Annotated in this window: 47 protein-coding genes and 1 pseudogene (1 of these 48 running past the window's edge); 19 read left to right on the top strand and 29 right to left on the bottom strand. The window is 64.2% G+C overall.

The features are described from left to right. Positions 1-671: the 5' portion of a sensor domain-containing diguanylate cyclase gene (locus tag O0K41_RS02435; protein WP_164221456.1), read on the bottom strand. Its footprint begins 382 nt before the window's first position; 671 of the gene's 1,053 nt are visible here — the first part of the coding sequence; its start codon is at positions 669-671; the stop codon falls past the left edge of the window. Between the two features lie 146 nt (positions 672-817). Then, positions 818-1,825 carry a LacI family DNA-binding transcriptional regulator gene (locus tag O0K41_RS02430; protein WP_164221458.1) on the bottom strand — a complete coding sequence of 336 codons (1,008 nt, stop codon included), beginning with the start codon at positions 1,823-1,825 and terminating at the stop codon, positions 818-820. A gap of 95 nt (positions 1,826-1,920) precedes the next feature. On the opposite strand from O0K41_RS02430, the gene O0K41_RS02425 reads away from it, so the two are divergent. From O0K41_RS02425 to O0K41_RS02405, 5 genes are read left to right on the top strand one after another with little or no spacing between them, the layout of a single operon-like run. Further along, the gene (locus tag O0K41_RS02425; RefSeq protein ID WP_164221460.1) at positions 1,921-2,973 is read left to right on the top strand and encodes a sugar phosphate isomerase/epimerase family protein; all 1,053 of its coding nucleotides are present in this window, start codon (positions 1,921-1,923) and stop codon (positions 2,971-2,973) included. Between the two features lie 27 nt (positions 2,974-3,000). Further along, the gene (locus O0K41_RS02420) at positions 3,001-4,218 is read left to right on the top strand and encodes a nucleoside permease (protein ID WP_164221462.1); all 1,218 of its coding nucleotides are present in this window, start codon (positions 3,001-3,003) and stop codon (positions 4,216-4,218) included. A 12-nt stretch (positions 4,219-4,230) separates the two neighbouring features. Beyond that, entirely contained in the window at positions 4,231-5,355 is a 1,125-nt protein-coding gene (locus O0K41_RS02415; RefSeq protein ID WP_049403239.1) for a Gfo/Idh/MocA family oxidoreductase, read from the top strand. 19 nt (positions 5,356-5,374) lie between these two features. Next, entirely contained in the window at positions 5,375-6,238 is an 864-nt protein-coding gene (locus O0K41_RS02410; protein ID WP_108270290.1) for a sugar phosphate isomerase/epimerase, read from the top strand. An 18-nt stretch (positions 6,239-6,256) separates the two neighbouring features. Then, a complete protein-coding gene (locus O0K41_RS02405; protein ID WP_012479397.1) occupies positions 6,257-6,553 on the top strand; it encodes a cytochrome c in 297 nt (98 codons plus the stop codon). Positions 6,554-6,583: 30 nt separating this feature from the next. Here the strand turns inward: O0K41_RS02405 and O0K41_RS02400 are convergent, their stop codons facing one another. The 4 genes from O0K41_RS02400 to O0K41_RS02385 are packed head-to-tail and all read right to left on the bottom strand — an operon-like array spanning position 6,584 to position 10,526. Continuing rightward, positions 6,584-7,342 (bottom strand): DUF1080 domain-containing protein, encoded by a 759-nt coding sequence (locus tag O0K41_RS02400; protein WP_049448744.1) that lies wholly within the window; start codon positions 7,340-7,342, stop codon positions 6,584-6,586. Beyond that, on the bottom strand, positions 7,342-7,917 hold the full coding sequence (locus O0K41_RS02395; protein ID WP_005412559.1) for a gluconate 2-dehydrogenase subunit 3 family protein: 576 nt from the start codon (positions 7,915-7,917) through the stop codon (positions 7,342-7,344). Before O0K41_RS02395 ends, O0K41_RS02400 begins: the two co-directional genes overlap by 1 nt. Next, on the bottom strand, positions 7,917-9,602 hold the full coding sequence (locus O0K41_RS02390) for a GMC family oxidoreductase (RefSeq protein WP_164221465.1): 1,686 nt from the start codon (positions 9,600-9,602) through the stop codon (positions 7,917-7,919). The genes O0K41_RS02395 and O0K41_RS02390 overlap by 1 nt, the downstream gene beginning before the upstream one ends. Positions 9,603-9,629: 27 nt before the next feature. Next, positions 9,630-10,526, bottom strand: a complete 897-nt coding sequence (locus tag O0K41_RS02385; protein ID WP_164221467.1) for a TIM barrel protein — start codon at positions 10,524-10,526, stop codon at positions 9,630-9,632. Between O0K41_RS02385 and O0K41_RS02380 the strand changes: the two genes are divergently transcribed. Then, entirely contained in the window at positions 10,462-10,638 is a 177-nt protein-coding gene (locus tag O0K41_RS02380) for a hypothetical protein (protein WP_164221395.1), read from the top strand. The two genes, O0K41_RS02385 and O0K41_RS02380, sit on opposite strands and share 65 nt — an antisense overlap. 310 nt (positions 10,639-10,948) lie before the next feature. Here the strand turns inward: O0K41_RS02380 and O0K41_RS02375 are convergent, their stop codons facing one another. From O0K41_RS02375 to O0K41_RS02330, 10 genes are all read right to left on the bottom strand, one after another. Beyond that, positions 10,949-12,307, bottom strand: a complete 1,359-nt coding sequence (locus tag O0K41_RS02375) for a hypothetical protein (protein WP_164221469.1) — start codon at positions 12,305-12,307, stop codon at positions 10,949-10,951. A gap of 122 nt (positions 12,308-12,429) precedes the next feature. Then, positions 12,430-13,104 (bottom strand): MAE_28990/MAE_18760 family HEPN-like nuclease, encoded by a 675-nt coding sequence (locus tag O0K41_RS02370; protein ID WP_164221471.1) that lies wholly within the window; start codon positions 13,102-13,104, stop codon positions 12,430-12,432. Then, the gene (locus O0K41_RS02365; RefSeq protein WP_308304429.1) at positions 13,101-14,216 is read right to left on the bottom strand and encodes a DUF262 domain-containing protein; all 1,116 of its coding nucleotides are present in this window, start codon (positions 14,214-14,216) and stop codon (positions 13,101-13,103) included. Before O0K41_RS02365 ends, O0K41_RS02370 begins: the two co-directional genes overlap by 4 nt. Positions 14,217-15,165: 949 nt before the next feature. Further along, positions 15,166-16,929: a hypothetical protein gene (locus tag O0K41_RS02360; RefSeq protein WP_049418569.1), complete on the bottom strand. Its 1,764-nt coding sequence runs from the start codon at positions 16,927-16,929 to the stop codon at positions 15,166-15,168. A 223-nt stretch (positions 16,930-17,152) separates the two neighbouring features. Then, positions 17,153-17,554 (bottom strand): hypothetical protein, encoded by a 402-nt coding sequence (locus O0K41_RS02355; protein ID WP_049418571.1) that lies wholly within the window; start codon positions 17,552-17,554, stop codon positions 17,153-17,155. After that, positions 17,551-18,801, bottom strand: a complete 1,251-nt coding sequence (locus O0K41_RS02350; protein ID WP_219630465.1) for a hypothetical protein — start codon at positions 18,799-18,801, stop codon at positions 17,551-17,553. The genes O0K41_RS02355 and O0K41_RS02350 overlap by 4 nt, the downstream gene beginning before the upstream one ends. An 808-nt stretch (positions 18,802-19,609) precedes the next feature. Further along, a complete protein-coding gene (locus O0K41_RS02345) occupies positions 19,610-21,154 on the bottom strand; it encodes a site-specific integrase (RefSeq protein ID WP_049418575.1) in 1,545 nt (514 codons plus the stop codon). Beyond that, the gene (locus O0K41_RS02340; protein ID WP_308304428.1) at positions 21,151-22,173 is read right to left on the bottom strand and encodes a tyrosine-type recombinase/integrase; all 1,023 of its coding nucleotides are present in this window, start codon (positions 22,171-22,173) and stop codon (positions 21,151-21,153) included. Before O0K41_RS02340 ends, O0K41_RS02345 begins: the two co-directional genes overlap by 4 nt. 389 nt (positions 22,174-22,562) lie before the next feature. Next, positions 22,563-23,138 carry a single-stranded DNA-binding protein gene (locus O0K41_RS02335; protein ID WP_164221472.1) on the bottom strand — a complete coding sequence of 192 codons (576 nt, stop codon included), beginning with the start codon at positions 23,136-23,138 and terminating at the stop codon, positions 22,563-22,565. 170 nt (positions 23,139-23,308) lie between these two features. Beyond that, the gene (locus tag O0K41_RS02330) at positions 23,309-23,704 is read right to left on the bottom strand and encodes a hypothetical protein (RefSeq protein ID WP_154267733.1); all 396 of its coding nucleotides are present in this window, start codon (positions 23,702-23,704) and stop codon (positions 23,309-23,311) included. A 137-nt stretch (positions 23,705-23,841) separates the two neighbouring features. Here O0K41_RS02330 and O0K41_RS02325 point away from each other — a divergent pair, with 137 nt between their 5' ends. From O0K41_RS02325 to O0K41_RS02315, 3 genes are all read left to right on the top strand, one after another. Beyond that, the gene (locus O0K41_RS02325) at positions 23,842-24,873 is read left to right on the top strand and encodes a LacI family DNA-binding transcriptional regulator (RefSeq protein WP_164221474.1); all 1,032 of its coding nucleotides are present in this window, start codon (positions 23,842-23,844) and stop codon (positions 24,871-24,873) included. Positions 24,874-25,004: 131 nt separating this feature from the next. After that, entirely contained in the window at positions 25,005-25,907 is a 903-nt protein-coding gene (locus O0K41_RS02320) for an ABC transporter ATP-binding protein (protein WP_164221476.1), read from the top strand. A gap of 12 nt (positions 25,908-25,919) precedes the next feature. After that, positions 25,920-29,504: an ABC transporter permease subunit gene (locus O0K41_RS02315; RefSeq protein ID WP_164221477.1), complete on the top strand. Its 3,585-nt coding sequence runs from the start codon at positions 25,920-25,922 to the stop codon at positions 29,502-29,504. A 124-nt stretch (positions 29,505-29,628) separates the two neighbouring features. Here the strand turns inward: O0K41_RS02315 and O0K41_RS02310 are convergent, their stop codons facing one another. The 6 genes and pseudogenes from O0K41_RS02310 to O0K41_RS02285 form a co-directional block, all read right to left on the bottom strand. Next, on the bottom strand, positions 29,629-29,922 hold the full coding sequence (locus O0K41_RS02310; protein ID WP_049448648.1) for a hypothetical protein: 294 nt from the start codon (positions 29,920-29,922) through the stop codon (positions 29,629-29,631). Then, a complete protein-coding gene (locus O0K41_RS02305; RefSeq protein WP_049448646.1) occupies positions 29,919-30,383 on the bottom strand; it encodes a GNAT family N-acetyltransferase in 465 nt (154 codons plus the stop codon). Before O0K41_RS02305 ends, O0K41_RS02310 begins: the two co-directional genes overlap by 4 nt. Before the next feature lie 150 nt (positions 30,384-30,533). After that, complete coding sequence (locus tag O0K41_RS02300; RefSeq protein WP_005412550.1) at positions 30,534-30,920, bottom strand: SseB family protein; 387 nt, start codon at positions 30,918-30,920, stop codon at positions 30,534-30,536. Positions 30,921-30,975: 55 nt separating this feature from the next. Beyond that, a pseudogene (locus O0K41_RS02295) lies at positions 30,976-32,628 on the bottom strand (alpha-amylase family glycosyl hydrolase); the annotation flags it as partial. Further along, the gene (locus O0K41_RS02290; RefSeq protein WP_012479383.1) at positions 32,628-34,115 is read right to left on the bottom strand and encodes an MFS transporter; all 1,488 of its coding nucleotides are present in this window, start codon (positions 34,113-34,115) and stop codon (positions 32,628-32,630) included. The pseudogene O0K41_RS02295 and the gene O0K41_RS02290, both read right to left, overlap by 1 nt. Beyond that, on the bottom strand, positions 34,112-36,304 hold the full coding sequence (locus O0K41_RS02285; protein WP_308304427.1) for a Six-hairpin glycosidase-like protein: 2,193 nt from the start codon (positions 36,302-36,304) through the stop codon (positions 34,112-34,114). Before O0K41_RS02285 ends, O0K41_RS02290 begins: the two co-directional genes overlap by 4 nt. Before the next feature lie 237 nt (positions 36,305-36,541). Between O0K41_RS02285 and O0K41_RS02280 the strand changes: the two genes are divergently transcribed. Together O0K41_RS02280 and O0K41_RS02275 are read left to right on the top strand one after the other, a co-directional pair. Further along, positions 36,542-38,593 (top strand): glycoside hydrolase family 97 protein, encoded by a 2,052-nt coding sequence (locus O0K41_RS02280; protein ID WP_164221481.1) that lies wholly within the window; start codon positions 36,542-36,544, stop codon positions 38,591-38,593. A gap of 251 nt (positions 38,594-38,844) precedes the next feature. After that, positions 38,845-41,613 (top strand): TonB-dependent receptor, encoded by a 2,769-nt coding sequence (locus O0K41_RS02275; protein ID WP_164221483.1) that lies wholly within the window; start codon positions 38,845-38,847, stop codon positions 41,611-41,613. Between the two features lie 183 nt (positions 41,614-41,796). Here the strand turns inward: O0K41_RS02275 and O0K41_RS02270 are convergent, their stop codons facing one another. Beyond that, entirely contained in the window at positions 41,797-43,410 is a 1,614-nt protein-coding gene (locus O0K41_RS02270; protein ID WP_164221485.1) for an alpha-glucosidase, read from the bottom strand. A gap of 214 nt (positions 43,411-43,624) precedes the next feature. On the opposite strand from O0K41_RS02270, the gene O0K41_RS02265 reads away from it, so the two are divergent. Then, positions 43,625-44,623: a polyprenyl synthetase family protein gene (locus O0K41_RS02265; RefSeq protein ID WP_005408451.1), complete on the top strand. Its 999-nt coding sequence runs from the start codon at positions 43,625-43,627 to the stop codon at positions 44,621-44,623. Between the two features lie 189 nt (positions 44,624-44,812). On the opposite strand, the gene O0K41_RS02260 is transcribed toward O0K41_RS02265, so the two are convergent. Then, complete coding sequence (locus O0K41_RS02260) at positions 44,813-45,604, bottom strand: dienelactone hydrolase family protein (protein ID WP_149500778.1); 792 nt, start codon at positions 45,602-45,604, stop codon at positions 44,813-44,815. A gap of 132 nt (positions 45,605-45,736) precedes the next feature. Here O0K41_RS02260 and O0K41_RS02255 point away from each other — a divergent pair, with 132 nt between their 5' ends. Continuing rightward, complete coding sequence (locus tag O0K41_RS02255) at positions 45,737-46,330, top strand: SMI1/KNR4 family protein (RefSeq protein WP_149500777.1); 594 nt, start codon at positions 45,737-45,739, stop codon at positions 46,328-46,330. Between the two features lie 94 nt (positions 46,331-46,424). Here the strand turns inward: O0K41_RS02255 and murD are convergent, their stop codons facing one another. From murD to O0K41_RS02240, 3 genes are all read right to left on the bottom strand, one after another. After that, the gene (murD, locus tag O0K41_RS02250) at positions 46,425-47,834 is read right to left on the bottom strand and encodes a UDP-N-acetylmuramoyl-L-alanine--D-glutamate ligase (protein ID WP_164221487.1); all 1,410 of its coding nucleotides are present in this window, start codon (positions 47,832-47,834) and stop codon (positions 46,425-46,427) included. Continuing rightward, positions 47,815-49,167, bottom strand: a complete 1,353-nt coding sequence (murL, locus tag O0K41_RS02245) for a UDP-N-acetyl-alpha-D-muramoyl-L-alanyl-L-glutamate epimerase (RefSeq protein ID WP_164221489.1) — start codon at positions 49,165-49,167, stop codon at positions 47,815-47,817. The genes murD and murL overlap by 20 nt, the downstream gene beginning before the upstream one ends. A gap of 76 nt (positions 49,168-49,243) precedes the next feature. Beyond that, positions 49,244-51,838, bottom strand: a complete 2,595-nt coding sequence (locus O0K41_RS02240) for a bifunctional aspartate kinase/diaminopimelate decarboxylase (protein WP_005412537.1) — start codon at positions 51,836-51,838, stop codon at positions 49,244-49,246. A gap of 75 nt (positions 51,839-51,913) precedes the next feature. Here O0K41_RS02240 and O0K41_RS02235 point away from each other — a divergent pair, with 75 nt between their 5' ends. Together O0K41_RS02235 and O0K41_RS02230 are read left to right on the top strand one after the other, a co-directional pair. Then, complete coding sequence (locus tag O0K41_RS02235; RefSeq protein ID WP_099605395.1) at positions 51,914-52,786, top strand: PhzF family phenazine biosynthesis protein; 873 nt, start codon at positions 51,914-51,916, stop codon at positions 52,784-52,786. A gap of 91 nt (positions 52,787-52,877) precedes the next feature. Continuing rightward, entirely contained in the window at positions 52,878-53,756 is an 879-nt protein-coding gene (locus tag O0K41_RS02230; protein ID WP_164221491.1) for a PhzF family phenazine biosynthesis protein, read from the top strand. Positions 53,757-53,914: 158 nt separating this feature from the next. Here O0K41_RS02230 and O0K41_RS02225 read toward each other — a convergent pair whose 3' ends face one another. Further along, complete coding sequence (locus tag O0K41_RS02225; protein ID WP_164221493.1) at positions 53,915-54,346, bottom strand: OsmC family protein; 432 nt, start codon at positions 54,344-54,346, stop codon at positions 53,915-53,917. Between the two features lie 372 nt (positions 54,347-54,718). Between O0K41_RS02225 and O0K41_RS02220 the strand changes: the two genes are divergently transcribed. The 4 genes from O0K41_RS02220 to O0K41_RS02205 all read left to right on the top strand — a co-directional run bounded on the left by O0K41_RS02220 (position 54,719) and on the right by O0K41_RS02205 (position 56,982). Next, positions 54,719-55,117, top strand: coding sequence for an HU family DNA-binding protein (locus tag O0K41_RS02220; protein WP_005408442.1), 399 nt, complete (start codon positions 54,719-54,721; stop codon positions 55,115-55,117). Positions 55,118-55,412: 295 nt separating this feature from the next. After that, positions 55,413-55,721 carry a DUF3861 family protein gene (locus O0K41_RS02215; RefSeq protein ID WP_005408441.1) on the top strand — a complete coding sequence of 103 codons (309 nt, stop codon included), beginning with the start codon at positions 55,413-55,415 and terminating at the stop codon, positions 55,719-55,721. A gap of 51 nt (positions 55,722-55,772) precedes the next feature. Then, complete coding sequence (locus O0K41_RS02210) at positions 55,773-56,303, top strand: hypothetical protein (RefSeq protein WP_088436887.1); 531 nt, start codon at positions 55,773-55,775, stop codon at positions 56,301-56,303. Between the two features lie 82 nt (positions 56,304-56,385). After that, on the top strand, positions 56,386-56,982 hold the full coding sequence (locus tag O0K41_RS02205; protein WP_123958290.1) for a DUF1439 domain-containing protein: 597 nt from the start codon (positions 56,386-56,388) through the stop codon (positions 56,980-56,982). A 38-nt stretch (positions 56,983-57,020) separates the two neighbouring features. Here the strand turns inward: O0K41_RS02205 and O0K41_RS02200 are convergent, their stop codons facing one another. After that, on the bottom strand, positions 57,021-57,563 hold the full coding sequence (locus tag O0K41_RS02200) for a type 1 glutamine amidotransferase domain-containing protein (RefSeq protein ID WP_033835569.1): 543 nt from the start codon (positions 57,561-57,563) through the stop codon (positions 57,021-57,023). Positions 57,564-57,671 lie beyond the last annotated feature (108 nt).

The raw sequence follows: 57,671 nt of genomic DNA, 5'->3' as shown, positions 1-57,671 counted from the left end.
AGGCAGGCGAAACCACCCTGCCCCTGCGCCTTGTCCAGTGCCTGCTGCGCACGGACGATCAGGAAGCCGCGGTTGGCCAGCTCCACCAGCGGGTCCATCCGGCTCAGCCGCTTCAACTGGCGGTTCTGCGATTTCACCCGCCGCGCCAGCTGCCAGCTGAGGATGCTGAGGCCGATGCCGTAGACGAACAGGAACGGCACACTGAGTACGATCGTGCGCTGCGATGACACCGGCTGATAGGGAAACCCGAGTACCCACCAGGTGAGCGCGAACCCAACTGCCAGCGCCAGTGTGGCCCGTACCGCCAGCTTCACCCCGCCGGCGGCGATCTTGTCGGCGACCAGCAGCGCGGCGAACAACGCACTGGGCACCACGCTGAGCCCCATGAAGGCGATCCAGGCACCGCCAAAGAAGGAATCGATCACCATGCAGCGGAACTGGACCACCGCGGGCTGCCGTGAGCGATGGGTCAGCACGAGGGCGAGCGCCGGCCAGGCCAGCGCATTGAGCAGCAGCAGGCTCCACGCCAGCGCACCGTCCTGGCGTTCGAGCATGATCGAAGCAATGGGGATCGCCCCCAACCCGTTGCCCACGAAACGCATCCAGCCGATGCGCCGTGCCGCGCCGATGCCTTCGACCGAGACCTCGGTCGAGTCCGTCAAGAACGGCATTGCCGACCCCCTTGAGCGATCGCAGCTGCCACCAAGGCCCTTGCCGGGCTGCCTGCGGTGAGTCTGACAGCTCTGCGTCAATTCGGGATCAAGGTTGCAGAAGCCATCTGGCGACAATCAGTGAGGCAGCGCGCTCTGTCCTGCCCTCACCCGGCCCTGGGTGCAGCCGTCGAGCCCCGCAGCATCAGGCTGAAATCCAGCGTCTGCTGCAGCGGCACATCCACGTGTTCGATGATGGCAAGCAGCAGGTTGACCGCGCGCTCACCAATCTCCCGCATCGGCTGTCTGATCGTCGTCAGTGGCGGCGTGAGGTAGCGCGAGGAGGCCAGGTCGTCAAAGCCGACGATGGACAGATCCTCCGGCACTCGGATGCCCAGCTCCCGACAGGCCGCCAGGGTGCCCAGCGCCATCTGGTCGCTGAAGCAGAAGATGGCCGTCGGTGCAGACGTGCCGTCCAGCAGCGCCATGGCAGCCGCATGGCCGGATTCCACGGAAAAATCCCCCGGCACGATGCTCAACTGGCGCAGGCGGCCACGCACCTTGCCGGCCGCCCGCACCCCTTCCAGCCGTTGCTGGTGCAGCGGATTGTCAGGCGGCCCGCCGACCACCGCAATCCGTTCGTGTCCCAGCCCATACAGATGCTCCATCACCGCGCGTGCGGCCGCGGCGTTGTCGATGTGGACGCTGGGGATGCCCAGCGCAGGATCGAACTCGCAGCCGTTGACCACCGGCGCGGCGGCACCCCGCTGTTCGACGATGTCACGCGCCGTAGGTGGCAGGCGATGCCCCAGCACGATCATGCCGTCAGCCTCATTGCGCCGGAGCATCTGTGCATAGCGCTCCTCGCGATCCGGTTGATGCTGGGTGTCCCCCAGCAGGACCGCGTAGCCAACGGCCTGCGCGGCGTCCTCCGCACCCTGCAGGATCTGCGCGAAGAACGGATTGGCGATGTCCGGGACGGTGACCAGGATCTTGCCGCTGCGCTGGGTCTTGAGCGTGCGGGCCACCGTGTTGGGTACATAGCCCAGCGCGGCGGCAGCCTGCTCGATGCGCGCGCGGGTGGCCGGCAGGACCTTGTCCGGCCGCGAAAGCGCCCGCGACACCGTGCCTGCGGAGACGCCGACGTGCTTTGCGATGTCGTAGATGGTGGCCATGGCGTTAGTTCTCCTGTCCGCTGTGCACTGCACAACAGGTCCTGCGTGAGCCCCTGCTAGGATAATGCAATCGATTGCATCGAGGGCGAATCACGTTGAAGACGCTCAAGGGTCCAGCGCTGTTCCTGGCGCAGTTCATCGGCGACGCAGCTCCTTTTGATCGGCTGGACACGCTGGCCGGGTGGGCCGCGGGTCTGGGCTATTCTGGCGTACAAGTCCCCACCACGGCGCCCCACCTGTTCGATCTGGCCGAGGCCGCGCGCAGCCAGGCGTACTGCGACGATATCGCCGGCGTGCTGGCCGGTCATGGCGTGCAGATCACCGAGCTGTCCACCCATCTGCAGGGGCAGCTGGTCGCGGTCCATCCGGCCTACGACAGCCTGTTCGACGGGTTCGCACCCGCGGACAAGCGCGGCGATCCCGCCGCCCGCCAGGCCTGGGCAGTGGAACAGCTACTGTTGGCCGCCAAAGCCAGCCAGCGCCTGGGGCTGACCGCGCATGCCACGTTCTCCGGCGCATTGGCCTGGCCCTATTTCTATCCCTGGCCGCAGCGCCCACCGGGACTGGTGGAGGAGGCCTTCGCCGAACTCGGCCGCCGCTGGCGCCCCATCCTCGATGCGTTCGACGACTGCGGCGTGGACCTGTGCTTCGAGATCCACCCGGGGGAGGACCTGCACGACGGCGCGACCTTCGAACGCTTCCTCGATGTGGTGGATCATCACCCCCGCGCCAAGATCCTGTACGACCCCAGCCACCTGCTGCTGCAGCAGATGGACTACCTGGGTTTCATCGACCGCTACCACGCGCGCATCGGCATCTTCCACGTCAAGGACGCGGAGTATCGCCCCAGCGCAAGCAGCGGCGTGTATGGCGGCTACCAGGACTGGATCGAGCGTCCGGGCCGCTTCCGTTCGCTCGGTGATGGCCAGATCGACTTCAAGGCGATCTTCTCGAAGTTCGCCCAGTACGACTTCCCCGGCTGGGCGGTACTGGAATGGGAATGCTGCCTGAAGCACCCCGAGGACGGCGCACGCGAGGGTGCCGCCTTCATCCGCGACCACATCATCCGCGTGACCGAACGCGCCTTCGACGACTTTGCCGACAGTGGCACGGACGCCGCATCACTGCACCGCATGCTGGGAATCTGAGCCAAGACCGCCCCGGGAGGGCAAGCCATGACGCACGCCATGTCGCGCCTGGGCGCGATGATGTTTCTGCAGTTCTTCATCTGGGGGGCGTGGTTCGTCACCCTCGGAACCTACCTGGTGCAGGGCCCGCTGCAGGCCAGCGCGAGCCAGGTGGCCACCGCCTTCCTCAGCCAGTCCATCGGCGCCATCGTGGCGCCGTTCCTGGTCGGCCTGATCGCCGACCGCTACTTCGCGGCGCAGCGCATCCTTGCGGTGCTGCACCTGGCCGGCGCGGTGCTGATGTGGCTGGCGTCCACCGCCACCAGCTTCAGCGTGTTCTCGGCCTGCGTGATGGGCTACATGCTGCTGTTCATGCCGACATTGGCACTGGCCAACAGCGTGGCGATGCGGCACATGCAGTCGCCCGAGAAACAGTTCCCGCTGGTACGCGTGGCCGGCAGCATCGGCTGGATCATCGCCGGTGTGCTGATCGGCTGGCTGGGCTGGGAACAGGCCCATCGGCTTGAACTGACCTTCCGCATGGCCGCGCTGGCATCGCTGGTGCTGGGCCTGTATGCATTCACCCTGCCGCACACGCCACCGCTGGCGCAGCAGCGCGATGCCGGACTGGGGCAGATCCTGGGGCTGGATTCGTTGCGACTGCTGAAGTCGCGCGCCTACCTGGTGTTTTTCCTGGCGTCCATCGCCATCTGCATTCCGCTGTCGTTCTACTACAACTTCACCAATCCGTATCTCAACGACCTGGGCGTGCGCGGTGCAGCAGGCCTGCAGTCGCTGGGCCAGGTCTCTGAAGTGCTGCTGATGCTGGCCATGCCGTTCCTGTTCGTGCGGCTGGGAGTGAAGACCATGCTGGCGGTCGGCATGGCCGCCTGGGTGGTGCGCTACGCCATGTTCGCCTTCGGCGATGCGGGCAGCGGTTTCTCCCTGCTGGTGATCGGCATCGTGCTGCATGGCATCTGCTACGACTTCTTCTTCGTCACCGGCCAGATCTACACCGATGCGCATGCCGGCCCCGCCGCGCGCAGCAGCGCGCAGGGGTTCATCACCCTGGCTACCTACGGCGTGGGCATGCTGATCGGCACCTTCCTGTCCGGCGCGGTGGTGGAGCACTTCACCACCGAGGCCGGCCCCGACTGGCAGCAGATCTGGCTGTTCCCGGCCGGCGTTGCACTGGTGGTGCTGATCGCCTTCCTGCTGCTGTTCCGCGACCGGCCGGCGGCCACGGCCGCGCCCTCCACACCCTGAGGATCCCAGTCGATGCCCAAGCTTGGAATCGCCATCGTCGGCGCCGGCATGATCGGTGCAGTGCATCGTCGTGCAGCACTGCTGGCGGGTGCCGAGGTACGCGGCGTGGCCGCCTCGTCACCGCAGCGCGCGCATGAGGCCGCGCAGTCCTGGAATGTCCCGCGCGCCTACCGGGATATCGAGGAGGTGATCGCCGATCCGCAGGTACAGGTCGTGCACGTGTGCACGCCCAACCATCTGCACCGCGCCATGGCACAGGCTGCGCTGGAAGCCGGCAAGCACGTGATCTGCGAGAAACCGCTGGCGACGACGCTGGATGATGCACAGGCGCTGGCGGCGCTGGCCGCATCGACCGGATTGGTTGCCACGGTGCCCTTCGTCTACCGCTACCACCCAGTGGTCCGGGAGGCGCGCGCACGCATCGCCCAGGGCGATCTGGGGCCGTTGCACCTGATCCACGGCAGCTACCTGCAGGACTGGCTGCTGGATCCGGCCAGCAACAACTGGCGCGTGGACCCCGCGCTGGGAGGCACGTCGCGCGTGTTCGCCGACATCGGTTCGCACTGGTGCGACCTGGTCGAATGGGTCAGTGGCGAGGGCTTCGCCGAAGTGAACGCGGCGTTCTCCACGGTAATCGCCGAGCGTGGCGCCGTCAGCGGGCAGAGCTTCAGCACGCCAACGGCCGCCAGCGCGATGCAGGCTGTCACCAGCGAAGACGTGGCCGCAGCGATGTTCAGGACCGGCGCCGGCACGCTGGCGTCATTGACGGTCAGCCAGGTCTCGGCCGGACGCCACAACCGCCTCTGGTTCGAGATCGATGGTGCCAAGGCCAGCGTGGCCTTCAACCAGGAGGATGCCGAACGACTCTGGATCGGCCTGCCCGATCAGCGCGAGGAAACCTTCATGCGCGGCCCCGGTGCCGGCAGCGCCGAACAACGCCGCCTTTCCGTGCTGCCGGCCGGGCATGCACAGGGCTACGCTCAGTGTTTCGAGGCGTTTGTCGCCGACACCTATCGCGCCATTGAAGGCGAGCGGCCGCAGGGCCTGCCCACCTTCGAAGACGGCCTGCGCTCGGCACGGATCGTCGATCGCGTCATTGCATCAGCCAGGTCACGTGCCTGGACCACCATCGGTTGAATTCCGGGAGGATCTGTTGATGAAAGCTCTTTTCCGTAGAAGTGCAAGTCTCATCCTGCTGCTCGCTGCCCTGCCCGTCTTCGCGAGCGAAGCCGCCACCACGCAGAAGCCGATCGCGGTGCAGATGTACACCCTGCGCAATGCAGGCTCGCTCGATCAGCAGTTGAAGATCGTCCACGACGCGGGCGTCCGTGCGGTGGAAACGGTCGGTACGCAGAACACCAGCGCCACCGAACTCAAGCAGCTGCTGGACCGGTATTCGATCAAGGCGGTTTCGTCGCACGTGCCACTGGCCGAGCTGCGGGGCAACCTGGATGGTGTGGTGACGTTCAACCGGTCGATCGGCAACAGCACGCTGGTGGTGCCTTACCTGGACCAGAAGGACCGCCCAACCGATGCCGCGGGTTGGACCGCATTGGGCAAGGAGCTGGGCCGCATCGCCAAGCAGGTGCGCGGCAAGGGCATGCGCCTGGCCTATCACAACCACGATTTCGAGCTGGCCGACTTCGACGGTCAGACCGGGCTGGAGCTGCTGTTCGCAGCGGCCGGGCCCGACCTGCAGACCGAGCTGGACCTGGCCTGGGTTGCACGCGCGGGCCTGGACCCGGCGGTGATGCTGGGAAAATTCCGTGGACGCGTGTTTGCGGTGCACGCCAAGGACAATGCGCCGAAGGGCCAGGCCCAGGATGAAGGCGGATTCGCCGCGGTGGGCCAGGGCGTGCTGGACTGGAACGCGATCCTGCCCGCCGCTGCGGCGGCCAAGGTGCAGTGGTACATCGTCGAACACGACCAGCCACGCGACCCGGCCAAGGTCATCCAGACCGGCGCGGACTACCTGCGTGAACACCTGCCCGCCAACGTGCCCACCCGTGCACGGCGCTGACGCATCAAGGAGCCCCACATGAAGATGATCCTGGCCCTGGCCCTGGCTCTGGGCGGCATGAGCACTTCAACGGCAGCCCGGGCCAAGGACGATCCTGCCGCCGGCGCGAAACTCTATGCCCAGCACTGCACTGCCTGCCACGGTGCTGAACGCGCCGGCGTACCGCCGACCTTCCCGGCGCTCACCGACGTCGGCAAGCGGCTTCAGCCCGCCCAGGTCAAGGACAAGATCAGGAAGGGCGGAGGATTGATGCCGCCCTTTGCCCAGCTGTCGCAGCAGGAGATCGACGACCTCGCCAGCTATCTGGCGAAGTAGGCGGCCGGCGACCACGCCGGCCGCGTGCCGCTACAGTTCGCGCACCCAGATGTTGCGGTAGCTGACCCTGGAGTCATGCTCCTGCAGATAGAGCGGCGCGCACGCATGGGGTGCGTACGAAGGCGCACCGATGTACTCGGTCCTGCCTGCCAGCACGGTGTCGTCCTGCACGAGTACGCCGTTGTGCAGCACGGTGATGCGCGCGGGGGACGTCAGGCCGCCGCCCTGCGAGAAGCGCGGCGCCTTCCAGATGATGTCGTAGACCTGCCACTGGCCCGGTGCGCGCGAGGCGTTCACCCGTGGCATGGCCTGCTTGTAGATCGAACCCGCCTGGCCGTTGGCATACGTCGGGTTGTTGTAACTGTCGAGCACCTGCAGCTCGTACAGTTCCTGCAGGAAGATGCCGCTGTTGCCCCGGTTCTGGCCGTCGAAGCCCTTCGTCTCGGTGGGGGTACGCCATTCGACATGCAGCTGGACATCGCAGAAGCGTTGCCGGGTGCGGATGCCTTTGCTGCCCGGAACGACGGTCATGGCGCCATCGGCAACCGTCCAGGGCACGCGCCCGCCCTGCTCTGCCTCCCACGCCGAGACATCCTTGCCATCGAACAGCACGATGGCATCGGAGGGGGCCTTGCCTGGCGGCGTGGCCACGACTGCGGGCACGGGCGTCCACACTTCGGTCTTCTTCGGGTCACGCGCAGCGTCGGCGCCGTCGTGAGCGAATGCGGATGCAGCGGCCAGCAGGCCGGCCGTGATCAACGCAGGGCGGAGCATCAGGGTGGCGTCCATCAGCTGGTCCCCCACGCGGGCGTACCGGGGACATAGGCCAGGTCACCGTCGTAGCGGCCCGGCACGGCGACGTACTGCAGCACACCGGTCGCCCCGACCTTTGAAGTGAAGAAGCCGAAGATGGCCAGCTGCTTGATCATCGTGAAGTAATGCGGCATGGCCTCGCCTTCCTCGGGAGTGCCGGTCTCGGTCACGTCGGCATTGCGTGCCTTGGCTTCGGCGTCCAGCGTTCGCAGCAACCCGGTGCGGGCTTCCGGCGTGAGCGATACGAAACGGCCACCGGCGCGCGTGTCGATGTCGGCCAGGCCGGCGCGGAACGTCGCCTGCTGCCGGGCGGTGTAACAGTCGCTGACGAACGTCGCCATGAACGCACCGGCACCCGCGTCCTTGGCCCCGGGCGTCCTTGTCCGCGGCAGGATGGTTTCGGCGATCTCGTCCAGCATGCCGATGTCGGCATCGGAGAACGCGGGCATCGCCCCGGCAGCCGGCACCTTGCCATGCACCAGCGCAGGCAGGCCAACCATGGCCGCACCGGTAGCGGCAACGATCATCTTCAACAGTTCGCGGCGATCCATCAGAGGTTCCCCGCTTTCAGTTCGCGTACCGCATGGTCGGCCGCGCGCGCGGTCAGCGCCATATAGGTCAGCGAGGGATTCACGCAGGCGCTGGAGGTCATGCAGGCACCATCGGTCACATAGACGTTGGGGGCATCCCAGACCTGGTTGTGCTGGTTCAGCACCGAGCTCTTCCGATCACGTCCCATGCGCGCGGTCCCCATCTCGTGGATGCCCTTGCCCGGTGCATAGTCGTTGTCGTGCATCTTCACGTCCTTGACGCCGGCCGCCTCCAGCATCTCGGCGGCATCGGCGGCCATGTCCTTGCGCATCGCCAGTTCGTTGGCACGCATGGCAACGTCCATCGCCAGCACCGGCAGCCCCCACTTGTCCTTGCGGTCGTGGTCCAGGCGGATCGCATTGTCGTGGTGCGGCAGCATTTCACCGAACCCGGTCATGCCGATGCGCCAGTCACCCGGCACGGTCAGCGCCTCCTTCAGGTCCGCGCCGATGTTCAGCTCGGCGATCTCGCGTGACCAACCGGTGCGGCTGGCGCCACCCTGGTAGCCGAAGCCGCGCAGGTAGCCACGCTTGTCCGAGGCGACGTTGCGGAACCGCGGAATGTAGAAGCCGCAGGGACGACGGCCAAAGTAGTACTTGTCTTCGTAGCCCTCGACCCGGCCCGAGGCGCCCGCACCGAAATGATGGTCCATCACGTTGTGCCCCAACTCGCCCGAAGATGAACCCAGTCCGCCGTCCCATACATCGGTGGCCGAGTTCATCAGCAGCCACGTCGAGTTGAACGACGACGCGTTGAGGAAAATCACCTTGGCCGTGTACTGGTAGGTCTGGCCGGTCTCGGCGTCGATGACCTCCACGCCGCGGGCACGCTTGCGGTCCTTGTCGTAGAGCACTTCCTTGACGATCGAGAACGGACGCAGGGTCAGGTTGCCGGTCTTCATCGCCGCTGGCAGCGTCGCCGCCTGGGTGGAGAAGTAGGCACCGAAGGGACAGCCCAGGATGCACTTGTTGCGGTACTGGCAGTTGACGCGCCCCTGCTCGGGCATCGGCTTGGTGATGTTGGCAGTGCGCGAGTGGATCATATGGCGCGTTCCGCCGAAGGCCTTCTTGATACGCGCGGCCACATCCTTCTCGACGATGTTCAGGGGAATCGGCGGCAGGAACTCGCCGTCTGGCAGCACGTCCAGTCCTTCGCGCGTGCCAGCGATGCCGGCGAACTTCTCCACGTGGTCGTACCACGGCGCGATGTCGGCGTAGCGGATCGGCCAGTCCGCGGCGATACCGTCCTTGAGATTCGCCTCGAAATCCAGATCGGAGAAGCGATAGCTCTGCCGCCCCCACATCAACGATCGGCCACCGACGTGGTAGCCACGGAACCAGTCGAAACGTTTGGTCTCGATGTAGGGCGAGTCCTGCTCGTTCGCCCACATCCCTTCCAGGTTCTCGGCCAGGCCGTAGTCGCGCATCAGCACCGGGAAGTCGGCCTTCATCGCCTGCGTCGGACGGTTTCGGTGCGGGAAGTCCCACGCCTCCTTCATCGCGTTGACGTAGTCCTTGACGTGCTCGATGTTGCGGCCCCGCTCCAGCATCAAGACCTTCAGGCCCTTCTCGGTCAGCTCCTTCGCTGCCCAACCGCCACTGATTCCCGAGCCAACAACAATGGCGTCGTAGTGATTATCTGCCATGGGTTTCTCACCTGGGTGGATATCGTTTCAGACGTCGCAGAGGCGGATCGCCTCGCGCAATGAGGCAACGGGATCGGGCGCTGCAGGCGTGAACTCCTGCGCCAGATACCCCTTGAAGCCGGTGTCGCGGATCGCGCGACAGATGGCCGGATAGTGGAGCTCCTGCTGGTCTCCGATCTCGTTCCGGCCGGGCACGCCTGCGGTGTGGTAGTGCTTGAAGCAGGCGTGATGCTTGCCGATGGTGGCGATGATGTCGCCTTCCATGATCTGCATGTGGTAGATGTCGTAGAGCAGGCCGAAGTTGTCCGAGCCGAGCCGCTGGCACAGCTCCACGCCCCAGGCGGAGTGATCGCACAGGTAGTCGTGGTGATCGACCCTGGAGTTCAGCAGCTCCATCACCAGCACCACGCCGCGCTTCTCGGCATGCCCGAGGATGCGCTTGAGGCCAGCCTCGGCATTGGCCATGCCGTCCTGCGGGTCCATACCGTTGCGGTTGCCGGAGAAGCAGATGAGATTTCGGTAGCCGGCATCGGCCACCAGATCGATGTGCCGCGTGTAGCGTTCCACCAGCTGGTCGTGGAACTCACGGCCGGCAAAGCCCTTGGTCAGGCCCAGTTCCGCGCCGTTGCACATCGAGCTGTACACGCCGTGGGCCTTCAGTGTGGGCCAGTCCTCGGGACCGACCAGGTCGATGGCGGCGAAGCCGAGGGCCTTCACCGTCTGGCAGAGCTGGGCGACCGACAACTGCGGGAAGGTCCAGCGGGCCACGGAATGCTTCAGGTTGCCCTTGAGCGGCGCCGTGGCGGCGAATGCGGGCAGCGCTCCCGCAGTACCCAGAGCTACGCCTCCAGCAACCGCCATGCGCAACGCATCGCGCCGCGTGAGCCCCCTCGAAGGAGCCGGTCTGATCGAATGGATGGACATCCACCTGCCGGCCTCCCAACCGGTATCAAACGCAACGATTCACAGCAATGCAATCGATTGCACCATAGGGGAGGAAATTGTCTGTTTGCAAGTCGCGGTGCACGAAAACTGATGCTGCGAAGCACAACACAGATGACATCGCGCAAAAAGAAAAGCCCCGCATGAGCGGGGCTTTCTTTTGTGCTGCAGGCGAGCGTCCGATCAGAACGGTTGTGTGCATATTAGGAGCTTAGACCCAAATTCAACCAGCCGAAAAAACTCTAAAAATCAACAGCCTGAAGAGCACTTCGACTATTTTTTTCAACAAAGCCGCCTGAATCCGTAGGTCACCCTAAGCGCACCTCAGCGATCGCTAACCGTCACTCGGCAGATCGGTTACCAGCTACACCCCGATCTGCAGGGGGCCATTGTGCACAAGGTGGCTAATCCCCAGGCATAAAGAAGGGGGCTATGGCTGGATCAATCTCGCCAAATTCGAAGATCACCAAGTCATCATCATCGTCATCCAACTTGCTCAATGAGGCAAGTTGGATCAAGCGCCCCTGGGAGAGGGCAAGGGTAAAGGGATTGACGTGCGGGGCGTCGAACCGATACGCCTTGCAGAAGTCTTCCTGTGACAACTTTCCAGATAGCAGCATCATCAGATCCCGAGAAGAAATGCCAACGCTCATGCCTCCTACTCCACTAGTGATTAACCGATATCGACCTTGTACTCTGTGCTTGGCCTCTTGATCTAGGCAGCGACGAGCTGCGTTATAAGGCGCTAGGTGCGGCTCTGGAAAATTAATCGAGGCACTTCGAATCAGTTCATCCAGTTCCGCGTAGGGGGAAATGAGGCGCTTAAGATCAATTGAGGCGCGTACCCTGAGGTCAAAGCGCAGTTTTCTGTCCGTCCGGCCGGAGAAGAAGTCGCGCTTCTCCTCAACGCCAATGAGAAGCACTCCATCAATGCTGGAGTGCTTGGTCAAGAAGTGGTCGACGACCTGTCGGTCGGTGAAGGTGCCGCCCATCGATGCCATCGATGCACTGCTACGAAACAGCCCGCAGTCACCATCGCAGGCCACCAAGAGTTTAAATGTGCCCTCATGAGACCCTTCTAACTGGCCAGTCTTCGCTTTGAGCGCCTTGTAGAGCGGATTGACCTCCTTTGAGGGCGCGACATCGTAGCTGGTGTAGCTTGCCATGGTGCTCGTTTGAGCAGGATCGTAATTAATTGAGAAGTCGAACTTCTTATCGGAGGGTTTAAACGTGTCCTTCTGATGCGGCTTCGTGTTGATCGATTTTAGCCACGGCACGACCTCGCTATGCAGGAGCGCAATCATCTGGCCCCTGTTCGGTATAGCAAGCTGGACTTTGACCTGACCTCGCTTCCCCGTTCGTTCGCCATTGATCCTATAAGCGAGCCTTACAGGATCAACACCATGCTTTCTCGCAAGGGCGGGGGTTTGCTCAAGAATCGCGTCGACCGGATTGTTCTCGTCCAAGCCCCTGTCGGAAATGGCAAGAATATCGCCGACAACCGTAAGGTTCTTCCCCATTGCTGATTGGTAATCGACCAGAAGATCTGGGCGCTTCCCTGAGGGAAGGGGAACTTCATGACGAACTGAGGCCACCTGTGCAAACGCGTCCAATACAACCACTTCCCACATAGTGGGCAGGCGCTGTTCGTTGGGCGTATTGAGCTTTTTGATTAGTCCGGAAAGCTGCTCCGGAGAGACAACGCACTGCAGGCGCTTGATGCATCTCTGCAAATCACGCCGCGAGAAGACGAATTGAGTCATTAGGATCGACCAGACTTCGCAGTGGTGAAGTATCGCAATTATTACCTACGAGGCGGAATCAAAAATACTAAATCTAGCGCATTGACCTACTTCCGTCCCCTCGCCCGGACCAGGCCGAACCTTTATGCTTGGCTAGCCAAGCGGACAGGAACCAAGTTACCGACCCGCTGAAAGGACTTACTTGCTGCGGCGTTCTCCAGATCAGTCTTAAACCACACCATCATCTCCAGTATCTCCTCCGTAAGCTTTTCAAAACGCCCCGAGGAAATACTTAAGTACTCTCCATGCGCGATCTTGTTCCTCGAGGCAAGCAAGGTCTCATCGATCAAATTGAAACGCGCCGAATACTGGGCGACATCAACACCCAACCAGCCCGCAATATTAATAAATATGTCCGATTTTAGGTTTCCATCCGCGGTAATCCCAGCAACGGGGAGCAAAGCTGGCTTATCAAGCAACGACATCAAGTGCGAGATTGCAGGGACTGCTACCGAAGACTTTCCACTGTCCCCCACCGATGTGAGCTTGGCCTTGATACTAAGAGCAATAAATGAATCCTGCAAATCGCGAGTCTTCATTCCCCGAGTAGACACAAAGGCGACGTAGGCATTAGAAGCATTCTTTATATACCCTTCCCAGTGTGCGTAGAGCATGGCGACACCTGCACGAACATGAACATCCGCCTTCTTTGCTTTAGATGATTTGGCCAATGCAAGCAGTTCAATAATCTCTTTTCGGCGCCATGCCAAGTCATCATCAAGGTAGTCAGTCAGATCTCCAATTGACCTAATCTTCATGGTTTAAAATACTCGACAGCAAAGGGCAGCAAATTAGCCATGCGAGTTGTTCCGCGCACACCCTGACCAGAGTAGTTTGAATAGGTTTGGTCCGTCCACAACGCATGAACTTTTTCCACGAGCCAGTTCTGACGCTGACGGTCATCTGGAATCGCCATTATTTCCTTGCGATTTTCCGCCACGCCATAACCAATCACATCAAAGGCTGCAAGCATTGATCTGCCAGTGTGCCGAGTGCCGTCCCATCGCTTGAACGCATCTCCTGCAAAAGCCTGCCACAAAAGATCAAAAGTCCAATTGAATACTTTCGCTTCATCAACCAGATCTTTCTCGGTCATCGCACTCAATTTACGTGCAGCCAGGTCCAAGTACTCATTGACATCCAATCCCTTAGTGTAGGTCGCACGCCGGTAGGCTACAAAACGAAGTACCATTTCATTGTCTTGCGCCAACTCCTCTTGCGTGGGCGTGAGTTGGATCGTCCCCTTGAACTCAGGCTTGGCTGAAAGATCGCGAATCCATTTGAAAAAATCTTCATTAAGCATAACCAGCACGCTGTTGCGCACTTCCTGATCACTCAGCTTCGACCCCCCAGTATTGAGGCGCTGGAACAGTTCGTACTTTGCGTCTTGATCGCTTTCTTTCCGCAAAATTTCAACTCGAATTCTGGCCCTTTTGATCTCAAGCTGCAGCGGCGTATTGAACACCTTGATATCACCAACCTGATCACTATGCCATTTCATACCCTCAAGCGAAGGAAGGAAATTAGTGCCTGATAGAATCAAAGGCTCCGCAAGATTTCCATTTACCCTTAACACCCCCATTAGATGCAGAGCAGTCGAGATACGCTGAAGACCATCGATCAGCTCCCATACACCATCTTCGCGCTGAAAAACAAACACCGGAGGGACTGGAAGCCCGAGCAGAATCGATTCAACAAAGCGGGTCTTCTGTGATTCCTCCCAACGAATTAGGCGTTGATAAGCGGGAGCAATGATCAGCTCATCATTTTTATAGAGACTTGCGATTTCGCCAAGCGACATCTCGTAGCCATCAGTAACGACTTGCCGCTTTGCCTTCTCCAACTCAACCTGAAGATCCTGAATACTCATTTAATTCTCCTTGGCAATTCACTCACAGCCCGCAGTATTTCGACAACCAACAAAACCACCCCATTAAACGAAAACAAAATTCCAGGGAGGCACGCCACTCAAATGACCGTATCAGACAAAGATCTCATGCAAACACCGTCTTCTGCGTAATCATTTCATTCTAACCAACAAGCGGAGCGCCAGCCACTCTCCAGTAGAAGTGCGCACACCAGCGTATCCGGGATGCGCAGCACCACAGCTATCGCGTTTAGGAAGAATTCCCACACTATTGTGGAACGTACCAATTCCGACATGAACGACCTTGATAGGACTAATTCTGGTGTGGTATCAACCATAGCCCTTCATTAAATAAACGTCAGCGCGGGGAACAAAGACGCCGGCATCATTCATCAAGAGCTCATGCCCGCGTCCACACCTCACAGTGGCGAACAACTTCCGCCACTGCCACGATTTCCCCGTCATTTACAGCTCCGATTCGAGCATCAGCTTTCTTGCTCAGTCGTTGATGCTCATTCACCAGCTGGTCCAGAACGGCTTGATGAGGCCCATCGGCCCAAGGTCAAAAATTTCCACAGGCATAGCAAAAGATGAGAGCCAGGAAGCCGCAAATTCTGCAGCTTCCGCTGCTACTGGCCAGCCTCTTCAATGAATCAAAGCGTGCCCCCCTAAAAAACTGGCTTCAGACTAGTAGGAGGCAGAAATCTCCGCGCAAACAAAAACCCCAGCAAGCAAAATTGCTTACTGGGGTCTATTCGCATCGATGCGCTACTAAAAATCAGAACGGAAGTGGCTACCTTTTTTTGACAACGAGAGCAAAAAACCCTGTGCAGATGAACATTCCGTCCCGAGGCGGCGAAATACTGTCAACAGACTACCCAATTAGCGGATGGTTGTTAACGCTTTGACTGATCCTCGCCTCCCAGCTGGAGCATCGGGCTCTGCGGAGCCTCTATTGTTCATCCTCCCCAAAGATCAGCTTGCCGACCATGTAGATCGTGCTCCCAAAGTTGTAGATGAGTTGCTCCCCTTGTTTCAGGAACGACTGGCTTGTATCAATCCCTGCGAGCTTCAGAGCATCGGCCACCTTGTCGCTGGCTGGGTGCGCGTCGGCTAGGCGCATGTCGTATACCCCGGCTACCACGCTAAACACGCCTCGTGCCTTGTCAACGCCGACCTTCTGAGCAAGCACATCTTCAAGCAGCTTGTTGGATCCCAGCTTGTCTTTGTCTGAGCGTGCAGCGATTTTACGCAGCTCACGCACGTTGAGTCGGTCGGAAAAAACTCGCACTAATTCTTTTGCAAGCCGAAGAAGTGTTGACCTATCCGCGCTAACAAACCTCGTCACGACCTGCATCGCGGCTTGATCATCTATTTCATGAGTGAAAAGAGATATCCCATAGCGCTCCTTAAAGCTTCTCTCAAGCAGCCGCATAGTCTGGAACAGCAGCTCCTCGAATGCATCTGTCGAGGCAGGACGCGCCTCGACCTGGGACATCAAGAGCTCTGGAGATACCTTCCCTTCCGGAGCAACGTTGTTAGACGCCCATACGTGCTGCTCCCAAGTTGGCAATTTTGCAATGTCGTACGCATAGATGGTCAACAAATCCGCTGAGTTGATCCCAAAATGCGTCTGATACCCCGATGTGGATAGGATCGCCCCAGTTTCCCGGGTGTACCACTTTAAGGAGAATCCTCTGTGGGCTAGTAGCTCATTTACCACACCTGGACGGAACCAGAGCCATCGGCCGATATCCTCGTCCTTCAGGTCCTGGGAAGCTACGCGAGTACCGTCCGTTTCCGTCACGAAGTGCGGGAGCGCAGAGTCAGCGTCACCTCTGACACGCACGCTAAGTCCCTTGTGATCGATCCATTCGTCTCGCCAGAACTCTCCCTCGACCCTGACCCCCACATATCCACCTCTCTGCCCCTGCCTCTGCTCAGACTCGGTATTGTCGTCGCGCTCCGGCCCCATCACAGGCGCATCTTCTTCAGGGTCCACATCCGTCCTCCAGACGCGAAATGAAGCCCAGCTCCCTCCAAAGACGCGGTCCAGCTCGCGAAGCCTGAGCTCGAACCTCCCTCCGTCCCTTTCCTCATCGACATCTACGAGTTCTTCGTACTCGGTCCCGATCAACGATGGAACGTTCTCAATGCGCCTGCGGTAGTACGACAGCCGCAGCGCCAAGCCCCTCGCGGCCAAGTAGTCGAGTAGGAACTCACGCTTAATCTCGATGGACGTATGACTTCCATCCTCCTCCAACTTCTCACGAACCACCTCAACGAAGTCTTCCTCAGGACGAACCCAGCTGTTTCCATCCTTCACTAGGCGAAGTGCGATCACCAGATCAGGGCTAAGTATCCATTTCCTACCGCCAACCACTGGCTGGTCATGTTCGTACACAAGCTCAACCCCGAGGGGCTCCCTGTCGTTGTACTCGAACTCATCGACAGGAGAATAGTGCCCATCATCGTAGGCATACGGCCGAACGCTGTGCGATATCCCTATCTGCCCCCAACTCAAGCGCTCTGCTCTCTCACGGTGCTCCGGAGGAAATGCGACAGATCCGCAGCCAAAGAACTCGCTGACGTACCCAACAGTCTGCGGGTCGGCTCCGCGGTCCTCCAGCGTCTCCAATGCGCGCAAGGGAACCCACGTGGAGTTGTCGAAACGCCGACGCGTCTCCCGGGTCTGGAGGATCCATTCTCTCTTCATGACCTAAATCCTATCGGTTGTGGGCAAGTGCAAATTTACTTCCGAAACACGAATCGACTTGCACCTCGTAGACCTAAAAAAAATCATTGCTTCTACACACATAAAGGGAAGACATGCCCCCCCAGAAATTCGCACCGCTCACCTATGGGGAAAATCAACCCTTCTTAGTGACGGAGCGCTCTGCTTTGCTAACGACACCCGCACCCGCACCCGCACCCGCATGCTAGACCACTGGCAACGGCGAATTAAGGTACACGTCGTCTAGGCCTCGGACACTGGCGTTGTATGCCCATCTGACAAACTGTTCAAGTAAGCGAGCGTTCTCCGCTTCGAGCCGTGCGAGCTCGCCCTCCAACCGGGCAATACGATCCATCGCCACCTGCATCTCTGGCAAGTTCTCAAAGGATCGCTGGCGACGATCACCGTTAGCTAGTGCAAGCTTGCGCTGCTCAAAAGCAGCCTGAATTCGAGTGTGCTTATGCAAGGCTTGCCGCGTATACCTTGCGTAGAGATGCTTTTCGACGGCATCCAGCAGTCCCTCCCAGGTCAAACGGCCAGACCAGCCGTCAAGGATCCCGACAATCTTCGCAACATCCGAATCACTGAGGTTCTTTGCTCTACTCATGATGCAGACCCCTCCACTTCAACCTTCCACTCCATAAGCACTGAGCCCTCGTCTCGATGCGTTAGTGACCGGCGTGCCTCTTTCGCTTGCTGCAACCGTGATGCAGGCCTTACATGATTCAATCGAATCAACGCGCCGCGTGCCACCGCGGGATCGTCCAAGATCTTGATCAGCTCTAGAAGTCTGGAGTGCGTCAATCTCTGGTGTTCAACCCACCGTGATGCGCCGTAGGTTCCACCAGCCTCGGCGACTTCCGCTTCACCCAGAAGAGCTGCAGTTTCAGCCAGCTTAGATCGCGCGTTTGCTTCGCCCACCTCATCCCCCTTAATGCAGACTTGCTCGTTGCAATTCGCACAGTCCCGATGCAAGGAACAAGGAGACATGACGAAGTCGTGGACGCAGAATCCGAAATCGGTCGTGTGGGCGGCTTGGATGCCCATTTCCGCGAACTTCTCTCGAGGAATTAGGCTAACGCGGACCTGCGGCAGCGGCTCGACCGCCAGTTCAGTCACCGACTCGCGCTGCCTTTCCTGCCGCAGCCCCACAAGCCGCGCCTGAACATCGCGATCAGAGACGTGGTTGTATGAGTCATTCTGACGAACATCATTCCGACCCGACCACTTTGCGATGTCGAGTTCACTCATGCCACCGGCCTGAGCCAAGGTATTCAGATAGTGTCTGAATTGGTGAGTACGAATGACGATTGGAGATCCGTCCAAATCGAAGTAGCCCAGATGATCGAAGACGGACTTGACTCCGTGCTCTGTACGACCACCAAGACCAGTAGAAATAAAGTCCTGATCTGGCGCCTCGATGACGCAACGGAACGTACGCCTGGTCCGATGCAACTCATTACGCCGAACCACGCAAAGCGCTTCGCTGTACCGCAGATCAGAATCGACATCCAACCATGGGAATCCTCTGGGCAGGAAGCTGATGACAGAAGCCTCAACATCCGAGAACTTGATCACAGTTCTGCCGCGACGCTTCTCGAGAGGCACGCCATTACCCAAACACCACGCCCTAGTGCTCGCGGGCGACGCCGATTCTGCAAAAAGGACTTCGCCGAGCTCTGCAATTGACAAGTCACCGCCGCGCAAATGCTCGAGATGTGATGGGAGGAACATCGACTTGGGATTGCGTTCGTACCAGCGCGCCACGCGACGCGCCTCTGCAGATAGTTCATTGAGTCTTCTCACGGCCTCGCGCACGACCGAACTCATAGATGGCACAACCCACTTGACCATGGGGTCTGCACCCTTGGAAGGCCAGAACCGCAGCCCATATGCCGGCGACGCATCGGGACGAGCTGTTGTGACCTCAGGCTCCGCCCTAAGCAGCAAAACCTCATTCACCCGATCCGGGGCCGAGCACATGATCCCCGCCGCCGACGTTACAAACAGATCAGCAGGTTCGCTCGCCGCGCGAAAGGCCAGCGCTAGGCATTCCAACGAGCGGGGGCTGGGAAGCTTAGCCTGTCGTGCAGCCTCGAACTCCTCTCCTACCCTACCGTTCGCGTCCGTCGGGCGAGGTATGGAATTGGACCACCGCAATGGGACAGCCGCTAAGCGATTGTCATCAATGAACGACGCAAGCATCTCCAATTGTGAACCGACTCGATAGCCCGCAGATGGGCTGTACTTGGCCCGGATGAGTAGAGCCGCTCTATTAAAGGTCGCCGCAGTGACAGATGCGACGTTACAAGCCCCCTGATCTTCCAGTACAGCCGCCAATGCTCGCAGGGAGGCGAGCCGAAACCCTATACACTTCGTTGGCCGCATCCCATGCTGATATCGAAGGTAGGACTTGGCGAACGAACCGAAGGGCTCGGGCATCGGGCGTGGTACGCGCTCGTTAACTGATTCCCATGAGCTAAAAATAGCGCGAAACGCGCCTCGCTTAGCTTTGATTCTGACAGAATCCGCGATCTCCCATGCCATTTCATCGAAGGCAAGCTCGGCACCAAAGATGGTCAACTCATTCCGGCACAGAGCGATAAACGCAGAGACATTTTGCTCGGCATTTCGCTCACTACGCGGCTGGAAGAGAACTACTTTAGCCACAGGCTTTAGCTCCACCGAGTGAGCAACGACGCACCTTAGCCTGGCGGCATTCCTCTATCACGGCCGCAACTGCGAATATGGTTCGGTCATTGATGGAAGCGATGCGCTTATCAGAATGCCTGAGCTGCTTTTCACGCTGGTCAAGCAGGTGCTGTAGTACCGCCTCATGTGGCCCATCCATCCACGCCTCGAAGCTGGTGCAGGTGTAACAGGCGATCGGAGCATTGAATCCGCAGAATCCGTGTGTTCCACAATCGCCCATAGGGGAACCGCTTCGATCAATACGCAGATCGATTACGCGCTTCGACGTATTCTCGCCCAATCCCTCCACAAGCGTTCCCGCGAACGCCTGGGCCAAGGGAGCCATCTCCATGGCAATGGCACGATCAATGCGCTCGATGATTGCAGGCGAACTGGCCGAGTAAACGCCAACATTCTGGGTGTCTGTGTGATCGAGAAGTCGGGCGATGACCAAAGGACTGTACCCCTCTTCTCCAGCTCGCGTTCCGATCGTTCTCCTGAATCGGACACCGCTTATGCTCATCGCCTTACCCGTGCGCTCGGAGACGACTGACAGGCTTTCGAGAACGGCCGTAATCGTCCGGCCAATCATGACGGAAGTCCGATGGAATTCAAATCCTTGGGCACCCCCCTTCGAGCGCACAGAGGGAAAGAGAGGGGCTTGCCCTGCATCGTCTAGGATCGAACAGAAGCGTGCGCGAACGCTCTCAGCGTACGAACTGACATGCTCACCAAACTGCTCGACAAGCGGGCGTTCTACGAACTGAGCACGCGAAAAATTGGCACCCTTCTTAGCGCTTGGCATCTGGATGGAATACTTCAGCATCCCATCAGCATCTGTTTCCACCCTAACATCGCAGACCTTTAAGGACGCGTACTGCTTGCTGCGCTGACCCAATAGGATAAAAAGCCACGCCAAGGTGAAATCCGCTGTAGACACATCACCTTTTGCATATGCTTGATTGAGCGCTGATTGCAGCGCTTCTTCTTCGAGATGGGTGAAAGGACCATCATGTGGATCCCATGTAAGTACTGACACACCCTTGTCATTGCCCTTGAGCCGCAATTGTTTGAGAAGCAGCTCGACGTCTTCACCGACCCCTGGGTAGCCCAGCTGGACCCATTTGCGGAGGAACCCCGCGAAGGACCCCAAGTACCATTCCTTCGACTGATGGAGGCCCGCACGGTAGTTCAGCAAATCTACGGCTGTGATGCTGGAAACCTGCATAGGCGTAGCACGTAGGAAGTGCTGCAGCCTTTGAAACATATTCTTTAGATGGTCGGGAGAACGATTCTCTGCATACCACGTCAGTACGGACTTGGCACCATTACGCAGCGCTGGCGAAGCGTTTGGCAGCTGATCGAAGTCCAAATGAATGTTATTGACACCATCGCGGTATGCCCAGATATCGGCGCTTGGATCGAACTCGATGCCCGACTTAGTGCGACTGCCTACCCATACAGTGAGTGCACGCGCCTCGCTAGCTTCTTGCTGATACAAGGGGTCATGTGTCACCTGCTCTTCCTCACTGGGCGGCTAAAGGACTTGGCTTGCATCTCCAGCGACGCATCATTGCTTTTTCGCTGCACGTGCCTTTTCGTGTAGTGCGAAGCCATCTTCGACCTAGGTGACCAGCCCATCGTCTGGGTCCGCATCCTTTCCTCGTCTTCTGCAGACACACCTTGGCTATCCATGAGATCAGAGAAGTCGTCGTTCCAGGTGTGCCTCAAGACATGTGGTGAGAGGTCATCAGGAAGACCGGGGACCTTGCTACGCAGCTCCCTGAAAAGCTTGTTGAGCGCCGGCTTTGACAGCGGCTGGCCTGTTCCCGTCGCCACGAAGAGATAGGGATGGCGGCGCGCACCTTTGATCTTTGCTCGTTCCCCCATTATGTAACTCTGGATCAACTTCGCCAGATCAGGACTCAGTGCAAGTAGGCGACCTCGCGTTTTGACAAGCGGCGCGCTTTTTCGCGGCTCTTCGGGGTTGCCAGGCCGCCGAACGATCGTGACCTCCCCGGTCCGAATGTTGACGTCACTAGCGTAGGTAGCAAGCAGCTCACCGTTACGAACGCCCAGAAGGAGTAGCCAGAGGAAGATAAGTTGGTTGCGAACCCGGACGTGCCTGTTCTTCCAGGGGTTGTCCGCACTGTCGGGATCAATGACCTCGAGAATGCGTGCACGGACCTCCGCGTCTACCCCCTGACGGCTAGCCTGCGCGGAATGGCGGCTGGGCATTCTGGCATTGATAAGGCTGACGAAAGTTTGAGTGGCCTCGAGCAAGCTGTGATTGTGAGGATGTCCTACCTCTAGCTTCAGGCGCCGACCGGCTGTTAGCCAGGAGATGTAGTCGCGAATGTATGCCATACGGGTTGCCTTCGTGTCGGCACCCACCTGAGCCGGCGCTTTCACCGTGGGGCGCATTCGGGCCTGCTCCAGCGTTACGACCCTAGACACCACCGCTCGGGGTGACTCATCCATCTGGCTCAGAGCGTCGAGTTCCTCTTGCCGCAATCCAACCAGCTTGGTGAGCAACTCCACCTCTCCTAGGGTAAAGAGCCGACCGTCATTGATTCGATCGTGAATGTCTATACCGAGATGACGAAACACTTGATGGCCAATCATCACAGCCCTGGCCGCGTGCTCGAGCGTGTTGGTGGCCAGGCCAACTGCCCGAAGCTCGGTAACCAGAAATAGGTTTGGATGCCAGAGGGGGATCCCGATTCCCTGCAGAGAAGCATCGGAAGTCGCTCTCCAGACTCGAACCGAACTGTTTTCACCCTGTAGCCAGCGGCCATGTTGACGTTTCCGAAAGGTAGTCGGTAAGCCGGGAAATCGGCAGCCGCCGGAAAACGTTAACAACAAAAAAAGGCCCTTGGCAAATGCGCCAAGAGCCCTTGTTAACAGATACTAAAAGGTATCCTCTAGAAGGGAATATCGTCGTCAGCGAAGTCGTCCATCGGCGGCGCCTGCTGCGGCTGCGGGCGCTGGTTGCCACCCTGGTTGCCGTAACCGCCGCCCTGGTTGCCGCCCTGGTTGCCATAGCCACCGCCCTGGCCACCACGCTGGCCGCCGCCACCGCCGCCGTACTCCTGGCGCGGAGCCTGCTGGCGCTGCGGGCGCTCGCCGCCGTAGTTGCCACCGCCACCGCCACCGCCGCCTTCACCACGGCCGCCCAGCATCTGCATTTCATCGGCGATGATATCGGTGGAGTACTTCTCCACGCCGTCCTGGCCGGTGTACTTGTCGTAGCGCAGGCTGCCTTCGACGTAGACCGAGCTGCCCTTGCGCAGGTACTCGCCGGCGATCTCACCGAGCTTGCCGAAGAACACCACACGGTGCCATTCAGTACGTTCCTGCTGGTTGCCATCCTTGTCCTTGCGGACGCTGGTGGTGGCCAGGCTGATGCGGGTGATCGCCATGCCGCCCTGGGTGTACTTCACGTCCGGGTCGTTGCCGAGGTTGCCGACCAGGATGACTTTGTTGATGCCGCGCGCCATAGATGGATTCTTCCGTTGTCCGGGGCTGGACCAGTGATAGCACACCCGACGGGGTGCCGATACGCTGGACCTCCCACGGTTGCGAATGGGGGATATCGGAACGAGGCATCTTACCATTCCCTTCGCCCCCGGCCCGTCGGGAATCCGGCCGATCCGGGTCGGAACCGGCCTCAACGAAGCGGGGGGCGATCCAGCAGCAGGCCGGTGACCCGCGTAACCTCCCCCACCGCCACCACCTTGGGCCCTTCATGGCAGTGGAAGCGCACGCCCGGCCGGATACGCTCCCGGTGCAGCCCCGCCCTCAGCACCTCATTGACCACGGTCAGGCCGGCCAACAGGGACTCTCCCACCGGCAGCGGCAGCTCGCTCGCCCAGCTGTCGCCCTCGGCGTGCCGGAAGTCGGGCCAGATCATGAACAGCTCTGGCGCCCCGGCGTCATCGGCGTAGGCGAAGTCCCAGCGGATACCGTTCCGGGCCGGGCTGCGTCGCCCGCCCTCCTCCGGCGCGAGGATACGGATCCGCGCCTCGAAATCATCCGGAACATCCGGGTACAGGCGAAAGGACACCGCTTGGCTCCATCAGGCTGTGGCACTGACCGTCGCACACCCGCGACCTTGACCACAAGCGGCGTCGGCCGGGACTGCCGGCAGCCACCCCATGGCATCATGCCCGGGCACCTTTCCCCTGCCCCCTCCGCGTGCCCATGACGATCAAAGGCAAAGCCACCTCCCTGGACATCGCCCACCTGGCCGGGGTCTCCCAGCCGACCGTGTCGCGGGCCCTGCGCGGCAGCCCGATGGTCAATGCCGAGACCCGCGAGCGCATCCTGCGCATCGCCCGCGAGCTGAACTACAAGGTCGACAAGAACGCCTCCAGCCTGCGCCTGCGCAACGCCGGCACGCTGGCCCTGCTGTTCTTCGAGGACCCGACCAACGACGATTCGCTGATCAACCCGTTCTTCCACTCGATGCTGGGCTCGATCACCCGTGCCTGCGCCTTGCATGGGCAGGACCTGCTGGTCTCGTTCCAGCAGCTGTCCACCGACTGGCAGGCCGATTACGAGGACAGCAACAAGGCCGACGGCATCATCCTGCTCGGCTACGGCGACTACCACCAATCGCGCGACCGCCTGCAGCGGCTGGTCGAACAGGGCACGCACTTCGTGCGCTGGGGCGCCGCCCTGCCCGGCCAGCCCGGTGTTTCGATCGGCAGCGACAACTTCCAGGGCGGGCATGACATCACCACCCACCTGCTGCAGCAGGGCTGCCGCCGCATCGCCTTCCTCGGCCATGCCTCCAGCCATTACCCCGAATTCCAGGAGCGCTACCGCGGCCATGTCGCGGCCCTGCAGGACCACGGCCTGGCCGCCGAACCGGCGCTGCAGCACGATGCAATCACCACCGAGGCTTCCGGCCAGGAGGCCTGCCAGGCGCTGCTGGCGCGCGGTGAACCGATCGATGCGATCTGCGCCGCCAGCGACCTGATCGCCATCGGCGCGATGCGGGCCCTGCGGGAGGCCGGCCTGCGGGTACCACAGGACGTGGCGGTGACCGGCTTCGACGACATCCCGCTGGCGGCCTCGGTATCCCCGGCGCTGACCACGGTGCAGCAGGACACCAAACAGGCCGGCCAGCTGCTGGTGGAACGCCTGCTGGCGCTGATCGGCCGGCAGCCGGTGGAGAGCCAGAGCATCCCGGTGAAGCTGGTGGTGCGGGAATCGTCGCTGCGCCGGTAAGCGCCGCCAGGCCTCCCGCCACGCCCCAACGTGCGACGGCGGAATTCTCCCCCCATGACCAACGGCGGATGCGCACGGAGGCTGATGCGCGGATAACGCGCAGACATCGTCCATGGAAAGGTGTACGTCGCATGCTGAAGATCGATTCGCTGTCCAAGACGTACGCCAACGGCGTGCATGCCCTCAACAACGTCAACCTGGACATCCCGCGCGGCATGTTCGGCCTGCTCGGCCCCAACGGCGCCGGCAAGTCGTCGCTGATGCGCACGCTGTCCACCCTGCAGGAGGCCGACGGCGGCACGGCCACGCTCAGCATTCCAGGCGAGGCGCCGATCGACGTGCTGCGCGACAAGGACGCCGTGCGCCGCCGGCTGGGCTACCTGCCGCAGGATTTCGGCGTGTACCCGAAAGTCAGCGCGCTGGACCTGCTGGAACATTTCGCAGTGCTCAAGGGCCTGACCCAGCGCGCGCAGCGCCGCGAGGTGGTCGATGGGCTGCTGCAGCAGGTGAACCTGTGGGACGCCCGCAAACGCAAGCTGGGCACCTACTCCGGCGGCATGCGCCAGCGCTTCGGCATTGCCCAGGCGCTGCTGGGTGACCCGCGGCTGGTGATCGTCGATGAACCCACCGCCGGCCTCGACCCGGAAGAGCGCAACCGATTCCTCAATCTGCTGGCGGCCATCGGCGAGAACGTGGCGGTGATCCTGTCCACCCACATCGTCGAGGACGTGACCGATCTGTGCCCGACGATGGCGATCATGAACAAGGGCCAGGTGCTGCTGACCGGCCGCCCCAGCGAAGCGATCGACGCCCTGCAGCACCAGGTCTGGCGCAAGCAGGTTGAACCTTCGGAACTGGCTGACCATGAAGCACGCTACGTGGTGCTGTCCACCCGCCTGGTCGGTGGTCGCCCGGTGATCCACGTGCACAGCGCCAACGACCCCGGCGACGGCTTCGCGGCCGTAGCTCCCGACCTCGAGGACGTGTACTTCCAGCGCCTGCGCCTGCAGGCCCGTGCCCGCGCGGCAGCCTGAGCGGAGCACGCCATGATCCTCAACTTCTTCCGCTTCGAGCTGCGCGAGCAGCTGCGCTCCCCGCTGCTGTGGCTGCTGGCCGGGCTGTTCGCCCTGCTCGCCTTCGCCGCCGCCTCCAGCGACGCGGTGCAGATCGGTGGCGGCGCCGGCAACGTGCACAGCAACGCGCCCACCGTGATCGCGCAGATGCTGGGCATCTTCACCCTGCTCGGCATGCTGGTCACTGCCCTGTTCGTCAGCAATGCGCTGCTGCGTGACTTCGAACTCGGCACCGCCGAACTGATCTTCGCCAGCCCGGTGAAACGCCGCGATTACCTGGCCGGGCGCATCGCTGCCGCGCTTGCGGCAGGCCTGCTGGTCTACGTGCTGATCGCATTCGGCCTGTGGCTGGCGCCGTTCATGCCGTGGGTCGATCCCGAGCGCATGGGCCCGATCAGCTGGCAGGGCTATGCGTGGACGTTCGCGGTCATCGTCATTCCGAACCTGTTGTTCACTACGGCACTGCTGTCGCTGCTGGCAGCGCTGACCCGTTCGATCCTGTGGGTCTACATCGGCCTGGTGGCCTACCTGGTGCTGTATGGCGCCAGCGCGGCCCTGCTGCGCGACATCGACAACACGTGGATCGCGGTGCTGAGCGAACCGCTGGGCATGCGCGCACTCGGCCGCACGATCCGCTACTGGTCCACCGCCGAACGCAACAACGGGATTCCCGAGCTGGCCGGTTACCTGCTGGCCAACCGTGCTCTGTGGTTGGGTGTGGCTGCCGCGCTGTTCGCCGCCACCTTCGCGCTGTTCCGCACCGAACGCAGCGGCAGTGGCCGTCGGCGCTGGGGCCGCAGGCAGGCGCAACCGGTTGCCGATGCCAGCGTGGTCCGTCCCACCCGCGCGACGCTGCCGCGCGTGATACCGGCGTTCACTGCCACCACGGCGTGGCAGCAGTTCCTGCGCCAGGTCCGCTTCGATACACGCGGCGTGCTGCGCAGCGTGCCGTTCATCGTGCTGCTGGTACTGGGCCTGGCCAACTTCCTGCCCAGCGCGCTGTTCCGGCAGACCCTGTACGGCACCTCGATCTGGCCGGTCACCTCGCAGATGATCATGGGCCTGCAGGGTGCCTTCAGCTGGCTGCTGGTGATCATCGTGCTGTTCTTCGCCGGTGAGCTGGTCTGGAAGGAACGCAGTGCGCGCATCAATGAAGTGACCGATGCCATGCCGGTGCCGAACTGGGTGCCGTTGCTGGCCAAGTTCACCGCACTGCTGGCCGTGATCATCTGCTTCCAGGCCGCCGGCGCGCTGGCCGCTATGGGCGTTCAGCTGGCCAAGGGCTACACGCATCTGGAGCCGCTGCTGTACCTGCGCAGCCTGGCGCTGGATTCGGTGGTCTACATCCTGATGGGGGGCCTGGCGCTGGTGCTGCAGGTGCTCACCAACAACAAGTTCGTCGGCTACGCGCTGCTGATCGTGGTGATGATCGGCCAGGGCGTGCTCGGCCTGCTGGACTACACGCAGAACCTGTACAACTTCGGCAGCTGGCCCAACGCGCCCTATTCGGACATGAACGGCTACGGCCACTTCCTGACCGGGCAACTGGCGTTCCAGGGCTACTGGGCCCTGTTCCTGCTGACCTTGATGTGCCTGGCGTCAGCCTTCTGGGTACGAGGTGTCAGCCAGGGCCTGCGCCAGCGCCTGGCCTTGGCCGGCCGCCGCCTGCGCGGCCCGACCGGGGTCTTCGCCGGAGTCGCCGCATTGGCCTTCGTCGGCCTGGGTGGCTGGCTGTACTGGAGCACCAACATCCGCAACGAGTTCGTCTCGCCCGACCAGCAGCTGGATCTGCAGGCCCGCTACGAACGCGAGCTGTCGAAGTACCGCACGCTGCCGCAGCCTCGCATCGTGGCGGTGGACAATCGTGTGGACCTGTTCCCGGAATCGCAGTCGATGGTGATCGATGCGAACTGGACGGTGCGCAACACCCACGCCACGCCGATCGAGGACGTGCACGTCTCGATGGGTGATGACAAGCAACTGGTCGCGGTCGACCTGGGTGGGCAGACACTTTCGATGCATGACGCCGATCTCGGCTACCGCATCTACCGCCTGCAGAAACCGCTGCAACCGGGTGAAACCCGCAGCGTGCATTTCCGGGTGGTGCAGAAGCCCAACGGCATCACCGCCGGCCAGGCACCAAGCAACATCGTCGACAACGGCACCTTCTTCAACAGCCGCGTGCTGCCGTCGTTCGGCTACAACGAAGGCGCCGAGATCAGCGACCGCAACGAGCGGCGCAAGCGCGACCTGGGTGAGCCGCGGCGCATGCCCAAGCTGGAAGACGAAGCCGCACGTGCCAACACCTACATCTCCAATGATGCCGACTGGCTCGACTTCCGCACCACGGTCTGCACGGCACCGGACCAGGTGGCGCTGGCCCCGGGCTACCTGCAGCATGAGACCACGGTCAACGGCCGACGCTGCTTCAGCTACGCCATGGACCGGCCAATGCTGAACTTCTACGCCTACCTGTCGGCACGCTGGGAGGTGCGCAGGGCGAAGTACAAGAACATCCCGGTGGAGGTCTACTTCGACCCAGCGCACGGCTACAACGTGGACCGTATGATCGAAGCGGTGCAGAAGTCGCTGGCCTACTACGAAGCGAACTTCACCCCGTACCAGCACCGCCAGGTACGCATCATCGAGTTCCCGGGCTATGCGCGCTTCGCGCAGTCGTTCGCCAACACCATCCCCTACTCCGAGGCCATCGGTTTCATCGCCGACCTGCGTGACCCGGACAAGGTGGACTACGTTTTCTACGTAACCGCGCACGAGATCGCACACCAGTGGTGGGCGCACCAGGTGATCGGTGCCAACGTGCAGGGCGCGACGGTGCTGTCCGAATCGTTGTCGCAGTACTCTGCGCTGATGGTGATGGAGCAGGAGTACGGCCGCCAGCACATGCGCCAGTTCCTCAAGCGCGAACTGGACGGCTACCTGTCCGGCCGCGGCGGCGAGGCCATCGAGGAACAGCCGCTGGAGCGCGTGGAGAACCAGCAGTACATCCACTACCAGAAGGGTTCGCTGGTGTTCTACCGGCTGCGCGAGGAGATCGGCGAGCAGGCGCTTAACCGCGCATTGAAGCGCTTCCTGCAGGACAAGGGGTACCAGCAACCGCCGTACACCACCTCACGCGAGCTGCTGGACTACATCCGCGCCGAGACCCCGGCCGACCGCCAGCAGCTGGTCACCGACCTGTTCGAGAAGATCAGCTTCTACGACAACCGCGTGATGGCCGCCAGCGCCCGCAAGCGCGATGACGGCCGCTACGACGTGACCCTGGACCTGCACGCCGCCAAGCAGTACGCCGACGGCAAGGGCAAGGAGAGCGACGGAAAGATGGATGACTGGGTCGAGGTCGGCGTGTTCGCCAATGGGCCGTCGGGCAAGGAGCGCGACCAGAAGGTGCTGTACCTGCAGCGCCACCACATCACCAACGCCGATCCGAAGATCACAGTGACGGTGGATGAAAAGCCGGACGAAGCAGGCTTCGATCCCTACAACAAGCTGATCGACCGGGTGAGCGATGACAACCGGCGCAAGGTAACGATGTGAGGTAACGGAGCGCCGGCCTATGCGCCGGCGCTCCACGCAACACGTGCGGGCTTGGCTTGGCTTGGCTCGCCCTACTGTAGTGCCGAGCCATGCTCGGCACATTGTCCACGACAGTCGCGAAGGTTCAGCGCACCGGGGCCTTCGGCCCCAGCAATGCCAGCAGCACATAGACCACGATCGAGGCGATGGTGCCGAGCGCCGCCGGCAACCCGAATGCCCACGCCGAACGGCGCTGCTGGCGCGCCCACTGGGCCAGATGCCAGGCCGCGCCCAGGTTGATCAGCCAGGCAATGACGAACACCGGCCACAGCACCATGCCCACCGCGCGCAGCAGGGGCATGGACACCAGCGCGGCAACGATCGCCGCGATCAGGAAGATCAGGGCCGAGCGGGGATGGCGCGATGTGGATGCGCTCATGCGGCCAACCTGCGCACCATCACCAGCACGCGATAGCTGCGGTTGTCGGCTTCCTGCAGCGGCTTCCAGCCCAGCCGCGCATACAGCCCACCGTCCAGGGCCTCGGTCTGCAGGTAGAGATCGGAAACCCCCATCCGCACCGCCTGCGCCGCTGCTTGCTCCACCAGCGCGCCAGCCAGCCCACGCCCGCGATGGCTGTCGGCCACGAACACGCTGCCCAGCCAATGTTCGTACTGTGGGAACGCCTGCATTTCCCGCCGCTTGAGCTGGACTGCGCCAAGCACCTGACCGTCATCGAATACGGCGATCAGGTGCGGGAAACCTTCGGCGTCCTGTGGCGGATTGAGCCGCTGCAGCTCCTGTTCCAGTGTCAGGCCGGCGTCCTGGCCCCATTCCGCGTGGTACCACTGGGCCAATTGCTGCCGTTCCGGTGCGTCGGCGGGTAGTCCCCTGAATTCCATGGCAATGCCTCGATCCCGATGTCACCCAAGGGGATCATGGACGGCGCCCGAAGGGAAGCCTTCTGTAAAGTCGAGCCATGCTCGACACATCAGGTCATGCGCGAAAGGCAGTCGAGCATGGCTCGACGCTACAAATGGCCCGACGGCAACTCAGCCTTGGGCGAAGTCCTTCAGGATCTCGCCAACGCCGCTGGGCGAGATCTCAAAGCCCAGCGAAGTACCCGGGTTGATCACCACGCCGTAGCCACCCGGCACGCGGCGCAGCACGTCCAGCATCAGCCAGCGGATCTGGTGTTGCGCCTGCTGGCTGTAGACGCCCACCCGCGACGGCTCGGTGAACACCGCCACATGCAGGGTGCCCTGCTTGTCGAACAGCAGCGGGTCGAAGCCGCTGCCGTCCGGGGTGACCAGGCTGCCGGTCAGCAGCACTACCTCGGAAGCGACGAAGGCCTCCATGAAGGCGCGGATCGGCACCGCCCCGTCCATCGCCGCCTTCAGCAGGGTTTCGATCGGGGTCTGCGGGGCGAGGTCGGTCATGGCGATACGGCGGGGCGTGAGGGGTGCCTATTGTGCCGGATGCGGCCAAACCCGGTAGTGCCGGCTGCTGAACGGCGGCATCCAGCACGTAGACCTTCACGCCGTGCGCGGGCACGTCGGCCTTCAGCGGACCGTTCACCTGCAACGAACCGCCGTCCAGCGCATCACGCCAGCGGCCGGCCTGAACGAAGCGCGTCACGCTGAAGGTCTTCGTCTGGTCACCCTTGTTCAGCAGCACCAGCGCGGTCTGCGCCACCTCGCCATGCTGCAGCACGCGGAAGAACACTGCCTCATCACCCTGCAGGCGCTCATTCACCTGCAGGCCGCGCTGCAGCGCCGGGGTGACTTCGCGCAGTCGCGCGATACGCTGCAGCGGCGCGAAGATCGGGCTCTTCGGCGCCGCATCCACACGCGGCTGGCCGAAGTAGGCGCGGTTGCCGGCGTGCTCTGCGCGGCCACGCATGAAACCGGTCTCCGAGCCGTAATAGACCACCGGAATGCCACGCGCGGTGAACAGCCAGTTGTGCGCATCGATGAAACCGCTGTCGCTGGCCTGCAGGCGCGGCATGTCGTGGTTGTCGTAGAAGCTCATCAGCTCGTACGGATTGGCGTACGGTCCGTCGCTCAGGTGCAGCGGCTCGGCCAAGGTCTCGAAGCCCTTGCCGGCGGTGCCGAAGGTCTGCTCCAGTGCACCGCGCAGCGGGAAGTCGAGCACACTGACATTGGCGTTGGCCGGCCAAGTGTGCTCGGCAATGGTCGCCGCGTTGTAGTCGAAGGCTTCGCCAAACATGAACATGCCCGGATGCTCGGCGCGGATGCGCTTGACGAAGGCATGCCACCACGGGTGCGGCAGCCAGCCGATGGTGTCGATGCGCAACGCGTCCACGCCCTGCGCGGTCCACTGCAGGTAGGCGCCGACCAGGTAGTCCATCACCGCCGGATTGTCCTGGTTGAAGTCCGACAGCTCGGCCAGGTTGCCGTCGAAGATCGAACCGTCATTGCTGTCGACCGGACCGATATTGTTGTAGAACGCGTGCAGCGGGTTGTGCTTTGGATCCAGTTTCTGCGGCGGCAGGTTCTGGTGGTCGGCAATCAGCGTTCCGTCCTTGTCGAAGATCTGCCCGAACTGCGGCTGCCGCGTCGGCATGGTCCAGGCCGGCGAACCGTGGTTGCCCACGATATCCAGCACCACCTTCAAGCCAGCACCGTGCAGGCCCTTGGTCAGCCCGGCGAAGTCCAGGTCCCTGCTCGGCAGGTGCTCGTCGAGCTTGTAGAAATTGATGCCCCAGTAGCCGTGGTAACCGGTCTTGCCACGATCGGTCAGCGTGCTGGTACAGCTGATCGGCTTGCTGCCGGTAAAGGCCTCGTCCGGGTTGTCGACGATGGGCGTGATCCACACCGCACCGAAGCCCAGGTTGCGGATGTACTGCGCATTGTCGAGCACGCCACGGAAGTCGCCGCCGAGGTAGCCGATGTTGCCGTCCACCTTGTCCGGGCATGGCACCGGGATATCGAAGGTGCGGTGCGCGCCACCCTGGTCACGATGGTCGTTGGACGGGTCACCGTTGACAAAGCGGTCGGTGACCACGAAGTACACCGCATCGCTGGCGAACGGCTCGGTGGTGCCGACGTAGTCCGGGCGCGGCGCGGCCGCGGCCTGGCCGGCGAACAGGGCAAGGGAAACAGCAACAGCCAGGACACCACGCATCACACCACCTCCGGACGGGACGGAACCCGCAGCACGCACAAGCCGGCCAGGAACAGGCTGCAGCCGCCCAGCACCAGCACATGCATCGGCTGGCCACCCAGCCATGCGCGCAGGGCAAAGCCAAGCGCGCTGGCCGCCACCAGCTGCGGGATCACGATGAAGAAATTGAAGATGCCCATGTACACACCCATCTTCGACGCCGGCACGCTGTCGGACAGCAGTGCATACGGCAACGACAGGATCGAGGCCCAGGCAAATCCCACACCTACCATCGACAGCAGCAGCCAGTGCGGGTCGCGGATGAACATCAGCGAGACCAGGCCGGCGCCGCCCAGCCACAGGTTGACCAGGTGGCTCCAGCGCAGGCCGATCGCACGCACCATCGGCGGAATCAGCACCGCCGCCAGCGCAGCGAAGCCGTTGTAGGCGCCAAACAGCACGCCCACCCAGTTGGCACCTTCGTTGTAGGCGGCCGACTGTGGATCGGTCGAACCGAAGTGGGTACCGGCCACCGCAGCGGTGGTGTAGATCCACATGGCGAACAGCGCGAACCACGAGAAGAACTGCACCCACGCCAGGCGGCGCATGGTTACCGGCATCGCGCGCAGGTCGCCGACGATGGCGGCCAGCATATGCGTGGCCGGCAGCGCGCGCGCCGCCGCCAGCAGCAGGCCGTAGCCGGCGCACAGGCCGGCCAGCACGTACAGCATCCTGTCGCCTTGCCGCCAGGTGATCAGCAGCGCCAGCAACACACCCAACCCAAGCCACAGGGTCACCCGCGTCCATGAAGCCGGGCCGTTGATCGCGGCCGCCGCGTGATGTTCCGGTGGCTCGGCATCATCGAACCCGGCCAGCTCCGCCGGTGAATATTCGCGGGTGCTGACCACCGTCCAGGTGATCGCCGCGAGCAGCACCACCGCGCCGAAGTAGAACGCATAGCGCACAGTGTCGGGCACTTCCCCGGCGGCCGCGGTGTTGGCAACGCCGAAGTGGGCCAGGATGAATGGCAGGAAGCTGGCGACGATGGCGCCCACGCCGATGAAGAAGCTCTGCATCGCGTAGCCGGCCGGACGCTGGCGTGGCGCCAGCTGGTCGCCGACAAAGGCACGGAACGGCTCCATCGATACGTTGATCGAGGCATCCAGCACCCACAGCGTGCCGGCCGCGATCCACAGCGTCGGCGAGTTCGGCATCACCAGCAGCGCCAGCGTGGTCAACACCGCACCGATCATGAAGTACGGACGACGACGACCCCAGCGGGTCCAGGTGCGGTCGGACAGGTAACCGATCACCGGTTGCACCAGCAGGCCGGTCAGCGGCGCGGCAATCCACAGCCCGGGTACCGCGTCGATGTCCGCACCCAGCGTCTCGAAGATGCGGCTGGCGTTGGCGTTCTGCAGGGCGAACCCGAACTGGATGCCGAGGAAGCCGAAACACATGTTCCAGATCTGCCAGAACGACAGCTGCGGTTTGGCGGGACGATTCATCGTGCACCCTCTTCCATCGCCACCGGCGCCACCGTCAGCGCCTGCACCTGGGCCTGGTTGAGCACGCCCTCGCGGCCGCCCTTGCCACCGGTGTAGTGCGCGAAATGTTCAAGCGCGCTCATGTTGAAGCCCTCTTCAAGCGCGACCGTGCGTTGCCCCTTTGGCACCGTGAATGTTGCCGAGGTCGAGTCCTGCACGGCCACGCTGTGCGGCAGCGTGACCGTATGCCGCTGCAACGGCTGGCCCGGGCACTGCAGCACCAGCTGCTTGACCGCAGCCGTGACGCCGGTGTTGATCGGTCCGTTCGGGTTTCGATATTGCAGGCGCAGGCGAACCTGCGCGGCCTTGGCCGAGGTGAACTGCCAGCGCTGCGCACCCTTCAGCACCTGCTGCGGACCGACGCAGACCATTGGGCTGTGCAGCGATTCCAACGCGCCTTCGCGTCGGGTCAGGCTGAGGCAATGCTGCAGCCCATCGTCGCTGATCTGCACCTGGCCATTGCTGGCGACGACGGCCCTGCCGTCCTTCCACAGAACCTGCCCGGCTTGCACCGGAACGTTCCAACCCGTGCCCCTGCGCAGGGCCTGCGGTGTCGCGGGTGTTGCGGGCGCACGCGCGTTGGCATCCGCAGTCGTGGCAGCGAAGCCTGTTGCTGCCGGGGCAGTCACCAGCTGCACCGTGGTGGTCGTGCCGCGCGTGGTGGTCCTGCCCGCCACCAGCAAGCCATCGCCCACGCTCTGCGGACGCTCCAGCACATAGCGCTTGCCAGTGACTTCCAGGCTGATGCTGCGCTGCGTGCCGAACAGTTCCGGCACCAGCGCGGCCGGCAGCTTGGGCTGCACGCGGCCATCGTCCTGCACGCCGAACACGCCTTCGACCACCATCGACAGATACCCGGCCACCGACCACAGCTGGCGTTCGGAGTTGACCACCGGGCCGCTCAGCGCGCCTTCCTCGACATGCACGGCCTGGCTGACCAGCTCGTAGTTCTCCATGTTGGAACCGGCCAGCGCGGCGCCCCGCATCAGCGAACGGATCTCGGCGGCGATGCGCGGCGCATCGTCCAGCTGCCGCGCCGCACGCAGCGAGTAGGCGCTGACAAACGGCCAGATCGCACGGTTGTGGTAGATCGGCTGCTGCGCTTCCTGCGGCCAGACCACGGGGCTGCCGGCTGGCCCCATCGGGTAAGCAGCCAGTGCACGGCGCGCGCGCTCGGGCGGCAGCACCCCGGCGAGGATACCCAGCGACAGGCCAAGCAGATCGACCTTGGCGTACGGCACCGGGTGCGCGGCTTCGCCGATGTAGCTCATGTACTGGCCGATATCCTCGCGCCAGAAGCGCGCATCGATCTGCTGCGCCAACGCATCGGCCCACGCCTTGTAGTCGGCCGCGCGGGCGTCGCCGTGCTGGCCGGCCAGGCGTTCGGCCAGGCGCAATGCCTGGTAGTGCAGCACGTTGGTGGACAGTGCGTAGGAATCACCGATGAAGCGCACGTCCTCGCGGGTCCAGTCCGGATAGGTCTGCTCGCGCCAGTCCAGGAACGAGGTCTCGCCACGGTACAGGCCCACCTGCGCGTCGAACACCATCGCGCGGTCCTGCGCCAGCGTGCCCTTCAGCGCCTGCCAGACCTGGTCGGCAAACGCGCGATCCTCCAGCAGATGACGTGCCGCCAGGAACCACACCACGCGATCGCTGCTGATCGGCCAGCTGCCACCGGAACCGGTGTCCTGCGCCACGAACAGGCCGGGCGTGTGCCCGTCGCGCGCCGCCGACAGCTTGAACTGCAGCGACTGCCGCGTGCGTTGCGGGTCCAGCCGCGCCAGCGCCAGATCGGCGGCGAAGCTGACATCGCGGGTCCACACATAGGGCCAGCGCGCGCCGGTCTGGAAGCATTCGCACGGCACCGGCCGGCCTTCGTCGAAGGCGGGATCGCGAATCGCGTCCACGCGGTCCTGGTCCATCTCCTGCTGGGCCCGCGCGAACAGGGCATCGAACATCACGCTACCGGTCTGGCTGCGCATCGGCATCGGCGCAATACGCACCTCACCTTTCGGCGCATGCAGCACGAAGCTGCCGTTGGCAGCGGCTTCGGCGCGCGCATGGCGGCCGTCGAATTGCAGGTCGGCCGCCTGCGCGGTCGATCCCAGCGCTGCCCCCAGGGCAGCGGTCAGGCAAATGATCTTCAGCATCGAAGCGGCGGACCGGCTTGCGCCCGTCGGCCTCCCTCCCTCTCTGCACGCGTTGTAGGTCCGCACCGTCGTTGCCGGCGGGCGGGCGCGGCCCCTCCCTCAAGGTGCCTTGGCCCCATGGTAGACGCGGGGCTGTCGGCTGCGTCCAGCTGCATACGTATTCATGGCGCCACGCGGTAGCGCGCCTGCTGCGCTGGCTTATGGTCCGGGTCTGCCAACGGCGCCTTGGGAGGGGAAATGCCGATGCCACACACGGTTGTACGCGCGCTGTTCGCGCACATGTTCGGCCTGGCCCTGTTGGGCGCGGCCACGCTGGCGCAGGCCGCGCCACAGGTCGCCAGCGTCGAATCACCCGGCAAGGTGCTCAAGGTCAGCCTCGTGCTGGACGGCGGCACCGTCCGCTACCGCGTCCAGCGTTTCGGCGAGCCCGTGGTGGAGGATTCGAAGCTCGGCTTCGCCCTGCGCGACGGCCGCCTGGACCGCGATTTCGCCCTGCTGGGCCAGCAACGACGCAGCGTCGATGACCGCTGGGAGCAGCCGTGGGGCGAGCGCCGGCTCACCCGCAACCACTTCAACGAGCTGACCGTGCAGCTGGCCGAAACCACCGGCGGCAAGCGGCGGCTTGATGTGGTGTTCCGCGTCTACGACGATGGCGTTGGCTTCCGCTATGTGTTCCCCGAACAGCCGAACCTGCGCGAAGCCATCATCGATGACGAGCTGACCGAGTTCGCCATCGCGCAGGATTCCACCGCCTGGTGGATTCCCGCCGGCGAACCGATCCACTACGAATACCTGTACCAGCGCACCCCGCTGCGCGAAGTGCCGCTGGTGCATACGCCGATGACCCTGCGCAGCCGCGATGGCCTGCACGTGGCGATCCACGAGGCCGCGCTGGTGGACTACGCCGGCATGTGGCTGCGCCGCACCGAGGGCCAGCGCCTGCGCGCACAGCTGTCACCCTCGGCCGAAGGCTGGAAGGTGCGCCGCACCCTGCCCTTCGCCACGCCGTGGCGCACGCTGCAGATCGCGGACCGTGCCGGTGGCCTGGTCGAATCGGACCTGATCCTCAACCTCAACGAACCCAATGCGCTGGGCGATGTGAGCTGGGTGAAGCCGGCCAAGTACCTGGGCGTGTGGTGGTCGATGCACCTGGACAACGAAAGCTGGGCGACCGGACCGAAGCATGCGGCCACCACCGCCAAGACGAAGAAGGTGATCGACTTCGCCGCCGCGCACGGCTTCCGTGGCGTGCTGGTGGAAGGCTGGAATCCGGGCTGGGACGGCATGTGGGTGGGCAATGGCTACGACTTCGATTTCACCCGCGCCACGCCCGATTTCGACATTGAAGCGCTGTCGGCGTATGGCCTGAAAAAGGGTGTGCACCTGATCGGCCACCATGAAACCGGCTGCGCCATCGAGCACTACGAGGAGCAGCTGGGCGCCGCGCTGGACCTGTACGCACGGCTGGGCGTGGACCAGTTCAAGACCGGCTACGTCTGCGACGACGGCCAGGTCGACCGCCGCAATCCCACGGGGGCCCCGCTGTGGCGCGAGTGGCACGACGGGCAGTTCATGGCCCGCCACCATCTGAAGGTGGTGCAGGAAGCCGCGCGCCGGCACCTGTCGGTGAACCCGCATGAGCCGATCAAGGACACCGGCCTGCGCCGCACCTATCCCAACTGGATCTCGCGCGAAGGCGCACGTGGCATGGAGTACAACGCCTGGGGCCAACCGCCGAATCCACCCGAGCATGAGGTCAACCTGGTGTTCACCCGGATGCTGGCCGGGCCGATGGATTACACCCCCGGCATCCTCAGCCTGAAGGGCCGCCACGGCCAGGCCATCCCCAGTACGCTGGCCCGCCAGCTGGCGCTGTATGTGGTGCTGTACAGCCCGATCCAGATGGCCGCCGACCTGCCCGAGCACTACCTGCAGCATCGCGAGGCATTCCGTTTCATCGAGGACGTGGCGGTGGACTGGGAGCAGAGCCGCGTGCTCGATGGCGAAGTGGGCGACTACGTGACGATCGTGCGCCGCGACCGCAACAGCCGTGACTGGTTCCTCGGCAGCATCACCGATGAGCACGGCCGCGTACTGCCGGTGTCGCTGGGCTTCCTGGAGCCGGGCGTGCGCTATCGCGCCGAGATCTACCGCGATGGTGAAGGCGCTGATTTCCGCAGCAACCCGTTCGCGTTCGCACGCGAAACCCGCGAGGTGACCAGCGCCGATGCACTGACGCTGGTGCTGGCACCGGGCGGTGGACAGGCCATTCGCTTCACGCCGCTGTGAATGCCCCGGTAGTGCCGGCCGCTGGCCGGCAAGCCGGCGAACGTGATTGCCGGCCGCTGGCCGGCACCACCGCAAGCAGGATCTGAAAGCGATTACACCCCTGCAAACGCCATTGAATACGTATGCAGGGTGATTCCCGCGAAGAATGCGCTGCCTACCATAGCGGCGACGACAGCGGCCACCGCGTCGCACGTTCACGGCACCGCCGGAACGCTCACAAATCGATCTGCAACATTGCCTGGGAGGGGAAAATGTTGAACCACAAGCGCAGTGCGCTGAGTCTCGCGCTGGCCGTTGTGCTGGCGCCGACGCTGGCGTCGGCACAGTCCACGCAGAGCACCACCACGCCGGCCGGCACCGCCGCCACCAACCTGGATACGGTGCAGGTCACCGGCATCCGCCGCGGCATCGAGAACGCGATCGCGATCAAGCAGGACGCCACTTCGGTGGTCGAGGCGATTTCCGCCGAAGACATCGGCAAGCTGCCCGACGTCAGCATCGCCGAATCGATCTCGCGCCTGCCCGGCCTGGCCGCGCAGCGCGTGGCGGGCCGTGCGCAGGTGATCAGCGTGCGCGGCCTGTCGCCGGACTTCGCCACCACCCTGCTCAATGGCCGTGAAGTGGTCAGCACCGGCGACAACCGCGGCGTCGAGTTCGACCAGTATCCATCTGAACTGGTCAACGGCGTGACCGTCTACAAGACCCCGGATGCGGCGCTGGTCGGCCAGGGCCTGTCGGGCACCATCGACATGCAGACCGCACGCCCGCTCAGCTTCGGCGAGCGCGTGATCGCGGTCAGCGGCCGCTACCAGAAGAGTTCGCTGGGCCGCGCCGCCAACGTCGATCCGTATGGCAACCGTTTCAGCGCCAGCTACATCGACCAGTTCTTCGACAACACCCTGGGCATCGCCATCGGTTACGCACACAGCGACATGCCGATCCAGGAGAACCAGGTTGGCCTGTACGAGCCGTGGACCACCGAACACACCGACAAGGGCGAGCGTCGCGGAATCGCGCCAGGCACCTACTTCACCGATGGCATCAAGGCGCTGCGCCGCACCGGCAACAACAAGCGCGACGGCGTGATGGCGACGATCCAGTTCCGCCCCAGCAACAGCTGGACCAGCACCTTCGATGCGTTCCACACCGAAGCCGAGCAGATCGACACCGCCAACCAGTTCGAGCTGAGCCTCAGCGGCAACGGCGAAGACGGCAATAACCCCAACGCGATCCTGCCGGTGTTCAGCAATGTCGGCCGCAATGCCGATGGCAGCTTCACCGGTGGCACGATCAGCAATGCGTACCCGCTGGTGCGCGGCATGTACAACAAGCGCAAGGACAAGATCGATGCGTTCGGCTGGAACAACGAGTTCAACGTCGGTGGCGTGAAGCTCGTCGCCGACCTGAACTACTCCAAGGCGACCCGCCGTGAGATCAACCTGGAAAACAACCTGCAGCTGGTGCCGCGCCCGCAGTTCGACACGATCGGCCTGGTGGTGAACAACAACAGCTTCTCGCAGATCACGCCGGGGCGTGACTACTCCAATCCGGACAGCCTGTTCCTGACCAACACGATCTATGGTTCCGGCTACGGCAAGGTGCCGGAGGTCGAAGACCGCTTGAAGGGCGCCAAGCTGGCGGCGACGCTGCCGGTTCCCGAAGCCATGTCCAGCTGGTTCTCGGATGTGGACGTGGGCGTGAACTATGCCGACCGTCGCAAGCAGAAGGCCCAGGCCGAAGGCAACATCCTGCTCGGTGCCCAGGGCGAATCCACCATTGCCCCGGACCTGCAGTACCGCCCGGTCAACCTCGGTTTCGCCGGCGTCGGCTACATCCCCTCGTGGAACGTGCCGGCAGCCGTGGGTCGCTACATGACCTTCAACCCGGTCGACAACCTGGACTATCTGATTCCCAAGTCGTGGACGGTCGAGGAGAAGATCACCACCGCGTGGGCACGCCTGAACATCAACACCGACATCGGCGTGGTCGGCGTGCGCGGCAACATCGGCGTGCAGATGCAGCACACCGACCAGAGCTCGGACTCGCGCTACTGGGACAGCTCGCAGCCGGCTGGCAGCAACATCCAGCCCTTCTCTGCCGGCAAGACCTACAAGGATTGGCTGCCGAGCTTGAACCTGGTGTTCATGTTCCCGCACCAGCAGACGCTGCGCTTCGCCGCCGCCAAGCAGGTCGCGCGCCCGCGCGTGGACCAGATGCGTGCCGGCCTGGAATTCGGTGTGGATACCAACAACGGCCGCCCCGGTGGCAGCGGCGGCAATCCGCTGCTGGATCCGTGGCGCGCAACCGCACTGGACCTGTCCTATGAGAAGTACTTCGGCGAGAAGGCCTACGTCGCTGCGGCCATCTTCTACAAGGACCTGAAGAGCTACGTCTACACGCAGTCGGTGGACAACTACGACTTCAGCGGCCTGCTGGGCAACTACGTGCCGCCGCCGGGCATGACCGTGCCGGTGCTGACCACCGGCACCTTCTCCACGCCGCAGAACGGCAAGGGCGGCACGTTGAAGGGGCTGGAGCTGACCGCATCGTTCCCGCTGGAGATGCTGACCGACAGCCTGCGCGGCTTCGGCGTGCAGGCCAGCGCGACCTTCAACAAGAGCGACATCACCATCCTGGATCCGGAAAGCGCCTCCAGCGTGGGCAGTGACCCGATCAGCCTTCCAGGCCTGTCCAAGCGTGTCTACAACTTCACCGCCTACTACGAGCGCAGTGGCTTTGAAGCACGCGTGAGCCAGCGTCGCCGCTCGGACTTCATCGGTGAGATCGGCAACTTCAACGGCAACCGCACACTGCGTTACGTGGTGGGCGAGAACGTGACCGATGCGCAGCTCAGCTACACCTTCAGCGACAGCAGCGCCCTGCGAGGCCTGACCCTGCTGCTGCAGGGCAGCAACCTGACCAACGAGCCGTACCGCACCTACGCCGGCAGCAAGGACCGCCCGCTGGAGTACATCGAGTGGGGCCGCACCTACATGCTGGGCGTGAACTACAAGTTCTGACCACAGCCGCGTAGTGCCGGCCGCTGGCCGGCAACCCAAAGGGAGCAGGACCGGGAACCCGCTGCGCAGGCAGCGGGTTTTCTTTTGCGCGGATGCCGGCCGATGGTCGGCCAGGCCCACCCACAAAAAAGGGACGGGGCGCTTCGGCCCCGTCCCCGCAAGTACCGCCACCGGAGAAAACGGTCAGCTGCGTCGGGCGCAATACACCGCGCGCGGCGGCAGCTGGAGTTCATTGCCCTGCACCCTGCCCGCATCCGGGCCCGGCACCGCCACCTGCTGCCAGTTGCCCGGCGGCAGCGGATGGCTCACCGCCTCGGCCGACAGGTTGAAGGCCAGCAGGAGGGTTTCATCTGCAAGCATACGCTCGAACAGCAGTACTGGCTCGGCGCTTTCGATGAACCGGATGCTGCCATGCAGGAGCGCCGGCTGGCTACGCCGCCAGGCCAGGAAGGCGCGGAACGCCGCCAGGACCGAGTGCGGGTCGCGCTCCTGCACGGCCACCGCCGCCGCCCGGTGCTCGGCCGGGATCGGCAGCCAGGGCGTGCCTGAGGTAAAGCCAGCCAGCGGAGCGTCGGTCCACGGCAGCGGGGTGCGGCAGCCATCGCGGCCCTTGAAGTTCGGCCAGAAGGTGATGCCGTACGGGTCCTGCAGCGCCTCGAACGGCACCTCGGCCTCGGCCAGGCCCAGCTCCTCGCCCTGGTACAGGCACACCGAGCCGCGCAGCGAGCACAGCAGCGCCACCAGCATCCGCGCCAGACGCGGATCGGCCGGATAGCCGCCCCAGCGGCTGACCGCGCGTTCCACATCGTGATTCGAAACCGCCCAGCACGGCCAGCCTTCGGTCATCGCCGCTTCCAGCCGGGAGACCGTGTCGCGGATGTACACCGCGCTGTAGTCGTCCACCAGCAGCTCGAAGCTGTAGCCCATGTGCAGGCGGCCGTCCTGGGTGTACTCGGCGGTGGTGGCCAGCGAGTCTTCCGACGAGATCTCGCCCAGGCTCACCGCGCCCGGATACTCGTCCAGCAGCGCGCGCAGCTGCTCCAGGAATGGCAGGTTCTCCGGTTGGGTGTTGTTGTAGAAGTGGTACTGGTAGGCGTACGGGTTGTCCGGACTGAAGCCGCGGCCCACCCGCTTGTCCGCCGGCTTGGGCGGGTTATCGCGCAGCTGCGCGTCGTGGAAGCAGAAGTTGATCGCATCCAGGCGGAAGCCGTCCACGCCGCGGTCCAGCCAGAACCGCACATTGTCCAGGGTGGCCCGCTGCACGTCCGGGTTGTGGAAGTTCAGGTCCGGCTGGTCGACCAGGAAGTTGTGCAGGTAGTACTGCTCACGGCGCGGTTCCCACTGCCACGCGCCGCCGCCGAACAGCGACAGCCAGTTGTTGGGCGGGGTGCCGTCCTCGCGCGGGTCGGCCCAGACGTACCAGTCGGCCTTCGGATTGCTGCGGTCCTGGCGGCTCTCGCGGAACCAGGCGTGCTCGATCGAGGTATGGCTCAACACTTGGTCGATCATCACCTTCAGGCCCAGGTCGTGCGCCTTGGCCAGCAGGCGGTCGAAGTCATCCAGGTTGCCAAACAGCGGGTCGACATCGCGGTAGTCGGCAATGTCATAGCCGAAGTCGGCCATCGGCGACTTGAAGAATGGCGAGATCCAGATCGCGTCGACGCCCAGCGCGGCGATGTGGTCCAGGCGCTGGATGATGCCCGGCAGGTCGCCCACGCCATCGCCGTTGGCATCGAGGTAGCTGCGCGGGTAGATCTGGTAGATGACGGCTCCGCGCCACCATGGATAGTGCGACATCGACAGCCCCCCTCCGGGCATGCGGGACCCGCCGGAAGCGGGCCGAAATCCTGTTCCGGCAAGCTTAGCGGCGGCCTCGCGGGCATGGCGCAACCTGCATACGTATTCACGCAGACGGCAGCGTTTGCGGGGCCGGGAACGCCGGCCAGCCCCGTTTGCGCCCGAATTCACGGCCAGCGCCTATAATCGGTGGTGAGCCTGAAAGCCTGATCGCATGACCATCACCGAAGACACCCGTCCCGCCCTGGGCCTGCCCCAGATCCAGTCGCTTGCCGCGGCCGACATGGCCGCCGTCGACGCCCTGATCCGGCGCCGGCTGTCTTCGGACGTCGTGCTGATCAACCAGATCGCCGACCACATCATTTCCGCCGGCGGCAAGCGCCTGCGCCCGATGCTGGTGATGCTGGCCGGCCACGCGGTCGGCCAGGCCGGTCCGGAGCACCACCAGCTGGCGGCGATCATCGAGTTCATCCATACCTCGACCCTGCTGCACGATGACGTGGTGGACGAATCCAGCCTGCGCCGTGGCCGCAGCACCGCCAACGCGCTGTGGGGCAACGCGCCCAGCGTGCTGGTCGGCGACTTCCTGTACTCGCGCAGCTTCCAGCTGATGGTCGAGCTGGAGCGCATGCCGGTGATGCAGATCCTGGCCGACGCCACCAACCGCATCGCCGAGGGTGAAGTGCTGCAGCTGCTGCACGTGCACAACCCGGATACCGACGAAGCCGCCTACCTGCGTGTGATCGAGCGCAAGACCGCGGTTCTGTTCGCCGCCGGCACCCGCCTGGGTGCGCTGGCCAGCGGCGTGGACGAAGCCACCCAGCAGGCGCTGTTCGACTACGGCATGCACCTGGGCTACGCGTTCCAGATCGCCGACGACGTGCTGGACTACTCGGCCAATGCCGAGGAACTGGGCAAGAACCTGGGCGACGACCTCGCCGAGGGCAAGGCCACGCTGCCGCTGATCCACGCGATGGCCCACTCCGACGACGCTACCCGCGAACGCCTGCGCACCATCGTGCAGGACGGCGACGCCTCGGCGATGCCGGAAGTGCTGGCCGCGATCCGCGCCACCGGCGGCCTGGAGTACAGCCGCGCGCGTGCCGAGGAATATGCCGAAGCCGCCGAGCGCGCGCTCGATGGCCTGGGCGACAACGATGCCGTGGCGGCCCTGCGTGGCCTGGCGCGTTACGCGGTGCAGCGTTCGCATTGATGGGTTGAGGTGTGCCGACCAACGGTCGGCACCCACCAAACCGGCGTTCCGGAGGGTGCCAACCATTGGTCGGCACGGAAACGCCCGCATTGACCGCATCCGGTAGTGCCGGCCGCTGGCCGGCATTCCCGATGACATCCGCAGCATCATGAGGTTGCCGGCCAGCGGCCGGCACTACCGCTGCGCGGATCAACGTTTCTCGAAGCGCTCCTCGAAGAACTCATCCAGCGCCTTCCACGCGCGCTTGGCCGCCCGCTCGTTGTACTGGCACCCCGGCGGGCTGTTGGCATCGCGCTCGGCGAAGCAGTGCACCGCCCCGCTGTAGTTGGTGAACTCCCAGTCGACCTTGGCCGCGTTCATTTCCCTCTGGAAACCGGCGATATCCTCGGCGGTCACGCTCCTGTCGTCGGCACCATTGAGCACCAGCACCGACGGGTGACTGCCACCGGCCTGCGCCAGCAGCGGCGAACCCAGCCCGCCGTGCAGGCTGACCACACCGGCCAACGGCGCACCTGCACGGGCCAGCTCCAGCACCGTGGTGCCGCCAAAGCAGAAGCCCACCGCACCGATCCGGCTGGCATCGAGCGGCACCTTGCTGGCCTGCGCCTTGAGCACGTTCACCGCTTCCAGCGCGCGTGCGCGCAACAGTGGCCTGTCGTTGCGCAGCTTGCTGGCCACCGGCCCGGCCTCGGCATCGGTCTTCGGCCGCACGCCCTTGCCGTACACATCGGCCACCAGCACCACGTAATCATCGCCGGCCAGCTGCTTGGCCTTCTCGATGGCCGACTCGTTCACACCCTTCCAGTTCGGCACCATCACCAGCCCCGGACGCTTGTCGTTGTCGCCATCGTCATAGACCAGCACGCCACTGAAGGTCGTGCCCTGGTGTTTCCACTCCACCGGCTGCGTCTTCATCGCCGCCCACGCCGGCATCGCCGCCAGCCCCAGCATCACCGCCACACCGCATCGCCAACGATTCATGCGCCTGCTCCGCAAGAAAAAGGGGACGGAGGGGATTAAGTCGTATTCGCCCCTCCCGCGTCGCATTCTGCATTGGCGACGTGACGCAGGTGTGGTTGGATACGACTTAATCCCCTCCGTCCCCTTTTTCGCATGAACCTTGTTGATCGCTTTCTGTCTGGCCTGATCCCACGCCTGCCTGCCGACGATGCCCCGCAATGGGCTCACGTCCAGGGCGCCAGCGCAGAAGACCTGCAGCGCCTGCGCATGCAATGGCCGCAGGTGCCTGACAGCCTGGTGGAACTGTTGTCCCGCGTCGATGGCACCCACTTCCGCGAGTACCCCGGCGGCGGGGTCTGCGTGCTGATGCTCGGGTCGGACGTGGAAGACGGCGGCTATCCGTACTACCTGCGCTCGGTCGCGCAGATCTTCGAGGACCAGCAGCAATGGGACGACAGCATCCGTTCCATCTACGAAGAGTGGCTGGATGACGAGCCGGAGATTCTTGGCGACGGTATTGATGCCGATGTGCCGATGAACCGCCGCCTGTGCTTCTCGCACTGCATGAACAACGGCGGCACGTCGATGCTTTACCTGGATTTCAACCCCGCACCGGGCGGCACGGTCGGTCAGGTGGTGCGCTACCTGCACGACCCGGACAGCTATGCGGTGATCGCCCCCAGCTTCGATGCGTATCTGCAGCAATTGATCGACGGCGGCTACGCGTTCATCGACGAGGAGCAGTAGATCCACGCCATGCGTGGATGAATTTCTCCGGAGGGTTGCCGGCCAGAATCCCGTTGGGGTCAGAGCCCTTTCCTGCGGAAAGGGATCCGACCCCTCAGGCGATGCCCAGCCCCGGAATCGCGCTGATGTTGTCCGGGTCGAATCCGGCCAGCTCGGCGAAATGACGGCCACGCGCCACGTAATCGCGGTACGCACCAAAGCTCGGCGCGCCCGGCGACAGCAGCACCACCCCACCCTGCACCCCCAGCGCGGCGCGCGCCAAGGCCATCGCCTCGGGCAGATCACCTGCAGCGTGCAGACCGAAGCGACCGGCATCGGCCAGCGGCTGCAGCATGGCGTGGATGCGCGGGCCGTTGCTGCCCATGGTCACGATCTCCACCGGCGGCACGTCGTGCGCCATGTGCTGCATGAAATCGGTCCAGTCCAGGCCACGGTCATGCCCGCCCACCAGCAGCGCGATGCGCTGCCCGGCGAAGCACTCCAGCGCGGCCAGGCTGGCATGCGGCGTGGTGCTGATCGAATCGTTGACGTAGGTCAGGCCATCGGCCACGCCGATGCGCTGCAGACGGTTCGGCAGCGGACGGAAGTCCTGCACCGCCGGCGCAAGCGCCGCGGCATCCAGCCCCAGCGCTTCCAGCGCGGCCAGCACCGCGCACAGGTTGCCACGGTTGTGGCGGCCCGGCAGCGGCGTGTTGCGGGTATCAAACACGGCCTGCTCACCGCGATGCACGATGTCGCCGCGCATGTGCCAGCCCTGCGGCTGGTTGAACCAGACCACCTCACTCTCGGGCAGCGACAGCGCAGCCAGGTGCGGATCGGCGGCATTGAGCACGGCGATGCGCGGTGCGGCTTCCGTCACCAGCCGCAGCTTGTCCTCGATGTAACGCTGTTCGCTGCCGTGCCAGTCCAGGTGTTCCGGGAACAGGTTCAGCACCACCGCCACCTGCGGATGGGCGCCACTGCGTGCCACCTCACCGGTCTGGTAGCTGGACAGTTCCACCGCCCAGTACTCGGGCGCGGGCTGCGGGTCCAGCACTTCCAGCAGCGGCAGGCCGATGTTGCCGACCAGGCCGGTACGGTGGCCGGCGGCACGCAGCAGGTGCGCGACCAGCGCGGTGGTGGTGCTCTTGCCCTTGGTACCGGTCACGCACACGGTGTCGTGCACGATGCCATCGTCGGCCGCGTGTTCGGCGAACCACAGCGCGGTGCCACCAATGAAGCGGGTGCCCTGCCCTTCCGCCGCCAGCGCGATTGGCTGGTAGGGGCTGATGCCGGGAGACTTGATCACCACGTCAAACGCGGCCAGCGCTTCAGCGGAAGGCTCGCCACGCACGTCCAGGGCGCCCTGCGTTTCCGCACGCGCGGCCTCGACTTCGGCCGCCGGGCAGAACAGGCTCAGCGGCAGCGTGGGCAGGCGCTCACGCAGTACCGCAAACGCGGCGCGGCCCTCACGGCCCCAGCCCCACAGCGCAACGCGCTTTCCTTCAAGCTTCGAAATCTTCACGCACCCGTTCCCACAGCGCAGCCGGAACGCGATGCTCGCCCTGCAGCTGCAGCAGCGGTGCCAGTTCCAGTTCGGCGGCATCCAGCTGCGGCTGGATCTCGTTGCAGAAGCGCTTCACCAGCACGTCTTCCTTCCACTCCGGGCGTTGCGCCAGGGTCGCCATCGCCGCACGCGATTCGCGGCCTTCGCCCACGCACTCGAACGGCTTGTGGTCCTGGAATTCCAGCAGCGCATCGAAGCCACCGGCCTGCTCGGCATCGTCCAGCAGGTTGCGGCCGAAGATGCGCACTAGGCGCGTCTTGGGCATGAACGGGGCCAGTGCCAGGAACACGAAATGGCACTTCGGGCAGACGCCGCACCAGCGGTTCACCGGGCGCTCGCCGAGGATGTGGAAGTTGCGGTTGCAGCTGGAGAAATGCGCGTCGTAGAAGTCACTCTTGGCGAACTGGCGGGCCACCGCCAGCTCGGACATCGGGCGCAGCAGCGAGTAGTACTGCAGGTCCGCCGCCACGTACTTCTGCACATGGCTGCCGAACGCCTGCTCGCAGGCCCAGCCCTTGGACCACTGATGATTCACTTCGCCGGTGCCTGGAATCTGGCTGCCGTAGCTGGCCGAGCGCTCGTTGGAGAACACCACCTGGTCCACGCCGTGCAGCAACGCGGCCAGCACCATGATCGCCGAGTTCACCACCGTCACCGGGATATGGCCGTTCCATGCGCCCTGGCGATTCAACTCGAACAGTTCAGGTGCCAGCGTGCGGCCCAGGTTCAATGTCGGCAGGCCGGTGCGCTCGGCGCACGCACGGATCAGCTGCGAGCCACCGATCCAGGTCACGGTCTCGTCCACGCCGGCACGGCGCAGCGCTTCGATGCTGACCAGCGAATCCTTGCCGCCGCCGATGGCCACCAGCGCGTGCGGCTGCAGGCCCAGCGACGCCGCCTGCACGGCCTCGCCCTGCACCGGCAACCGGAAGCGGCCGCGCAGGTTCAGGCCATTGCGGTAGGCGAATTCGCCCAGGCCGTTGAGGTAAATGGTCTCCACCAGTGCGGCGGTATCGGCATCGATGCTGTAGCTGTCGATGCTGACCGTCTCCGGCACGCCCGCCTTGTAGTAGCTGACACCGGCGATCAGATGCAGCAGCTGCAGCGCACGCTGCACGGCGGCGGCACGCGCCTCGTCCAGCACGAACGGGGCGCCCGGCACGGTGATGGTTTCCACCATCTCCGGGCCGTCATCAAAGGCATAGACCAGCCTGGCCACGCCGGTCTCCGCGGCGAATTCGCAGCGGACGAAGCGGAAGCGGGAAACCTGGTGTTTGTCGAAAGCAGTCATGGTGTATCCGGTCAGGCACGGGCCCGCGCGATGGTGCGCGGCGTGTCGGTGGGCGGGTGCAGGGCGCGCGCGGCGATCATTCGATCACGTCTTCGCGCGGCAGCATCCGCTGGTTGTAGGTGTTGGCCATCGAATAGCCGTAGGCGCCGGCATCGGCGATCAGCATCACGTCGTCCGGCGCGGTCGACACCGGCAGCTTGCGGCGCTTGCCGAACACATCGCTGGATTCGCAGATCGGGCCGACCACATCGAACGCCGCCTCGGCATACCCACCCTGGCGGCTTAGGTTCTCGATGTCGTGCCAGGCGTCGTACAGCGCCGGGCGCATCAATGCGTTCATGCCGGCATCCAGGCCGACGCGGCGCACGCCGTCCTTTTCCACCACCTGGGTGGCGTGGGTCAGCAGCACGCCGGATTCGGCCACCAGGTAGCGGCCCGGCTCGATCGCCAGGCGGAACGCCGGATGCAGCGCCTTGACCTCGGCCAGGCCCTCGGCCCAGGCATCCAGATCGAACGGCTCGTCCTCGGCGGAATACGGAATCGGCAGGCCGCCACCGATGTCGATGGTCTGCACGCTGCCGATGCGGCGGGCGAAACCGGCCAGCTCATCGCACATCAGGCGCCAGTGCTGCGCGGTCTCCACGCCGCTGCCCAGGTGCGCATGCAGGCCGACCACGCGGCTGCCCAGATCGGTGGCCGCGCGCACGAACTCGTCGACACGGGCGATCGGCAGGCCGAACTTGGACTCCTTGCCACCGGTACGGACCTTGGCGTGGTGGCCTTCGCCACGGCCCAGGTCGACGCGCAGCCACAGCTCGCGGTTGCGGAACAGGTCCGGCCAGCGCTGCAGTGCCTCGACGTTGTCGACCGTCACCGTCACGCCCAGCGCGAATGCGGCTTCGTATTCGCTGCGCGGGCAGAAGCTGGGGGTGAACAGCACGCGCTTGGGCGACAGTTCCGGCAGGTGCTGGAACACGTGCTTCAGCTCGCCATGCGACACGCATTCCAGGCCGAAGCCTTCGGCTTCCAGCAGCTGCAGGATGGCCGGGTGGCTGTTGGCCTTGATCGCGTAGTAGCGCTGGTCGATCGGCTTGATCGCGGCCAGCGCGCGGGCGCGGGCGCGCACGGTCGGCAGGTGGTAGACGTAGCGCGGCGTACCGGCATCGGCCAGCTGCAGCAGGTGCGCACGCTGGCCGCGCCACCACGGCGTGCCACGCGGGCGCACGGTGCCGGCGATCTCGCGCCAGCGCGGGCCGAACACTTCGGTCTCTTCCACCGGCATCGCGCCGCTGTCGATCAGCTCGGCGTGCAGCACCGGCAGCAGGCCATCGGCATCGGCCTCGTCGATGACGAAGGTCAGGTTCAGGTCATTGGACGACTGCGAGATCATGTGCACGCGCTCGCGGCCGAAGGTGGCCCACACGTCCGACAGCTTGTGCAGCAGCGAACGCATGCCACGGCCCACCAGGGTGATCGCCGCACACGGCACGATCACCTTCACCTTGCAGATCTGCGACAGGTCGGCCGAAAGCGCGGCCAGCACATCGGTGTTGACCAGATTCTCGGACGGGTCCAGCGACACGGTGACGTTGGTTTCGGCCGAACCGATCAGGTCCACCGACAGGCCGTGCTTCTTGAACAGATTGAACACATCGGCCAGGAAGCCGACCTGCTGCCACATGCCGATGCCTTCCATGGACACCAGCACGATGCCGTTGCGGCGGCTGATCGCCTTCACCCCCGGTACCGGCGCGGCGCTGCCGTCGATGCTGGTGCCCGGCAGTTCCGGGCGCTCGGTATCGAGGATGGCCATCGGTACGCCGGCATCGCGGCACGGCTTGATCGAGCGCGGGTGCAGCACCTTGGCGCCGGTGGTGGCGATTTCCTGCGCCTCGTAATAGTCCAGGCGGGTCAGCAGGCGCGCGTCCGGCACATCCTTCGGGTTGGCACTGAACATGCCCGGCACATCGGTCCAGATCTCCACGCGGCTGGCACCGAGCAGCGCACCGAAGTACGCCGCCGAGGTATCCGAGCCACCGCGGCCGAGGATGGCGGTACCGCCATCGGCGTGCCGCGAGATGAAGCCCTGGGTGATCAGCAGGCGGGTCGGCTGCGCGCGGAAGCGCTGCACCCATTCCGCGTCGGCGCGCCACTGGCAGTTCACCGACAGGCGCTGCGACCAGTCGCTCTGGTTCGGCTGCGGCGGCATCGCGTCCAGCCACTGGCGGGCATCCATCCAGCCCATGTCCAGGCCCGAAGCGTGCAGGTAGGCCGCACCCAGGGTGGAGGACAGCAGCTCGCCCTGGCCCAGCACTTCGGCCTGCCAGTCGAGCGGACGGGTGGCTGCACGCGCATCGTCGAGCAGGCCCTGCAGCGCGGCGAGGCGATCGGCCAGCACCTCGCGGCCCAGGCCGAGTTCAACCAGGAAGGCCTCGTGGCGTTCGACCAGCGCCGCCACGCGGTCCCGGCTGTCGGGCGCGCCATCGGCGATCGCGGTCAGTTCGTTGGTGACCCCGGACAGCGCCGACACCACCACCAGCACGCGCGAGCCGGTCTCTTCCGCGCGTTTTTTCGCCAACTTCCCGATCGTGTCCCAGCGGTGACGACGCGACACCGAGGTGCCGCCGAACTTCAGTACGATCCAACGATCGACAAGGGGGGAAGCTGACATGGATTGGCTATGTAGAATGTGGGGAAGCCGCCCTCGGGGGCGGAACCTTTGATTCTAAGCGCAATATCCCCGTAGATGGCCGTCCTCCGTTACCTGCAGCTCGATGTCTTCGCCCCCCGCCCCGGCACCGGCAACCCGTTGGGCGTCATCCTGGACGCCGACGGGCTCCCCAGCAGCCAGATGCAGGCCCTGGCCGCCTGGCTGAACCTGTCCGAGACGGTGTTCTTCCTGCGCCCCAGCACGCCGGGCGCCGACTACCACATCCGCATCTTCACCCCGACCCGCGAGCTGGCCTTCGCCGGCCACCCCAGCGTCGGCGCCGCCTGGGCGGCGGTGACCTGCGGCCTGGCGCAACCGCACGACGGTTCCCTGCTGCAGCAATGCGCGGCGGGGTTGCTGCCGGTACGGGTGAGCGGCCCGGCCGAGGCACTGCAGATCCAGCTGGCCAGCCCACCGGCGCGGCAACTGGACACAGCGGCCGACGGAGCGCCCGAAGCGCTGCTGGCGCTGGCCGACAGCGGGCACGTGCCCGAACTATGGGACAACGGCGCACGCTGGTGGCTGTTGCCGCTGCGCGACGCCGCCGCCGTACGCAACCTTGTGCCGGACATGGCCACGCTGGCCGACTGGAGCCTCGCCACCGACGCGACCGGTGTGGCCGTGTTCGCCGACGAGGCCGGCGACGACCACACCCGGGTGGTGCGCGCCTTCTGCCCCGCTGATGCAGCCGCCGTGCCCGAGGATCCAGTGACAGGCAGCGCCAATGCGCTGATCGGTGCCTGGCTGCGCCAGCGCAATGCCCTGCCCGGCCGCGAGGGCCGCTACGTCGCCAGCCAGGGCCGCGAAGTCGGCCGCGATGGTCGCGTACAGGTCGAGGTTGATGCGCAGGGCACGGTGTGGATCGGCGGCCAGGTGCAGTGCGTGATCGACGGCAGCATCCATTGGTAGCACCGGGCCACGCACGGCGAATGCCGCGCACGGTCGCCGGGCATGGCCCGGCGCTACCGTATCCCCTCTCGTTTTACGGAGTTTGCCCCCTATGACCACCCGCCGTTTCCTGCAGCTGGACGTGTTCTCCCCGCGCGCCGGCGCTGGCAATCCGCTGGCCGTGGTACTCGATGCCGAGGGCCTGGACGACGCCAGCATGCAGGCCATCGCGCGCTGGACGCGCCTGCCCGAAACCACCTTCGTGTTCCCGCCGCAGGTGCCGGGCGCCAGCTATCGATTGCGCATGTTCAGCCCGCAGAAGGAAGTACCGTTCGCGGGCCACCCCAGCGTCGGCACCGCGCATGCGGTGCTGCAGGCGGGCCTGGCCGCAGCGGTCGACGGCGTGCTGGTGCAGGACGGCATTGCCGGCGCGCTGCCGCTGCGCGTCAGCGGTGAGGGTACGCAGCAGCGCATCGCCATCCGCACCCCGCGCGCGCAGCTGGCCGAAACCGCTGAGGCCACCGATCCGCGCCTGCAGGCCGCGCTGAAGGACTGGCCGCTGGGCACACTGCCGCCGGCACGCATGCAGGGCGGCCGCAGCTGGTGGGTGGTGCAGGTGGCCGACGAGGCCGCATTGCGCGCGCTGCAGCCAGACTGGGATGCAGTGGCCGCACTGGCTGAATCCACCGACAGCATGGGCGTGTTCGCCTATGCCTTCAGCGATGGCAGCGAGGGTTTCGACCTGGCCGTACGTGCCTTCGTCGGCAATGGACGCCGCTTCGAGGACGCCGCCTCGGGTGCGGCCAATGCGGTGCTGGCCGCGTGGCTGGACCTGCGTGACGCGCTGCCGCGTGGACGGACGCCGTTTGAAGTCAGCCAGGGCCGCGAAGTCGGCCATGACGCGCGCCTGACCCTGCTGATCGACCAGGACGGCGAGGTCTGGTCGGGCGGCCAGGTGCAGACGGTGATCAGCGGCACCATCGATTGGTAAACACCATCGAGGTGGAGCCGAAGGCAGCGGCAGGAGCCGCTGCCAACGTCGGACGCGACGGCCCGGAGGGTGGCGGCCAGGAAGGCCGCCATAACGCTGGCCGGCTGTTACCTGGACCTCGACATCATGCGGTTGCCGGCCAGCGGCCGGCACTACCCTCAGCCCAGCTCGGCTTCCAGGGTGATCGGCACCGCGCTCAGCGCCTTGGACACCGGGCAGTTCTGCTTGGCGTCATCGGCAATCGCACGGAACTGCGTCGCGTCGATACCCGGCACCACTGCCTTCACCTTCAGCCGGATCTGCGACAGCTGCGGGCCGCCCTCCAATGACAGATCGACCTTGGCTTCGGTATCCAGCGAGGTCGGGGTAAAGCCGGCTTCGCCGAGCTTGGCCGACAGCGCCATGGTGAAGCAACCGGCGTGCGCAGCAGCGATGAGCTCTTCCGGATTGGTGCCCTTTTCGTCGCCGAAACGGCTGTTGAAGCCGTAGCGTGTCTTGTCCAGCAGCCCGCTCTGCGGCGTGCTCAGCTGCCCCTTGCCCGACTTCAGATCGCCTTCCCAGTGCGCGGTGGCGTGTCGCGAGATTCCCATGTGCTGCTCCTGCGTGACGGTGATGAACGGTCACCCTCGCACGGGAGGCGTTAGCCCTGCGTCGCTCCGCCGCACGCCGCAGGTCGCCTTCCGAACCCGGCGCGTGGACACTTTCTCACCAGCCGGAAACGCATTTTTCTCTTGTTTTCAGTGGTTTCGCGCATTCCGCTGATGGGCGGGCGTGGGCCGTAGCGCGCGCTGCCACACCCCCGTCCCCCACTGCGCGCCATGTACTGAATCGGCCTGGATATGAAAAAACATGCACTTTCCGCGCTTCGGGCTATTGGCGGCGCCCAAGAGTTGCCCTACATTGCGCTTGCCGACGGGGTTCGGCGCCGACCAAACAACCAACCGTTCACGGAACAGGAAACCATGGCAAAGACCGCTAAGAAGGCTGCCCCGAAGAAGGCAGTGAAGAAAGTCGCGACGAAGGCAGCCGCCAAGCCGGCCGCTCCGAAGCCGATCAAGGAAGTGCTGACCAAGTCCGGCCTGGTTGCACACATCGCTGAAGCCTCCGGCGTCGTCGCCAAGGACGTCCGCGCTGTGCTGGCCTCGCTGGAAAGCGCCGTTGCCTCCTCGGTGCACAAGAAGGGCGCTGGCTCCTTCACCCTGCCGGGCCTGCTGAAGATCACCACCGTCAATGTGCCGGCCAAGCCGAAGCGCAAGGGCATCAACCCGTTCACCAAGGAAGAGCAGTGGTTCGCTGCCAAGCCGGCCACCACCAAGCTGAAGGTGCGTCCGCTGAAGAAGCTGAAGGACGCCGCGCTGTAAGCGCGCGCCCCAACGCGGATTCCGACGGGACGGCTCTGGCCGTCCCGTTTTCTTTTGCACGTTCCCGGCAGCAGGTCCACGCCACGCGTGGATGCGCTGCCCCGGGGCATCCGCAACACAGCGTTGCCGCATACTGGAAAATCCCCGTTCAAGCCCGTCGCCATTAGCCATGCGCGGCCTGAGCAGGCCCCGGAACGTACCGGGTGGAACACTGCGTGCAGCCCCGGCCATCGCCGCCGGGCACGGCCTTGCCTAAGGTGGGCACATCCTCCACAGCTACGGCGAGCATCCCCTCATGGCCAGCCCCTCCACCCGCTACCGGATCTCGGTGACCCCCATCGAAAAGGACGGGTTGCAGTGCACCGGGCGCTGCACCATCGAACTGGAACATCGCGCCAGCCGCGACCTGATGCGCCTGCTGGAAGCGGCGCCACGCACCGCTGGCATCAGCGGTGATGAACGCGCGACCCTGGTGATTGCCACCCAGCTGCTGCGCGACATCGTGCAGCGCCACGCAGAGACCGATGGACATGCGTTGGCCGCCATCGCCGGGCAGGTGCTGCCGGCACTGGATGCGCTGGAGCAGTTGCCCTCCTCCCGCTGATTCCCGCGCAGCCGATACACTGTCTCCCCCACATCGCCTCGGGGAGGAGGCATGCGCAGGACGCTTTTCCTGATCGTGCCCCTGACGCTGCTCGGCTGCTCCAGGCCTGCGGCAGCGCCCGATGTTGCGCCAGCGCCGGCTGTCGCCAGCGCCGGAACGCAGGGCATCGCCGGCACCGAAGCGGCGTCCCTGCAGACACCGGCGATCGATCCGCTGTTTGCTGCGGTCTCTGCCGACGCCCAACCACCATCGGTGATGCTCAACCGCTACGTGATCGCGCTGCTCAACCGCAACCGCAGCGCCAGCGACGCGGCATGGGCGATTCCACCGGCCGACCCGCACCGCGCAGATGACGCTGCCATACGCCAGCTGCAGGGCGTGCGTACGCTGCGGCTGGACAGCGAGCCCCCGGTGGCACGCGACGGCCAGCATCCTCCCCAGCTGCTGGAGGTGCCGGTGCGGATCCGCGCGGTCACCACCCAAGGGACCTTCCGCTTCGGCGGCTGGTACCGCGTGCAGCCCAGTGCTGATGGCCGCGGCTGGCAGATCCAGTCGGCGCAACTGCGGCCAACGCTGGACTGAACCGTTGCAGCGGCATGCACGCGCGATTCAGCCGTCCCGGCTACTCTTTCCTCCATCCTTTCCCAGTCCAGCGGTCACCGCCATGCGCCTGCGTTCCCTGATGACCCGCGTCGCCGCCTCCACCGTGCTGATCGCCGCCGCGATCGGCGCGCAGGCCGCCCCATCCATTTCCGGCCGCGAACTGTCGGTCGGCGCCAGCGATGTGCAGCAGTATCTCGATGGCAGCTTCCCGCGCACCCAGGACGCGCTGGGCGGACTGATCGCCCTCACCATGAGCCACCCCCAGCTGAGCCTCCCGGCCGGCGAGCGCTTGAATCTTGGCATGGACGTGGCACTGGCCACTGCCGGTGGCAATCCGGCCAAACTGGGTACGGTGAAGCTCAGCAGCGGCCTGCGCTACGACGCGCAGACCCAGGGGTTCCACCTGCAGCAGCCGAGCGTGGATGACTTCATCCCGGCCAACCAGGGCGGTCGTCTCGACTCCCGTACCCGCGGCCTGCTAAACGCCTGGCTGAGCGACTACGCCCAGCGGGAGCCGATCTACAAGCTGGACCCGGCCGTGGCCGGCATGCTTGGCGCGCTGCAGGTGCAGTCGGCACAGGTGAAGAACGGCAAGCTGGTGGTCACCTTCAACCAGAACCTGGGCAACCTGGTGCCGGCAGGCGTGCTGGGCAAGTAAGGTGGTGCCGGCCAGCGGCCGGCACTACCGGCAGCGCATCAGGCGGCAAGTGCCTTGACCACCGCCTCGCTGAAAGCTGGGATGTCGTCCGGCTTGCGGCTGGTGATCACGTTGCCGTCGACCACGACCTCGGCATCGCGCCAGTTCGCCCCCGCATTGGTCAGATCCTGCTGCAGGGACGGCCAGGACGTCAGCTCGCGGCCATCGGCGAGGCCACTGTTGATCAGCAGCCACGGGCCATGGCAGATCGCCGCCACAGGCTTGCCGGCTTCGTCTACTGCGCGGACGAAGCCGAGTACAGCCTCGTCGGTACGCAGCGTGTCCGGATTGATGACCCCTCCCGGCAGCACCAGGGCATCGAAGCTGGCCGGATCGGCCTCATCCAGCGGAATATCCACTGCAACGGCGTCGCCCCAGTCCTTCTCTTTCCAGCCCTTGATCGTCGCCTCCTTTGCAGGCGACACGACGCTGACGCGCGCGCCTTCGGCTTCCAGCAGACGCTTGGGTTCGGTCAGTTCGGACTGTTCAAAGCCGTGGGTGGCAAGGATGGCAATCTGCTTGCCCTTCAATCGTTCTGCCATGGGTGCACTCCGGTTGGGGGTGCCGACAGAATGGAAGAACGGCCCTTGCACGGCGGTGACCCTGCCGTGCACGGCAGGTGGAGAGCCTCCGGGTGGTGGCGGGGGGGG

The organism is Stenotrophomonas sp. Sm2128, from assembly GCF_030985535.1.
Classification (GTDB): domain Bacteria; phylum Pseudomonadota; class Gammaproteobacteria; order Xanthomonadales; family Xanthomonadaceae; genus Stenotrophomonas; species Stenotrophomonas maltophilia.
Note: the sequence above shows the minus strand (reverse complement) of the source record. Positions and strands in the feature narration are given on the sequence as shown.

What these genes read in the sequence shown, in the direction of transcription:
- O0K41_RS02315 (WP_164221477.1), top strand. Translation starts at nt 25,920, where the DNA reads ATGATCCTCAACTTCTTCCGCTTCGAGCTGCGCGAGCAGCTGCGCTCC.
- O0K41_RS02280 (WP_164221481.1), top strand. Translation starts at nt 36,542, where the DNA reads ATGCCGATGCCACACACGGTTGTACGCGCGCTGTTCGCGCACATGTTC.
- O0K41_RS02360 (WP_049418569.1), bottom strand. Translation starts at nt 16,929, where the DNA reads ATGAAGAGAGAATGGATCCTCCAGACCCGGGAGACGCGTCGGCGTTTC.
- O0K41_RS02265 (WP_005408451.1), top strand. Translation starts at nt 43,625, where the DNA reads ATGACCATCACCGAAGACACCCGTCCCGCCCTGGGCCTGCCCCAGATC.
- O0K41_RS02310 (WP_049448648.1), bottom strand. Translation starts at nt 29,922, where the DNA reads ATGAGCGCATCCACATCGCGCCATCCCCGCTCGGCCCTGATCTTCCTG.
- O0K41_RS02270 (WP_164221485.1), bottom strand. Translation starts at nt 43,410, where the DNA reads ATGTCGCACTATCCATGGTGGCGCGGAGCCGTCATCTACCAGATCTAC.
- O0K41_RS02390 (WP_164221465.1), bottom strand. Translation starts at nt 9,602, where the DNA reads ATGGCAGATAATCACTACGACGCCATTGTTGTTGGCTCGGGAATCAGT.
- O0K41_RS02395 (WP_005412559.1), bottom strand. Translation starts at nt 7,917, where the DNA reads ATGGATCGCCGCGAACTGTTGAAGATGATCGTTGCCGCTACCGGTGCG.
- O0K41_RS02255 (WP_149500777.1), top strand. Translation starts at nt 45,737, where the DNA reads ATGAACCTTGTTGATCGCTTTCTGTCTGGCCTGATCCCACGCCTGCCT.
- O0K41_RS02335 (WP_164221472.1), bottom strand. Translation starts at nt 23,138, where the DNA reads ATGGCGCGCGGCATCAACAAAGTCATCCTGGTCGGCAACCTCGGCAAC.
- O0K41_RS02210 (WP_088436887.1), top strand. Translation starts at nt 55,773, where the DNA reads ATGCGCAGGACGCTTTTCCTGATCGTGCCCCTGACGCTGCTCGGCTGC.
- O0K41_RS02300 (WP_005412550.1), bottom strand. Translation starts at nt 30,920, where the DNA reads ATGACCGACCTCGCCCCGCAGACCCCGATCGAAACCCTGCTGAAGGCG.
- O0K41_RS02380 (WP_164221395.1), top strand. Translation starts at nt 10,462, where the DNA reads ATGCGCAACGCATCGCGCCGCGTGAGCCCCCTCGAAGGAGCCGGTCTG.
- O0K41_RS02370 (WP_164221471.1), bottom strand. Translation starts at nt 13,104, where the DNA reads ATGAAGATTAGGTCAATTGGAGATCTGACTGACTACCTTGATGATGAC.
- O0K41_RS02260 (WP_149500778.1), bottom strand. Translation starts at nt 45,604, where the DNA reads ATGAATCGTTGGCGATGCGGTGTGGCGGTGATGCTGGGGCTGGCGGCG.
- O0K41_RS02430 (WP_164221458.1), bottom strand. Translation starts at nt 1,825, where the DNA reads ATGGCCACCATCTACGACATCGCAAAGCACGTCGGCGTCTCCGCAGGC.
- O0K41_RS02320 (WP_164221476.1), top strand. Translation starts at nt 25,005, where the DNA reads ATGCTGAAGATCGATTCGCTGTCCAAGACGTACGCCAACGGCGTGCAT.
- O0K41_RS02240 (WP_005412537.1), bottom strand. Translation starts at nt 51,838, where the DNA reads ATGTCAGCTTCCCCCCTTGTCGATCGTTGGATCGTACTGAAGTTCGGC.
- O0K41_RS02225 (WP_164221493.1), bottom strand. Translation starts at nt 54,346, where the DNA reads ATGGGAATCTCGCGACACGCCACCGCGCACTGGGAAGGCGATCTGAAG.
- O0K41_RS02415 (WP_049403239.1), top strand. Translation starts at nt 4,231, where the DNA reads ATGCCCAAGCTTGGAATCGCCATCGTCGGCGCCGGCATGATCGGTGCA.
- O0K41_RS02350 (WP_219630465.1), bottom strand. Translation starts at nt 18,801, where the DNA reads ATGGTCAAGTGGGTTGTGCCATCTATGAGTTCGGTCGTGCGCGAGGCC.
- O0K41_RS02230 (WP_164221491.1), top strand. Translation starts at nt 52,878, where the DNA reads ATGACCACCCGCCGTTTCCTGCAGCTGGACGTGTTCTCCCCGCGCGCC.
- O0K41_RS02385 (WP_164221467.1), bottom strand. Translation starts at nt 10,526, where the DNA reads ATGTCCATCCATTCGATCAGACCGGCTCCTTCGAGGGGGCTCACGCGG.
- O0K41_RS02365 (WP_308304429.1), bottom strand. Translation starts at nt 14,216, where the DNA reads ATGAGTATTCAGGATCTTCAGGTTGAGTTGGAGAAGGCAAAGCGGCAA.
- O0K41_RS02375 (WP_164221469.1), bottom strand. Translation starts at nt 12,307, where the DNA reads ATGACTCAATTCGTCTTCTCGCGGCGTGATTTGCAGAGATGCATCAAG.
- O0K41_RS02200 (WP_033835569.1), bottom strand. Translation starts at nt 57,563, where the DNA reads ATGGCAGAACGATTGAAGGGCAAGCAGATTGCCATCCTTGCCACCCAC.
- O0K41_RS02205 (WP_123958290.1), top strand. Translation starts at nt 56,386, where the DNA reads ATGCGCCTGCGTTCCCTGATGACCCGCGTCGCCGCCTCCACCGTGCTG.
- O0K41_RS02405 (WP_012479397.1), top strand. Translation starts at nt 6,257, where the DNA reads ATGAAGATGATCCTGGCCCTGGCCCTGGCTCTGGGCGGCATGAGCACT.
- O0K41_RS02290 (WP_012479383.1), bottom strand. Translation starts at nt 34,115, where the DNA reads ATGAATCGTCCCGCCAAACCGCAGCTGTCGTTCTGGCAGATCTGGAAC.
- O0K41_RS02305 (WP_049448646.1), bottom strand. Translation starts at nt 30,383, where the DNA reads ATGGAATTCAGGGGACTACCCGCCGACGCACCGGAACGGCAGCAATTG.
- O0K41_RS02355 (WP_049418571.1), bottom strand. Translation starts at nt 17,554, where the DNA reads ATGAGTAGAGCAAAGAACCTCAGTGATTCGGATGTTGCGAAGATTGTC.
- O0K41_RS02285 (WP_308304427.1), bottom strand. Translation starts at nt 36,304, where the DNA reads ATGCTGAAGATCATTTGCCTGACCGCTGCCCTGGGGGCAGCGCTGGGA.
- O0K41_RS02275 (WP_164221483.1), top strand. Translation starts at nt 38,845, where the DNA reads ATGTTGAACCACAAGCGCAGTGCGCTGAGTCTCGCGCTGGCCGTTGTG.
- O0K41_RS02400 (WP_049448744.1), bottom strand. Translation starts at nt 7,342, where the DNA reads ATGGACGCCACCCTGATGCTCCGCCCTGCGTTGATCACGGCCGGCCTG.
- O0K41_RS02325 (WP_164221474.1), top strand. Translation starts at nt 23,842, where the DNA reads ATGACGATCAAAGGCAAAGCCACCTCCCTGGACATCGCCCACCTGGCC.
- murL (WP_164221489.1), bottom strand. Translation starts at nt 49,167, where the DNA reads ATGACTGCTTTCGACAAACACCAGGTTTCCCGCTTCCGCTTCGTCCGC.
- O0K41_RS02235 (WP_099605395.1), top strand. Translation starts at nt 51,914, where the DNA reads ATGGCCGTCCTCCGTTACCTGCAGCTCGATGTCTTCGCCCCCCGCCCC.
- O0K41_RS02220 (WP_005408442.1), top strand. Translation starts at nt 54,719, where the DNA reads ATGGCAAAGACCGCTAAGAAGGCTGCCCCGAAGAAGGCAGTGAAGAAA.
- O0K41_RS02410 (WP_108270290.1), top strand. Translation starts at nt 5,375, where the DNA reads ATGAAAGCTCTTTTCCGTAGAAGTGCAAGTCTCATCCTGCTGCTCGCT.
- O0K41_RS02420 (WP_164221462.1), top strand. Translation starts at nt 3,001, where the DNA reads ATGACGCACGCCATGTCGCGCCTGGGCGCGATGATGTTTCTGCAGTTC.
- O0K41_RS02215 (WP_005408441.1), top strand. Translation starts at nt 55,413, where the DNA reads ATGGCCAGCCCCTCCACCCGCTACCGGATCTCGGTGACCCCCATCGAA.